We start from the raw sequence: 42,917 nt of genomic DNA, 5'->3' as shown, positions 1-42,917 counted from the left end.
CCTGAGCTACCTGAGCTTCCTGAACTTCCTGAACTTCCGCTGCCTGAGCTACCTGAGCTTCCGCTACCTGAGCTGCCTGAACTTCCGCTGCCTGAGCTACCTGAGCTTCCGCTACCTGAGCTGCCTGAACTTCCGCTGCCTGAACTTCCGCTGCCTGAGCTACCTGAGCTTCCGCTACCTGAGCTGCCTGAGCTACCTGAACTTCCGCTGCTTCCTTTTTTTCCTTTAGGGCCTTTAGGGCGAGGTTTTTTTCCGCTACCTGAGCTACCTGAACTTCCGCTACCTGAACTTCCTGAGCTTCCTGAACTTCCTGAACTTCCTGAACTTCCTGAGCTTCCTGAACTTCCTGAACTTCCTGAACTTCCTGAACTTCCTGAACTTCCTGAGCTTCCGCATGTTCCACTGCCAGTGCTGCCACTTCCGCATGTTCCACTACCAGTACTTCCGCTGCCGCTTGTTCCACTGCCAGTACTTCCACTAGTTCCTGTACTACCTGAACTTGGATTTCCTTTTGGACCTTTTTTACCAACAGGATTATTATCTAGAAAACCTACTACACCGTTTTCTTTAGCTTGTGAAAGTAATTGTTCAATATCAAGCTTTAGTACCATTTTCCCACCACTTTCTTAACAAATTTTACTTTTCTATTTCAATTTATGATGATTTTATCTATTTGACATAGACAATCATATATTTTTAGACTCATAATTTTAGATTTTCTACACACAACCACCCATGAGTATGCATATATCTAAAAAAAATGTTATTTAGGAGAATTCAAGTGTTAAAATATGAAATTTTAATTAATCCGAAGTGGTTAAGAAAATTGGATAGCGACATTTGGAACGATGAATTGGTACCTGCTGTATTAAAAAGAGGTAAAGATCGTTTTAGTATTAAAATAGCCTATCGTGGGAATGTGATCAGGGATAAGAAGAAAAAATCCTATCGCATAGTTTTTCAAAAACCGTATAAGGTCAATGAAGCTCATGAGATTCACCTCAATGCCGAATTTTCAGATGTATCACTAAGTAGGAATAAATTATCGCTCGATTTCTTTGATCGTATTGGCGTCATTTCTCCTCACTCCCAGCATGTTCTGTTGTATGTCAATGGATATAACAAAGGCATCTATTTAGAGATAGAATCTTTTGATCAATATCTGCTTGAAAAAAGAAATTTGCCGGATGGAGCGATTATTTATGCAACCAATAATCGAGCGAATTTCTCCTTATTAACCAAGAAAAAAGAAATTAAAAAACGTTTAGACCAAGGATACACATTAAAATATGGTAAAAAAGAAGATATGGTCGATGTACAAAAGTTAATAGCGATGATTAATGCCTTAAGTAATGAAGACTTTGAAAAAGAAATCCCAAAAATATTGGATATTGAGAAATACTTAAGATGGGTATCTGCGGCAGTATGTGTTCAAAATTATGATGGCTTTATCCATAATTATGCCTTGTACAAAAATGGCCAAACTGGATTATATGAGATCTCTCCTTGGGATTATGATGGGACCTGGGGAAGAAACCTCCACGGCAGAAAGCTTGATTATGACTATGTTCCATTAACCGGATATAACACACTTTCAGCAAGACTTTTCCACTATCCACACTTTAGAAATCTATATAATGAAATCTTATCTAATATTTTGGAAAACGACTTCACTTTGGAGATACAAAAACCGATTATTAATGACCTATTCAATGCGTTAAAGCCGTACATTAGTCTAGATCCGTATATTAGCACTACAGCAGCAACCTTAGAGCAAGAAAAAAAAGTTTTTTTTAATTTTATCAAGAAGAGAAACGCTTTTCTTAAGGAAGAATTAACATCTTTTATAAAGGTAAACAGTATATGAATCTCAATCATATACTTTTTTTTTGCCTATTTTTACCTAAAACAGGAAAAAAAGGCTACTTTTTTAGTACAACATCATCCCGTGATACATATAGATGCAGTGTAAATGTTTATTTAATTTAAAGGAGGATAATTCTTTTATGGAAAAAGAGATGATGAATTTATTTGTGGGTAAAACAATCAGGGTTGACCGCGGAGGTCCCGAATCAAGGAGTGGGAAATTATTAGCTGTTCTTGATGACTTTTTTGTCCTTTTAACTGAAACTGATGGCGTCGTTTACTATAAAACAAATCACATTAAAAGCGTTACAGAAAGTTCTAAGGATGATATAAAGTTCGGCTTAAAGGTCCCAGAAAAATTTGATTTTAAAACAGCTGATAACTTTGTAAGTCTATTAGAAAGCATCAGATTTCAATGGGTAAGAATTAATCGTGGGGGTCCTGAATCATTCGAGGGTGTTTTAAGCGAAGCAAATAAACATTTTGCTTCCCTAATTTTGAAAGAAGAAGTTGTTCGTGTCTCCATGAAGCATATTCGTAACATCAGCTATGGACTAAAGGTTGAAACATCGAACGATGATAAAGACGATAACGAATAAAAAACATGTCGCTTCTCCAATAGAGGAGCGACCCATTATCACTTAAGGAGGATTAAATATGGGTGGAGATAAATTTTCAGCTGCATTGGATTTATTAAAGGGCTTTGAAGTAAATCTATTTGTAGGTGAAGATATTTTTAAAGGAAAACTAATCGGTGTTGAAGCAGACCATGTAGTGTTAGAAACTGAAAATAATTACATTTTTTATTATAACATCGATAAAATTCAAGCCATTACAAAAAATACAAGAAAGTTTCAGCCTGAGAAAACAACGGCAAATTTTCAGAAAACACAAAGCTTAGTAGACCTACTCCAATCTTTTCAACATACGTGGGTAACGATTTTGAGTATTAACAAACAACGATTTACTGGTGTGTTAAGCGAAATCGATGAAGACTTTGCTACTTTAATTAATGGTGAAGAGCGAATTTTAATTAAATTAACACATGTAGCCAACATCCTCAAAGGGTTTATTAAAGACGAGACTGATAAGAAGTCATCATCAAATGAAAAAGAAAAGAACAATAAAAACTCTGATAATGATAAGGATTCAAAGGATAAATCATCTTCTTCTGGTGATAAAGATGATTCCAAAAAAGAAGAGAAATCAAAGTCAGAATCAAAAGATGATACCAAAAACTCAGATAAAAAACAAAAATCCGAGAAAAACGAGAAAAATGATAAAAAGCAAGATGCGATAGTTATGGAAGAATCGAACAATACAATGGTTTGGTCACAGCCAATTAAGATTGAGGCTACAATGGTTCAAACCAAGGATGAAACTTTTTCGACTCCTGTTAAGACTAAAAAATCATCACATGCTGAAGAAAAGGATTCGTCAAAAACTTCTTCTGAAATGAAAAAGTCCAAGGAGCAGAGCACTCGAGATAAAAAGTCTGAAGAAACTAAATCGAGTAAGTCAAAAGAAAGTGATCAATCAATAGAAATAAAACCTGTAAAAGAATCAGTATCATTTCAAAACAATGATAATACGCCAGCACCACCGTTAAAATTACAAAATAGTGAAGTAAAATCAACGAAAACACAAGATGCTTCCAATCCTGTTAAAACTTTTTCTATACAAAATCAGGCAACGAAGAAACCAGAAAATAAAGTAGAGACCAAAACGAATGATACCAACACGAATAGCAGCAGTCAAAATGTATGGAAACAAAAAGAGCAGGAGAAAAAAGTTTTTCGTTTTGCAGGTGAACCAGCAAATGAAGACAACCAAAGAGCTTTCCCATTTGCAGGATGGCCAAACAGAAACAATCGAGCAACAAGATTTTAATTTTATGAATTCTTGATGGAATTAGTGTAAATTCATTTAGGTTTATTCCTTCATTTTACCCCTTTTTTTAACCCCCAAAATACCATACAAATATGAGCTGGGCAGTTCTAACCAAGTATATATGTTTTAAGCAATTCCCCTTTTCAGCCCTCCTCTATTTGTTAATGGGTATACCTAGGAAAGGATGTGAGTAAATGAAGTTGAAAGATAATATCGGAAAATATATTAAACTGGAGATCTCGGGTAAGAAATTCATTAGTGGGTTATTGATTGATGTAGGCACCGATTTATGGGTTGTTTTTAATGGATACGATTACCTATACATCCCCGCAATCCATTGCCAAAATTGGCGCTATTTAAAACAAGACGAAATTAATGAGTTCGATGAAATTACTCTTCAAGACGAACCAGCGCCAATCTATAATAATAACGAAGAAATCTCGTTGAGAAAAACTTTGACTGCAGCGAAAGGAATTTTTACAGAAATATATGTTACTAGTAACCTTGCCCTCCATGGCTACATCATTAGTATTATGAATAATTATTTTGTTTTCTACTCGCCAATTTACAAAACCATGTTTATCTCCCTTAACCATTTAAAATGGTTAATTCCTTACACAAATAATCAACGTCCCTACGGCTTAAGCAACGCAAATCTTCCAGTAAACCCAAGCAATATAACCTTTGCAAGATCTTTCGAGGTACAAATCGAAAAGTTAACAGGTGAATTGATTGTCTTTAATATCGGTGAAAATGAGCATGTCATTGGAAAGATTCAAGGAATAAATAATAATTTTGTTGAATTAATTGGCGCAAAAGAAGATCCAGTCTTTATTAATCTTCAACATATCAAAACAATCCATATGACGTAATCGGATTATTTTTTCTATGGCTTATAAGTAAACAAGCTTTTGAAAAAAAAAAAACAGAGTGTCTAATGACACTCTTTTTATTAGGAATGAAATGGTAAACTATTTTTCTTTAACATAAACAGTTTCTGTTTTTCGGGAAAATGATAGGAATTCAAACGCAATTCCGTAAAGGAAAGTAACCAGGAACATCGAACCAATCATATCAAAAATGACATGCTGCTTAACAAAAAGGGTTGAAATAATGATCAAGGTCCCGACACCATGAATACATAAAATGTTTAATACATGTTTATTTTTAACATGAAGGGAAGCAAGCATGATAACAAATGTTGTCAGGACATGGATGCTTGGAAAACAATTAAACGGACGATCATTATTGTATATCCACAAAACCAGATGATTAAAGACGTTATTATCAGTGATCGTAGGTCTTGGAACAGTCGTTTGGAAAAAGAAATAAATGACAAAACATATTAGTTCGGCTATAACAATTAAAATCAACGTTTTAAGGTACACTTTTGTGTCTTTAAAGCAAAAGTAAACTAAATAACAAAAGATATAGGCATACCAAAGGATATAGGGAATGATAAACACTGACAAAAACGGAATCGCTTGGTCTAACGCATTACTAATATCGATAGCTCTATGTGAATGGGAATTTAATAATTCATAAATTTTGGCTAAAAGTGGAATCACAAGCAAAAATAATAAGTAGGGAGCTTTTTTTATTAAATTTTTCAATAAGGCCCCTCCCTTTAATAAATTAGTAACTTTTAAGATTGCTAAAATAAAATATCGAATACATTTCATATTACCATAAAACTGGGGTAAATAAACGATATTTTTTGATGTCTTTTTTAGAGTCATTTTTGGTGTCAGGCACCGTCCGTGGACATTTTTATAATTTGTGCATATCCATTGGACAGGGCTATCAAAAAACTGAGAAACCTGTGGTGTTTGGTTTCTCAGTTTTTTGGTTAGTTGTCTCCTTATGCTCCTGTTTGTTTTCTTGTAAATCCATGGTATCTTGTGCCTTGGAATTCAACTTCGCCGATATCACCTTCTGCCAATAGTCCGTATTCTCGTCCGCTCACACTGAATTCGATTCTGTCGCCGCTTTCAAATTGAAATGTAACATAGTACCATGTACTGGAGGAATGATCCTCCCCTCCTCCACTCACTTGCAGCCTTTTTGAAACCACAACCGCCACCACTTTTAGGCGTGGTTGTTTATTAATGTGATTCCAGGTTTTAATTCCCTTAATAAACATAAAAAGAATGATTCCTGCTACCAGTGCAATAAAAATGGGGATAATGGTGAACATAATATCAAAAATTTCAAATCCATCATTAAGACCCATACCTCACCTCCGCCTATCTCCCTATATATGAAAATTATAAACTAGACATTAGCTCTCTTTTCAAATATATAGGATGGATTTCCTGTTTTGCAAGAATTTTGAAAAATTATTAAAATTCAAAGCACTTATAAAAGTGACCAGAACGTTTATTATGGTAAACTAAAAACAACAGAAACGTAGTAAAAAAAGGTGGTGTAACCTTGGATCGAATCATTTTATTTGATGGCGTTTGTAATCTGTGCAACACCAGTGTGAAATTTATTATTAAAAGAGACTCTATAGGTCATTTTAAGTTTGCATCTCTCCAAAGCGAGACAGGTCAGACTCTTTTAAGAATGCACGGCTTGAACAAAGATTTAAACAGTTTCGTCCTTCTAGAAGGTGACAAAGTCTTTCTCAAATCAAGTGCAGCTCTCCGTGTTTGCAGGAAACTTGGCAGCGCGTGGCCCATATTATCGCTCTTCCGTTTCCTCCCTCCTTTTATCAGAGATCCCCTTTACGATTTTGTTGCCAAGAACCGATATAAATGGTTTGGAAAAGAAGAAAGCTGTATGATCCCTTCTCCAGAATGGAAACAAAGATTTCTCGACTAACGATGGTGCCTGACACTCTAAATCTAACTAATATTTTATTCCCTCAAGCATAGATATTATTAATACTATTTTTTTACTGCAGGAGGGTCTAAATGAAGATTGTTGTAAGACAAGGTGATTCATTATGGCATTACAGCCAGATGTTTCAGATTAAATTAGAGTTGATTACTGACTCCAACCCAAAAGTCGACCCAAATAATCTTTCTGTTGGCCAACAGATACGGATTCCAGGTTTTGTTGCTAAGGAATATCAGATACTCCCCGGAGACTCTTTATGGCGTATAGCTCAAAACATGAATCTCCCTCTAGAAGCAATGGAATTGGTTAATCCTGAAATAAATGCCTCAAACCTCACCCCTGGGCTAGCGATAAAAATCCCAACCCGGATTCACAGGAGATTAGTGGAAAGTTCTCAAAGATACGATTACAGCAATCTGGTAAAGGATCTTAACCGGTTAAAAGAGCTATATCCGTTTTTACAAGTAACCCCCATCGGAAAGACCGTTCTCGGTAAAGAAATTCCCGAAATAATAATCGGTTCCGGTGAAAAAAGGGTTCACTATAATGGTTCCTTTCATGCCAATGAATGGATTACTTCCCTAGTGATTATGACTTTTTTAAATGATTACCTATTATCGCTGACAAATCATCAGCCTATAAGCGGACAACATGCTTTTCCCTTTTATCAAAATACTATATTATCAATAGTCCCAATGGTGAATCCGGATGGAGTTGACCTCGTTTTAAACGGTCCACCTGAAAACGAATCATGGCAAAAACAAGTAGTAGAAATGAATAAAGGTAGTACAGACTTTACGGGATGGAAAGCGAATATTAGAGGTGTTGATCTTAACGACCAATTCCCGGCAAGATGGGAATTAGAAAAGGCGCGCAATCCTAACGAGCCTGGGCCAAGAGATTACGTAGGAGAAAAACCTTTATCAGAACCGGAAGCAAATGCTATAGCGGAACTGACACGAAAACAAGATTTTGCACGAGTCCTTGCCTTTCATACACAGGGAGAGGTCATTTACTGGGGGTTTGAAAATCTTGAACCGGCTGAGTCGGAAGTCATTGTGAAGGAATTAAGCAGAGTGAGTGGTTACGAGCCTGTTAAAACAATCGAGAGCTACGCCGGTTACAAAGACTGGTTTATACAAGATTGGCAAAGACCAGGTTTTACAATTGAACTCGGCTTCGGAATAAATCCACTTCCGTTGTCTATGTTTGATGATATCTATAAAAAATCACTGGGTATTTTCTTAGCTGGACTTTATATGTAGCAAAGGAGGCTGGAAAAATCCTGCCTCCGTTCTTTTTGGATTCATTAAGATTTCGTATGATTAAGATCCCAAATCACGCCATAAGCATCCTTGACCTTCGCATATTTTGCTCCCCAAAAAGTATCTTGGAGCTCCATGAAAACTGTTCCGTTTTGACTAAGCGCTTCATAAATTTTTTGAATTTCCTCTTCACTTTCGAATTCCAACGTTAATGAAATATTATTGCCTATGACTACTGAATTGCCCGGAAACGAATCCGAAGCCATTAGAAATAAATCACCACTTTTAAATTGTGCATGAATAATTAGATCATGAGCCTCTGGAGGTGTAGGATAGTCTGCTTCACCATAGGTTTGGAGGTTGGATATTTCCCCGCTAAATACATCCTTGTAAAAATTTAACGCCTCTTTTGCCTTTCCATCAAACATTAAGTATGGAGTTGCTTGACCCTTCATTTTAAAACTCTCCCTTCAGTGAAAACCTCATTATTATTTACGACATAGCCAACAAAAAGACCTGCTTCACCTAATGTTTATTTTTTCTTTCCGAATTATGACCCTTGATAGGATGCCTTATGAAACTTTTCAATATATATAAACAGTTTCTCACCTTGTTCAGGTAGATTGGTGTCAGGCACCATTTTTAAATACATCGCTCGATAAGATTCAGGGACCCAGATGTAATCATGAATGTATTCTGTCATTGTAAATCCACACTTTTCCCAAAAGTGATTTCTCGCTAATGTTTCAGGAGTATTTGCTGATTCTACTTCTATTACCAGACTTTTTGCATTTGTATTGTTCATCGACCATTCTCGTATGTATTCCATCATTTTCATTCCAATCCCGCGGTGTTGGTAATTAGAATCCACAGCTAAATAATCGATGATCAAAGCATCGGATCCTTCCAGCTTACCTGTTATTGCAAAGGCTGCAACCTTACTCTCCTCTAACGCTAAATGTAAGTAACAAAGTTGTTTTCTGAACATATTACGGATGATTTTCTCCGGCTTTGCCCCTTTCCCATCGAATGCTTGATGGTAAATCGGGCTTATTTGGTTCCAAACCTCTTGACTCCACTTTTCTAACGTTTGAAATTCCAAGGCTTTTTGCCTCCTATGTCATTCCTTTACTACCAAATTACCCACAAATACTTATTTTTATAAAAAAAGAACCTTTGAACTAATGTCAAAGGTTCAAGTGAGGACTTGGTGGTCTATGCCAAGCCCTTTATTAGGAGGTCTAAACTCAGAAGAATTTAAACATCTTTATATTAACATTTTCTAAATATTCTTTCAATCATTATTACGTTAAAGTGGAAAAGCGGTACAAATGGCACATAAAAAATCAAAGTATTTTCTTTTGGAAAACAGATTGGTTTATTGATATTCGTAATTTCCCCCTTTTTTTAAAGTTTGCTACAATATATAGTAACCAAATCGTGAGGTGAGAATTGTATGTGCGGGCGGTTTACATTAACAGCAACGTTTGAAGAAATTATTGATCATTTCGATATTGCAGCTTTTCTTGAGGAAGAAAATTATGCTCCGAGTTATAATATTGCTCCCTCTCAGGCTGTACTTGCGGTGATTAATGACGGGAAGTCTAATCGGATGGGATTTTTAAAATGGGGCTTGGTTCCGCCTTGGGCAAAGGATCCGGCTATTGGCCATAAGATGATTAATGCCCGAGCAGAGACCTTATCCGAAAAACCCAGCTTTCGAACTGCTTTCAAAAAGAAACGTTGTTTAGTCATAGCAGACAGCTTTTATGAATGGAAACGACATGAGGACAAGAGCAAAACCCCAATGCGGATTAAACTAAAGTCGGCTGATTTGTTCGCGATGGCGGGAATATGGGAAGCTTGGAAGTCCCCTGAAGGAAAAACTCTTTATACCTGTTCAGTCATTACAACTGGTCCAAATGAGCTGATGAAAGATATTCATGATCGGATGCCTGTTATTCTGAAACCAGAGGATGAAAAAACGTGGCTGGACCAGTCCATTTCCAACACCAATGATTTAAATAAACTTCTTATACCTTATGACGAAAACTTAATGGAAACTTATGAGGTTTCGTCCCTAGTTAACTCACCAAGAAATAACACTGTTGAGCTTATCCAAAAAATTTGTTAATTCTTTTTTCAAAAATAGGCTTCTATTTTTAAAATAATTTTTTCAATATGGACAGGTTTACTACATGCGCGTACAAGCTGCCACATAAGATGTATTAACCCATAAAAGTTTTCCTTCTTTAGAAAGTGGTTCAACCACTTTCTTTTTTTGTGAAAAAAAGTGGCAGAACTATTAAGAAACCCCCTATTCCATTTGGGAAAGGGGTTAGCTACTTCCTATTCTTTAGATTTATTATCCCACCATTCTCGGACCTCAAAAATGCCAAGGACTTCATTTTTTGCTTTTTCAAAGACTTCTACGGTTTCATCAGTGGAATAGGATAAAATATAGTGGGTTGGTGTCTCGCTTAGAACTCGAAAGGAACTAATTTCCCCATCTTTCATTTCAACCATATAAACTTTCCCGCTCAGAACATCATTAGCTGCTGCTAAATTTCTCATACCTTTTCATCCCCCCTACATTACTTTACTCTCAGATTAGCAGTTTTCATGCATCAAAAAATGAAAGAAATTCGAAAAAATAACGAAAATTTTGAAAGTCAAAATCTTTCAAGGTTTAAGTATGAATATCCATATCATTAATCTACAAAATTTGGGAAATATAAGTAATATTCACAAAGATTAAGGAAGGGACCTAAGGCTATTGGGAATGAAAATGAAAAAAATGCTCTATAATCTGATTAAGCTGAGGGACAAAATCTTTATACCGTTTGCTATTATTTACATATTATTAGCGGCTTATGGAATATATGTGATTGAGCCGAACACATTTAAAACATATACAACCGCTGTTTATTGGGTTCTTACTACACTGGCAACCGTTGGATTTGGAGACTATGCGCCAGTTACACATTCCGGCAAAGTTTTTACCATTATCCTTTATATTACTGGCATTGGACTTGTTAGTGTGGTCATTGGAAAAGTAATAAATTCAATTTATTTAATTGATAAACTGAAGGTTGGAGGAAAAATGAAATATACCGGTAAAAATCATATCATTTTGATTGGCTGGAGTGCGAAATCGAAATTAGCTATCGAAGAAATATTAAAATCGGATAAAAAAATAGAAATTGTTATTATCGATGCTTTAGAAAAAGCTCCAATAATGGAGGATCGACTACATTATATTCGCGGTGATGCAACGGATGAAGAAACACTACATAATGCGAATTTACCCAGGGCTAAGGGAGTTATTATTTTTGCAGACCAAATAACCCAGGACAATTATGCAACCTCTGACCCCGTCCTTGTTGACGGAAAGACTTTATTAATTGCAACGGCCATCACTTCTATTGAAAAAAAATTTAATCGATCCATCCACGTTACTGCCGAGGTGATTAATCAAAAACACATTCGATTATTCGAGCAAGTGAATGTCGATGAGTTTATACCTACACAAGAAATGATATCCCATGCAGCAGTGAGATCTTTATTTTCACATGGTGTTACCCATATGTTTTCAGAACTCATGAGCATCCAATACAGGGAATCCATGTATGAAATTCCGAAGCGCGAAGAATGGAAAACTTATCGTGATGCCTTTGAAGATCTTCTTAATAGAGGTGCAACACTAATCGCGGATCGCGGCGACCTTCATATAAATCAAAAGCTGGATTCCAATATCCCTGAAGAGGCACAGCTTTTTGTTATTTGTGATAAAGAAACAATTACTCAACTAAATTCATTGCCGGCACACTAGAAGGATGCTATTTCCGGCATCCTTTTATTTTTCAAATCGAGAAATAATAAAAATAATTTGTTTCTTTTTCGAATCCAATTTTTTCATAGAGTCTTTGCGCATTTAGGTTATCCTCACCTGTTTCCAGCAAAACACCTTTTGCGCCTGTTTCCTTTGCAAACTGGATCGCCTTATGTATTAATTTCTCCCCTGCACCTCTTCCGCGAAATTGTTCCTTTACATACAAATCATTTAATACCCATGAACGCATCATGCTTACAGACGAAAACGACGGATACAGCTGTACAAAACCAACGGGATCATTACCATCAAATGCCATAAACACAACGGATTCAGCATTCATTATTCTTGCTTTTAAAAACTCCCGTGTATCTTCCTGATTTGATGCCTGTTCATAAAACACCCTATATAAATCGAAAAGTTCTGTTAAAGAATCCAGATCACTGAATGTAGCTTTTTTTATTATCATTTTAATAACTCCTCCTAAAAAATATCACCTTTTTGGAAAAATAGCCCGGAGGCTCCTCCGGACTATTATCCTTCATTCACTGTTATTTCTAATGTCCAAAGATTATTCCTGTAATCTGAGAGCTTTCTTAATAATAATAAGATTAGTCATTCTTTCAAAAAAAGGATAGATAAAGCAGAGGTCTGACTTTATCTATCCTTTTTTATTTATTCATTTTCTGATTCATCCTCTTTATTAAACCAAAGCGGGTCATTATTATCCTCTTCACCATTGTAGTTGATGAGGATTTCTTCCCCGGCTTTGATATCCTTGTACGCATAAAAGTCGAACGTGTGATTCGGAAAATTAATTTCATATGTAGCATTAGGCTCATACGAATGGTTAAACAACATTCCATATCCTAACAGGAGTGCAGTATGGTTGATTCCATATTCAAAGGCATAATCTGCAAGCAATGTTTTCTCAATATGAACATGCTCCTCATTTGGATAAGGAATAACCGGCGCCTCATGGATCAGCTCACCTTTTGCAATATCACGTGTCGCAAATACCCCTCTATTTAATTCTCCATCACTAAGCTTCGAAGTTTTAATTTCAATCATATTAATCACCTATTTGTTCTTTCCATTAAAGTTTTATCATATTATAGCTTGCCATTATATAAAGCAGAAAGCAAATATTTTTTCTTTCTACACAGCTACTCCCTGCTTGAAATGGTGCCTGACACCAGGAAAAAATATGTCAAATGATTTCTTAACAGCTTTTACTTATTAAGTCATTTTTTTGGAGGTGGAATCATAAAATAGGAATATACGTTCGCAACAGGAGGCGATGACATGGGGAAGATGCTTACAGGTGAAATGTTGGTAAAGTATTACGAGTTAAATAAGCAAAAGAAAGAAATAGAACTAGAAATGAATGAATTAAAGGATGCCTTTCAAAATTACTTTAATAATTCAGTTGGTTCTGATCACAAAGGGGAAATTACCCTAAGCGGCTATAAGCTGCAACGGCAAATACGAAAAACAGAAAAATATGACGAGGCTGAAACCATTAAAAGATTAGAAGAATTACAGTTGAATGAGCTTATTCAAGTGGTAAAAAAACCTGATGATGTAAAAATTAAAGCCGCTCTTAATTTGGGCTTATTGAATCCCAATCAGTTAGAGGGCTGTATTATTTCGACTTGCTCCCCTGCTATTTCTGTGAAGCCAATCACGCCAAGATAAATATGACAGCCCGCGCATCTTCGCAATGATGCGCGGGCTATTTGTTCGTTAAATTTTTATAAAATAAGCGGATACGATGAAAGATAATTCATTTTTTAAGAATATAACAAGTTCCATCTTCGGCAAAATATAAGGTTTCTCCGTGGTTCACATTAAAATTAACATTCTTTTTGTCATAAATTAGTTTCGATACTACTTCAAATTTCTCAACTAATTCGGAAGCTGGGTTAACAATTAAATCTTGTTTTCCATTCGTAGTAACGAATCCTTTCGGGTTATATTTCCTTTCAGGCTTTAATTCTGTCGTCCAATTTCCATTCAGAAGAACGGAGAGTGCAGTAAATTTAGTTTTTCTAGTTTGTACTGACCAAAGCTTCCGACAATTACAACGATGTATTTTGAATTTCATCACCCAATACCTTCTTTCAACTGAAGAATTCAAAATAAGAATATTGTAAATTGTATTCCCGGTGGTTCAAAATTATTTATTGTTGTCTGTTCGCTGCTTGGCCTTTCTTAGAATTTGAAAATTTACCACCAAATGGTACAATTAGCATTGATTAATTATCTTGCAAAGGGGTTATTGAAAATGTCTGTTGATGTTTATCTTAATTTTAATGGAAACTGTCGTGAGGCAGCCGAGTTTTACGCGGAGGTTTTTGGTACAGAAAAACCACATATTATGACTTTTGGGGAAACACCACCGAACCCAGAATATCCACTTCCTGAAGAAGCAAAGAACTTGGTCATGCACACTCGGTTGAATATTGATGGAAGCAACGTAATGTTCTCTGATGTTTTCCCCGGGATGCCTTTTACAGCAGGTAATAACATAAGCCTTGCTCTCGTAAATAAAGACTTGGATAAACTAAAATCTTATTTTAACAAACTGAAAGAAGGCGGCTCGGTGACTATGGAGCTTCAAGAAACATTCTGGAGCAAATGCTATGGTTCCCTAAAAGATAAGTTTGGAATTGAATGGCTATTCAATTACGACAATGGTGAAAGCGTAATGTAAGTGGTTTTACAGAAGAAGACCGGGCAAATTTGCCCGGTCCTTTTTGGTTTCCTACGAACTTTCATTTTCTAGAGCGAAACCCCCACTTGTTACCAGTGATCTGATTTTTCAACCTTGACGGGCATTAGTTGCCCTCACTAGTTACCGTTTAGACGATTTTTCAGCCTCGACGGGCATTAGTCGCGCTCACTAGTTACCGTTTAGACGATTTTCCTCACTCAACGGGCATCATACGCTTCCAATGGTTACCGCTGAATCAGTAATACCCACACGAAGGGCATCAAGGTATGTAACAAATAAAACCATTCTGGGTTTACACCTCGATTTGCCGACTTACTTCTTGTTGCTCTTCGTCTTCTCCCCATCCTTTGCAAACATCAATCCATTCTTTTGCAAAGGAATACTTAAATAACTCATCTTTCGTTAATTCAATCGCAGAATTTGAGCTGCCACAGGCTGGGTATAGTGTTTCGAAGCGCTGCATTGAAACATCCAAGTAGACATCCAGCTCATTATTTAGTCCAAACGGACAAACACCGCCAATGGCATGTCCAGTTTGTTCAAGTACTTCCTCGGGCGAGAGCATCCTTGCTTTAAGACCGAATTGATGCCGAAATTTCTTATTATCAATTTTTGCATCACCAGCAGCAACCACAAGAATCGCCTTATCCTCGCTCCCCCTAAACGATAATGTCTTCGCAATCCGAGCAGGAGCAACGCCAATTGTCTCAGCGGCTTGCTCCACTGTTGCACTCGAGCTACTAAATTCCATTACATCTACATCGCGTTCCCACTGTTTAAAATGGGCCTTTACACTTTCTAATGACATCTTTTCCATCCTTTCCCTATTGGTAATATTAGAATAATACCACAATTTAGAGGGATCATGCGAAAAGACGACTTGAAGTGTTGAAGGTCTACTTACAATTTATTCCCAAATTTTATATCCATCCTCGATATTATCTAAATCAACTTTTCCTTTTTTCATTTTTGGCGGGCAAATGGAGTTATATTTCATGATCTTTTCATTAATACTATCTATCAAACTCATTAATTTAGATTCAGTGGGTCCTAGTTCTTTTATTTTTATGGCTTTAGAAATATCTTGTCTGATTTCCGCTTGTAAAATCACAAAGGATGGCAGCTCCAGCAAATCTACATGACTATCATTCTTATAGACCATAAATTTCTTCTCCCCTCATCTTCTTGTTTTATCTATTATATATTCTATCCTGCCCATACATTTTCCTTCGATTAGGATGTATTTTCTCAAACTAAATCCCTTAATAGTGTTATAATAATTTTTATATTTAAAAGATTAGGATTTTCGTAATATATGGAGGGATTAAATGAATTCGCAAGTAGCAGTTATGTCCTCCCCAAGGACTAAAGGTATAATATTAGTGCTGATTGCGGCGACATTGTGGGGTGTTTCAGGAACCGTTGCCCAATACCTATTTCATCAACAAGGCTTTAGTACGAATTGGCTTGTTGTTAATCGGCTAATTTTTTCAGGGGTGGGATTATTATTTTTTGCCCATACGGTCGTGAAACAAAATATCTGGAGCATTTGGAGAAATAAACAGGATATCTTCCGCCTCGTCATCTTTGGTGTGATTGGTATGTTTGGCTGTCAATATACATATTTCGCTGCCATCGAACATGGAAATGCAGCAACCGCAACGATTTTGCAATACCTGGCGCCAGTGATTATCGCCTGTTATTTAAGTTTTCGTGCAAAGTCCTTACCAGCAAAAAATGAATTATTGGCGATTGGAATCGCTCTTTTTGGAACGTTTCTCCTTGTGACGAAAGGAAATATTCATTCCCTTTCCATTTCAGGCTCTGCGTTTATTTGGGGAATATTATCCGCTTTTGCACTAGCTTTTTACTCACTCTATCCGGGAAGTCTGTTGAATAAATGGGGGTCTCTCCTTACGGTAGGCTGGGGAATGATGATTGGCGGGATTGCTTTTAGCTTTATTCATCCACCATGGAAATTTCAAGGTCAATGGAGTTTAACATCTTTTATAGCCGTTGTTTTTGTGATTATTTTCGGCACGTTAATTGCCTTTTTTTGCTATATGGAAAGTCTGAAATATATCCGAGCTTCTGAAGCAAGTCTGCTCGCCTGTGTTGAGCCATTATCAGCAGCTTTTTTAGCGGTTGCCTGGCTTCAAGTATCATTCGGCCCTGCCGAATGGATTGGTTCCATTTTAATCATTGCCACCATATTTATCTTATCTACTGTCAAACGGAAATCAAATAGTGCCTGACACCAAATCAAAAACGGTATAAATACAAAAGAAGCAGACCTATTAGTAAATCAGGTCTGCTTCTTTTTTTTATTCTCCTAAGTCCACGTTGTGGTACACTTGTTGAACGTCTTCTAAATCCTCTAATACATCAATCATTTTTTCGAATTTAGCTTGTGCATCCTCTGGAAGAGTTATATCATTTTGCGCGAGCATCGTTAATTCTGCCACAGTAAAATCCGTAACCCCTGCATTTTTGAACGCTTCTTGCACGGCATGAAATTGTTCTGGATCTGCATAAACAATCACTGATTCGTCTTCTTCAATAATGTCACGAACGTCGACATCGGCTTCCATTAATAATTCAAGAACATCTTCCTCGGTTTTGCCTTCAACGCCGATAACAGCTGTTGCGTCAAACATATAGGCAACCGAACCACTCACTCCCATGTTCCCGCCGTTTTTACCAAATGCAGCTCGAACATCTGAGGCAGTACGGTTTACGTTATTTGTCAGTGCATCAACGATGACCATTGAACCATTCGGTCCGAATCCTTCATAGCGAAGTTCAGAATAGCTTTCCTCTGAACCGCCTTTTGCTTTTTCAATCGCACGGTCAATAATGTGCCTCGGTACATTATATGTTTTTGCACGCTCTAGCACGAATTTTAAAGCTTGATTGGATTCAGGATTGGGTTCACCTTGTCTTGCTGCTACATAGATTTCTACACCAAATTTGGCATAAATACGGCTTGTATTTGCATCCTTTGAAGCCTTCTTTTCCTTAATATTATTCCACTTACGACCCATTATGAACACTCTCTTTCCGCTTTTGAATCTACACAAAATTATTAACATGAAACGAAATCTACCTCAAGACATCTTCCAAATAATAATTAGGAGCTCATTACTTATTTGATTGTTTTAGTCATTGACAAATAATATTATACCTTAATTACATCATTTGTTAAGAGTCTATTAACTAAATTCAGTTAAGAAGTTGTTTTTACTATAAAAAGAGGCCGAAACCAAAGCGTTTCGACCTCTAAAAACTCTATTATCTACACCAGCATTTGAAACAGAGTACTATCTTTATTGACTTCGCGATATAAAAATCCCTTTGCTTTGATTCGTTCGATTAACGGAGTGTAGTCACCCTTATCCTTCAGTTCAATACCCACTAAGGCAGGTCCCGTTTCTCGATTATTCTTTTTCGTATATTCAAAATGGCTAATATCGTCGTTTGGTCCAAGGACATCATCTAAGAATTCACGTAATGCGCCCGGGCGCTGCGGGAATTGGACAATAAAGTAGTGCTGGAGCCCTTCATAGATTTTTGATCGCTCTTTGATTTCTTGCATCCGACCAATGTCATTGTTGCCTCCACTGACGATACAGACCACCGTTTTGCCTTTAATTTGCTCTGCATACATATCCAATGCTGCTACAGAAAGTGCTCCTGTCGGTTCAACAACGATCGCATTTTCATTATATAAGGATAAAAGAGTAGTGCACACTTTTCCTTCTGGAACAACTAGAATTTCATCAATGATTTCCTTGCAAATGTTAAACGTCATCGAACCCACAGTCTTAACGGCTGCGCCATCCACAAACGGGTCAATTTCCTTTAAGGATGTCACTTCTCCTTTTAATAAGGATTCTTTCATACCAGGTGCACCTTGGGGCTCCACACCAATTAATTGCGTTTCTGGTGAATAGTGCCTTAAATACGTGCCGACCCCTGACATAAGCCCGCCGCCGCCAATGGCAGCAAACAGATAGTCGATTTTTTCAGGACAGTCATTTAATAGCTCAACAGCAACTGTCCCTTGCCCGGCAATGACCTCCAGATCATCAAAAGGATGGATAAAGGTTCGGCTTTCTTCTTGACTGCATTCGTTGGCTTTTTCATATGCATCGTCAAAAGTATCTCCAACCAAAACAATCTCAACATCTTCCTTGCCCCAGAATTTAACTTGATTTACCTTTTGCTTTGGTGTAGTGCTTGGCATAAAGATTTTCCCATGGATATTTAAGAGGTGGCAAGAATACGCAACCCCCTGTGCATGATTTCCTGCACTTGCACAGATAATTCCATTCTTTAACTCATCTTCAGTCAATTTTTTAATTCGATTATATGCTCCGCGGATTTTAAAGGAACGAACGCTTTGTAAATCCTCTCGTTTTAAATAAACATGGCAGCCATATCGTTCAGACAACAAGTGATTGTATTGCAAGGGAGTCGGTGAAATAACATCCTTAATGGTATGGCTGGCGATAATAATATCCTCCACATTAAACACTTTCTTTTCAACTTGTTGATTCATCTTCCTTTTCCCTCCTAATTTTTCGCATCCATACTGGAATTCTCATTGGTATAATTACATTTTTTAAACACAAAAAACTCGTCCCCATAGTATAGGGACGAGTGAACTCGCGATACCACCCTACTTCCGCAACAAACAAACATTGCGGCTCTCGATCAACGTACCATTTCTGGACGTGTTCCATTGTAACGGCGGACTTTCCGGTATAGCCTACTAACTAAGTTTCAGCTACACATCTCCGAGATGATCTTCGAATAGGTCCTGACATCGACTTTCAGCAACTGTCGACTCTCTGTAGAACAAGGGCTTAATCTACTCTTCTCATCATTGACTTGTCTTCAATTTTTAATAAGATTACCACTGAAAAAATAACCTGTCAATATTTTTTGATAATTTTAATTATTTAGTCAATTATAAAGCGCTTTCATTGATTTAGGACTATTTTATCACTGTCATTACCTTATTTATTATATTTAATTTCGCCACCGATGATGGTCATTTCAATGTCTGTTTGCAGTAACTCGTCAGGATTCCCCATTGTAAATAGATTGTTTGAATAAACCGTCATATCTGCTAGCTTACCTCTTGAAATCGTACCTTTAAGATTTTCTTCATTGGTAGCAAGCGCACCCCCAGCCGTAAATAGCTTAACGGCTTCAAACATTGAGAGTTTCTCTTTGGCATTCCAACCTTCATGAAGATCACCGGGAGTTCTACGGGTAACCGCAGCATGAATACCAAGCAGAGGATCGATTAGTTCGATCGGTGCATCGGAACCGCCGGAACATAAAACGCCCGAATCAAGTAACGTTTTCCATGCATATAAATATGGCTCCCTCTTCTCTCCAATTCTTTCTTTCACCCAAGGATAATCACTAACCACAAATCTTGGTTGAATATCAGCAATCCGACTCGAATCTGCCAAGCGCTGAACTAAATCGTTCCGAACCAGAGACGTGTGAATAATGCGATCTCGGTATTCCACTTTTGGGAATTGATCGAGTACATCTAGAACATTTTCTAAAGCCTTGTCGCCAATCGTATGGACAGCTAGTGGCATGGCGTGTGCACGGATTTCTTGAACCATGTGATAAAGAGTTTCTGGATCATACATGGCGTCACCATATTGGCCAGGCTGGTCGTGATAGGGCTTGGACAGCAATGCGGTTCTTCTTCCAAAAGCCCCATCAGCAAAAATTTTAATCGCCCCAATTTGTAATTTCTCATTTCCGAAACCTGCAGACATCCCTCTTTCTATCAATCGAGGGAGAAAGGGATAATCAATGAGCAGATTGCAGCGTAACCCCTGCCCTTCTTGGTTAAGTAATTCATCGTACATTTTATAAGTTGCATCCAGACCGCCTAAATAAGCAGGATCGTTCGTGTGTACACTTGTTAATCCCTTTTTGACTGCAAATTGCATCGCTTGCTGCAAACAATCTTTTAACTCTTGATAGGTTCGCACTGGTATGTAGTTTGTAATCAATTGAGAAGCTGATTCCAGCAGTAATCCAGTTGGTTTCTTAGTCATCTGATCAAGAACAACAGTCCCACCTATAGGGACTGTGTTTGAGGGATGATACTGACTCATATCAAGTGCTTTGCTATTTACCAAAAAGGCATGGTGACAAATTCGCTTTAGGTACACCGGACAGTGTGGTGCGACATGATCTAATTCTTCAATGGTGGGAATGCTCCCTTCTGTAAAGAGGTTCTCATCCCAGCCCATACCGACGAGCCACATACCTGGAGCCACAGTGTTCGCCTTTTCTCGAATTTTATCTAGCATTTCGCCTTTCGATTTCATCCCAGTTAAATTAAGATCTAAAAAGTTGAATGCGACACCTGAAAGATGCAGGTGGCTGTCGATTAATCCAGGTGTAACCATTTTCCCTTGTAAATCAACGAGTTTTGACCCTGTTCGGCCCCATTGCAAAATCATTTCTTGGTGAGTCCCTAAATCAATGATCCTGCCTTTCTCAACGACGACTGCTTCCACGATTGGCTGGCTTGGGTCCAAAGTATAGAAAGACCCATTTGTAAAAATTGTCCTGGTCATTTAAACCTCCATACATACAAAAATAATTTTTCTTCTATTATAACAGCATGCCGGCAGCTCGATAGATTATCTTAATTCAAAATATATATTAAAGACATGAAAAAAACTCTTTCCGAATAGAAACGGAAAGAGTTTTTTATAGCAATTCGAAATCCCTATCAGATCATTTAAGATCCTTTATACCCATCCTCTGAAACGAGAGGCCTCTGCTACTTTCCTAATCCCAACCATGTATGCTGCTAAGCGCATGTCTACCTGATGTGATTTAGAAGTTTGATAGATATTTTCAAAGGAACTTACCATTACTTTCTTAAGCTTTTCATCTACTTCTTCTTCTGTCCAATAATAGCCTTGATTATTTTGCACCCATTCAAAATATGAAACGGTTACTCCGCCTGCGCTTGCAAGAATATCTGGAACAAGGATGATACCGCGTTCAGTGAGAATTCTTGTTGCTTCAAGTGTAGTCGGTCCATTCGCTGCTTCCACAACAATCGGTGCTTTAATTTGGGCTGCGTTTTTTGCAGTGATTTGATTCGAAATAGCTGCCGGCACCAGAATATCACAGTCTAATTCTAGTAGTTCCTGGTTTGTGATTGTATCTTTAAAGAGCTGCGAGAATGTGCCAAAGCTATCCCTGCGATCAAGCAAGTAATTAATATCCAGTCCGTTAGGATCATAAATAGCGCCATATACATCGGATACAGCAACCACCTTAGCTCCTGCATCATGCATAAATTTCGCCAAGTAACTACCGGCATTTCCAAAGCCTTGAATAACAACACGGGCTCCTTGAAGCTGTTTATCAATTTTCTTCAATGCTTCTTCGATACAAATCGTTACACCGCGGGCAGTCGCAGTTTCACGACCTTGAGAACCGCCGAGGACGATTGGTTTCCCGGTAATAAATCCTGGTGAATCAAATTCGCGCAGACGGCTGTACTCATCCATCATCCAGGCCATAATCTGCGAATTCGTATAAACATCTGGTGCTGGAATATCTTTTGAAGGTCCAACGATTTGGCTGATGGCACGAACATAACCGCGGCTTAAACCTTCAAGTTCTCTAAACGACATGTTGCGTGGGTCACAAATAATGCCGCCTTTACCGCCGCCATATGGTAAATTCGTGATGCCGCACTTTAAGCTCATCCAGATGGACAAGGCTTTTACTTCTTCTTCATCCACTTCTGGGTGGAAGCGGACGCCGCCTTTTGTGGGACCGACTGCATCATTATGTTGGGAACGATAGCCAGTAAATATTTTGACAGAACCATCGTCCATTCTTACAGGAATGCGAACGGTTAACAATCGAATCGGTTCCTTTAATAAATCGTACATTTCGTTGTTATGGCCTAATTTTTTTAGGGCTTGTTGAATAATCGTTTGGGTTGATTTGAACAAATTTAATGATTCTGTTTCCGATTGTTGTTCTTTTTCCATTTCAGTTACTATTGTTTTAACAGACATCCCCAGACACCCCGTCGAATAATAGATTATTATTTTTTTATATAAAAATTAGCTTAAAATTGTTTTGATTTTTTCAAAAGCCCAATCGATTTCTTCTGTGGTAATCGTAAGCGGTGGTGCAAACCGAATAACTGTATCATGTGTTTCTTTACATAATAAGCCTTCTTCTTTTAACTGCTCACAATAAGGTCTTGCAGCTTCGGTTAGTTCTACGCCGATAAACAAGCCGCGGCCTCTGATGGTTTTAATTTTTGGATTATCGATCGATTGTAATAAATCAAAGAAATATTGACCTATTTCCAGCGAGCGCTCGGCCAGTTTTTCTTCCTCAATGACAGCCAAGGCTGCAAGTGAGACCGCGCATGCCAGAGGATTTCCTCCAAATGTAGAACCGTGGGAACCTGGATTGAAGACGCCTAGTATATCAGAATTTGCCACCACACAAGAAATTGGGAACACACCGCCACCTAGTGCTTTACCTAGGATCAGCATGTCTGGATTCACATCTTCCCAATCGCAAGCAAACATTTTCCCGGTCCGTGCCAAGCCCACTTGAATTTCATCGGCAATGAATAATACATTGTTTTCCTTACATAAATCCGATGCTGCTTTTAAAAATCCTTCTGGTGGTAAAATAATTCCTGCTTCCCCTTGAATAGGCTCGATTAAAAAGGCAGCTGTGTTCGGAGTGATCGCTTCTTTTAGTGCTTGAAGATCACCGTAAGGAATGAGGTTAATTCCAGGCAGCATTGGACCGAAGCCGCGCTTATATTCTGGATCTGATGATAAGGAAACAGCGCCCATTGTCCGGCCATGGAAGTTCCCAACGCAAGCAATAATTTCTGCTTGATTTTCAGCAATCCCTTTTACATCATAACCCCAGCGGCGGGCAGCTTTTAGGGCCGTTTCAACAGCTTCTGCTCCTGTATTCATTGGAAGTGCCATATTTTTGTTGGTTAACTGACAAATTTTCTCATACCATGGACCCAATTGATCATTATGAAAAGCACGGGAAGTTAGGGTCACTTTATCGGCTTGATCTTTCAATGCTTGGATAATTTTTGGATGGCGATGTCCTTGGTTAACCGCAGAATAGGCGCTAAGCATATCCATGTAACGATTTCCTTCTGGGCTTTCCACCCAAACTCCTTCCGCCTTTGCAATAACGATTGGCAGTGGATGATAGTTATTTGCACCAAATTTATCAGTTTGTTCAATGATTTGCTTTGTTTTAGTATTTTCAGAGACTGTCATAATAGTTCCTCCTTCAATTTGTTTTGACGCTCTAGGCCATACGCCGCTGAATAGGGCGCTTGCGCTTTTCTTATAATGTTTCAGAAGTTGTTTTTGCCTGCATGTGAAGCAGTAAATATTCAGGACCCCCCGCTTTGGAATCTGTTCCTGACATATTGAATCCGCCAAACGGTTGATAACCAACGATGGCACCCGTACATACGCGATTAAAGTAAAGATTTCCGACGTGGAACTCTTCGCGTGCTCTTTCGATATGTTCACGGTTATTCGTGATCAAAGCACCTGTTAATCCGTAGTCGGTGTTATTGGCAATCGTCATCATATGATCAAAGTCACGTGCTTTACTAATACCTAAAACGGGACCAAAAATTTCTTCCTGCATGAGTCGGGCATTTTCATCTAGGTCAGCGAAAATAGTCGGCTGAATGAAGTAACCCTTAGAATCATCGCCCTCGCCGCCAGTCATAAGCCGGCCTTCTTGCTTGCCAACTTCAATATATTCCATGATTTTTTTGAACGATTTGCCATCAATAACTGGTCCCATATAATTAGTTACATCTTCAGGGTTGCCAAGTGTAAGTGTTCTTGTTAAAGCAACCACCTTCTCAATGACCGTATCATAAACATCCTGATGAATAACTGCCCGGGAGCCCGCTGAACATTTTTGGCCTGAAAAGCCGAAAGCAGAATAGACAATGCTTGCTGCAGCTAAATCTAAATCCGCATCGTTATCTACAACGACAGTGTCTTTGCCACCCATTTCAGCAATGACCCGTTTGATCCATTTTTGTCCTTTATGAACCTTAGCAGCACGTTCGTTAATACGGCAGCCTACTTCTCGTGATCCTGTAAAAGATACGAAGCGTGTTTTTGGATGATCAACAAGGTAATCTCCGATTTGCGCGCCGCTTCCCGGTACAAAGTTCAAGACGCCCTTTGGAAGTCCAGCCTCCTCCATCAACTCAACAAATTTAGCTGCAACCACTGGTGTGGAATTTGCAGGCTTTAGAAGTACGGTATTTCCAGAGACAATCGCTGCAATAGTTGTTCCGGCCATTATCGCTAATGGGAAGTTAAAAGGTGAAATGATAATTCCCACCCCAAGTGGGATATAGTTATATTGATTAAATTCTCCGTCACGGCTTTGTACTGGCGAGCCTTCTTTCAATCTCAGCATTTGACGGCCATAATACTCGATGAAGTCGATGGCTTCTGCTGTATCGGCATCTGCTTCTTTCCATGGCTTTCCGGCTTCTTTCACTAGATAAGCAGAAAACTCATGTTTACGGCGGCGCATTATCGCAGCTGCTTTAAATAAAATATTGGCTCGATGTTCAGGCTTCCATGCTTTCCAAGTTTCAAATGTGGTTAATGCGGCATTCATAGCCTGTTCTGCTAATTCTTGGTCGGCCATTGATACTCTACCAATAATTTCTTCTTTATTTGCCGGATTTATAGAGATAATTTTTTCCTCAGTAGTAACGGCTTCTCCACCAATAACAACTGGATAATCTTTTCCTAATTGTGATTGAACGTATGCAAGTGCCTCTTGAAAAGCTTGTTTATTTTTTTCATCATCAAAATTAGTAAATGGTTCATGTGTATACGGTTTCATTTTTTGTTCCCCCTTGTCGTTTGCTACAGTAAATAATTATGCAAGTTACGTGCCAACTTGGTTTTTTGCATTATTAAAGGGTTTATGATTCTTTTAGTGCAAAAATATTTTGCGCAAAATAAATAATTGTTTAGAAAAGGCAAAAATATTTTGCACTCGAAAAATTGAATCCATAAATAGATGCAAACAAATTTTTAAGAGGATGATCTATTTGAAAGTGAAAAATAGAATTCTTAACATCTTACTAGTGAATTAATGATATATTTAGATTAATAGAAAGACAATTCAGTCATTTAAAGGAGAGATTCATATGTTAATCCCTTACAAGGGTATTTCGCCCGAGGTTCATGATTCAGTATTTGTGGCACCCGGAGCATATTTAATTGGGGATGTGAGAATTGGAAAGGATTCATCAGTCTGGTTTAATGCGGTATTACGTGGAGATGACGGACCGATCATCATTGGTGAGCGATGCAGCATCCAGGATAATTCTACGGTTCATTTATTCGAAGGATTTCCGGTCGAAATTGCAGATGATGTGACCATTGGCCATAATGTTATCTTGCATGGCTGTAAGGTTGGCAAACGATGTATTATTGGCATGGGATCCACGCTTTTAGACAATGTGGAAGTTGGTGACGACTGTATTATTGGGGCCAATACGCTGTTATCCGGCGGAATTAAAATTCCACCCCGCTCCCTTGTGTTGGGCTCTCCGGGAAGAGTAGTCCGCGAAATAACGCAAAAGGATCTCGATTTGCTACAGATGTCGAGCGAGCATTATGTTAAACGGGGGAAAGAGTTTAGGGAGATACTTAAATAAATATTAGGAATAAAAATTGGTGCCTGACACCAACATTTGTTGATGTCAGGCACCATAAAGTTTTAAACTATTTACTCTTACTACCGGAAGGTGTTTTAGCAGGGATTAAAAAGCTTAGTAGGATTGTTAGGAAACTCAAACATAGGGCATAAAGGAAGACATTTTTTATTCCAATAACGATGTTTGCGGCTTGATTGATGATCAGTCCCATGATGGTAACTCCGATCGAGGTCCCAATGTTTTTTAGAAACATTTGCAGTGATGTTGACATCCCTTTTATGTGGGATTCTGCAAATTCTTGAGAAGCGATCGTTCCTACCGCAAATAATAGTCCGAATGAAACACCCTGGATCGTTAAGATGAAAAACAAACTTAGGTAGGATAAATCCGCAATAAATAAGTATAAAGCTAAACCGGAAACAGTCGTTATCACGCTTCCGATTATAAATAAGATTTTGTATCCAAAGCGGATAATCCACTTCCCGGCCGGGGTACTTCCAAACATCCAGCCCACCGCAATACTGAGAAGAATTAGACCACTTTTATAAATACTCATATGACTTCCTTCTTGAAGATACAATGGAATAAAGTTGGATGTTCCAAAAAAGGACAGACAGTAAACTAACATAAAAAGATTAGTCATGAGGATCCCTTTGTTCTTAAACAACGAAACAGGTAAGAACGGATGTGCTTCTTTCCTCTCCACCAAAAGAAAAATAATCAAACCAATGATTCCAATGAAAATATACCAAAAAGAGTTTCTAACATTAGTAGATAACAATAAGAGCGAAATCGATATTCCAAATAAGAAGAAGCCTTTGTAGTCAATATGGGTCTTCTTGAATTCGATTTTTTCTTTATATGGAATCAGACATAGAACAGTTGCAATCCCAATTGGAACATTGATAAAGAAAATCCATCTCCAGGTTAGTTCTTCCACAAAGAACGAACCCAACACAGGTCCAACAATAGATGAAATGGCCCATATGCTGCTAAAAACCGCTTGAATTTTTCCTCGGCTTTCAATCGTAAACAAATCACCCACAATGATCATGGAGAGCGGAATCATCCCGCCTGCCCCTATCCCTTGCACACCTCTAAAAATAATCAGCGTCACAATGGAATTGGCCAACCCACACAGAATTGAGCCTACAGTAAATATTGCCACAGCAAGTATTAATAGCTTTTTCCGACCATACATATCCGATAATTTGCCGTAAAGCGGCACGGTAACAGTGCTTGCTAACATATAAACAACAAATATCCACGCGAACAACTCCATTCCTCCGAGTTGTTTCACGATGGTAGGGCTTGCCGTTTGCATTATGTTTGCGTCAAGTGCTGATATGAGGGTAGAAATGACGAGACCCCAAAACACATACCTATTTTTTTTCATAAATTCCTCCGATACATTTAATCAAAATTCCTAATCCCTTTATTAAACATGACTAAGACAGAAATAAGAACGATGACAATACTAAAGGTAACAAAAGTGATGATTTCACCAATTCCTTCTGCGATCCATCCTGTTAGTAAATAACCAACAGGCAGTAAGGCAAAGGAACCAAGCATATCTAAACTGACTACACGTCCAAATTTATCTTCAGGAACTAATTCTTGGAGACTGATTTCCCAAATCAAGCCGAATAACATCATCCCTGCTCCTTCCAGGAACATAAATACCATTAAAAAAGGAACCGATGAAATGAATGGCATAAATAATAAGCCAAGTCCGCTTACAGCCACACCAATATAGGCGAGCAGGCCTCTTTTCTTCCATTCTCTCCGTAATCCAAACACTATGCCACAGACGATTGCCCCGGCTCCTGATGCGGAAAGGACGAGACCAAACACAACAGGCTCAAATTGATAATAGACATTAATGAGCCAAGGAATTAAGATTCGAATGATCCCGCCTGAAAATATGTTAACTAACGAGAATGTAAGAATTGTAATCCACAGCCAGGATTCTTGCTTTAGGACCTCAATGCCTTCTAAGAAATCTTGTTTGATCGAGTTTTTCTTTTCTAAAGTGACGGTCGACTGCTGAAAGGATAAAGATCGAAGGCTTAATAAAAAGAACAACGATATTATGTAGGTGATCGCATCAATTCCAAAACCCCACGCCGCAGAAAACGAGCTGATAATCATTCCTCCAATAATCGGTCCAAAGATCCTTAAGGCCTGGACACTTACTTGGGTAATCGAGTTGGCCGCATTGCGAATATCCTTCGTAAATACCCTTGCTCGAACCGCGGAATAGGCCGGCTGAAAGAAGCTATCCATTGTTCCCATAATAAACATTATGATAAACAGAAATATCATATTCAGTTGACCCATAAAAGCTAAACCAGCTAATAGCATCATGAGAAAGAACCGAACAAGATCAACAACAAACATAATTTTTACTCTGTTCATTTTATCAACCAGGATGCCCGAAACAGGGAGAAGTACGACAAAAGGCAGCATGTAGACAGCCATCACAGTTCCCATCATTGCGGTTGATTTTGATAATTGAAGGACAACAATTGGCAGGATCACATTCGTTATCGAACTTCCTAATAAAGAAAAAATTTGTCCAAAAAGTAACGCAGAGAAGTGCTTAGATTGCTTAAACAGTTGGAAAAACGTAAACTCACTAGACATTTGTTTCGTTTGTAACGAACCCACAAACTCCCTCCTAATCCCTTAATCTATATCTATGATGATATTTTATCATTTTTTCATCTAAATAAAATAAGCCATTCACTAAGAATGGCTTACTTCCATCTTCAATAACGGCTGAGTAATCGTAGGTAAGATGACCTCGATTGTGGTTCCTTCATTAATTTTACTATGTATATGTAGTTCCCCATTATGGCCTTCGATAATTTTGTAGCAAGTCATCAAGCCAAGACCGGTTCCTTTTTCTTTTGTTGTATAAAACGGCTCTCCTAATGTAGAAATCCGTTCTTGCGGGATGCCAACACCTTGATCGATAATCTGAATTGAGATTTTCCCTGCTTCTTTTTCCTTTACGACCACATTAATATTTCCGCCCTTAGGCATAGCTTCCATTGCGTTTTTAAGTAAATTTAGAAAAACCTGCTTTAATTGATTTTCTTCGCAGCTAATCAATGGTAAATCATTTTCGAATTCTATTAAGATTTGGACATTATTTAATAACGACTGGTTGTTAATTAAGGTGACAACATCTTTTAATAATTGCTTAATATCCTGTGTCATAAAGACAGCAGCGGTTGGTTTGGCAAGGACCAGGAATCCCCCGACGATCTCATTAATCCGGTCAAGCTCAGATAATACGATATCAAAATATTCTTCTTTCCTGTTGCCAGTCTTTAAGAGCTGTATAAATCCTTTGATTGATGTGAGTGGATTCCGAATTTCATGAGCTATTCCAGCCGCCATTTGACCTAGCAAAGCCAGTTTTTCAGACTTTTGAAGCAGACGTTCTGTTTCTTCCATTTTTTCCGTAATATCTTTCCCAATCGACAATACCGCTTCTTTCCCTCCAAAAACAATAAACAAGCTAGAGACTTCAAAGTAAAATGGAGTTCCATCCAACCGTTTTGCTTTATATTCAATCGTATTTACAGGCTGCTTTTCTTTTTTTATTTGTTTAAATCGTTCAAGCAAACGGTTTTTATAATCCGGAGCAATGAAATCGAGAATTGAATTTTCGTTTAAATCCTTTAGATCAGTGGCCCCAATCATGCTCTTTGCAGCTTTATTTATATATAATAGCTTATGGTTCCTCGTGACGTAGACGGGTGCCGGCAATGAATCAATCAATTTCTTATAGCTCTCTTCGCTAGCACGTGCCTTTTTTTCATAGTATCGTGCCTTATCATATTGCCAGCCCACTACCCAGGCAATCAGGGTAAACAGAAAAAAGTCGAACGAAAAGAAAGGATGATGATCGTAGATCTTTTGGTAACTGGTAAATAAAATAGAAAGTAATACAAGAAAAATTTGTCCCGATCGGTTCATTATTTAGCCCTCTTAATTAGGTATATTTACTTATGCAATTCGACAGAATTATATATATACCTCTATTAAATTTAAAAAAATACAAAAAAAGATGCCGCTGCCCTAATAGGCAGCGGTTGTTTCATTTCATTAACCTAAGTATCTATGGTAGAGAGCCTTCGCTTCGGAAATATCCTTCGTTCCGTGTACTAATACCCGGCCATCTTTAAATACGACTAATCGGTGCGGTTCCACGTTATAAGATATAAGGAAAGGATTTCGCAGTACAGTTCCCTCCTGTTTCGCAAACACTTTTTCTAATGCTTCCAAATCACGTATGGTTGGTAAGGAAGGTCGGATCTGAACAGAATCCCTTCCACATAGTACAACTGTTTTGGTTTGATTTTCAAATGATAAATAGGGGTAGGTGCGTTCATTCCCGCAAGAAGGACAATCCTCTTTTTTCAATTTATCTACTTGTATAGCACTATATTGATTTTTCCATAAATCAAACGAAACTAATTTGTTTCGCAATGAATCCAAGTCACCAACTAAAATTTTTAATGCTTCACTTATTTGATAGGAAACGACCATATTTACAGCTGGGCTAATAATCCCAGCTGTATCACAGGTTAGTCCTCCTAGCGGGACAGTTTCTACTAAACAAGAAAGGCAAGGCGTCTTTTCAGGAATAATCGTGTAGGATATTCCGTAACTCCCTACACAAGCTCCATATATCCATGGGACACTATACTTTTGTGAAACATCGTTAAGGATCATCCTTGTTTCGAAATTATCCGTTGCATCAATGATAAGGTCTACTTTTTTCACCCAGTCTTCAAGCTCTACGACGGAGGCATCCGCAATGATGGCCTCAATCACCACAGAGGAGTTAATCGCTAGTAAGCGGTTTTTTGCTGCGATTGCTTTGGGAATTCGGTTTTTGGCATCGTCTTCTGAATATAACTGTTGCCGCTGTAAATTAGACCATTCCACATAATCACGATCCACGATGGTTAGTTGACCAATTCCCGCACGGACCAGTGCTTCAGCACATCCTGATCCAAGTGCACCTGCACCGATGATGAGAACATGTTTATTGGAAATTCGCTCTTGCCCGTCTTTGCCAATGGGTAAAAACAGCTCTTGCCGTGAGTAGCGATTATTCACCCGATACTCATTCCTTCCTTTGGACTGCTTGCTGTGGCATATCTTTTTTTCTCTATTCGACCTGCTTCATAGCCTAACCGACCTGCTTCAATTGCTAATTTCATCGCTTTGGCCATTTTTACCGGATCATGTGCCGCGGACACAGCGGTATTTAATAACACACCATCCGCTCCTAATTCCATCGCCAATGCCGCATCGGCCGGTGAACCAATCCCGGCATCCACAATCACAGGGACAACCGCTTGTTCAATAATAAAGCTCAGGTTTAAGGGATTAATGATACCTTGACCAGAACCGATTGGCGAGGCCCCCGGCATGACAGCATGACAGCCGGCTTCCTGAAGTTTCCTAGCTAAAACAACGTCGTCGGATGTATATGGGAGGACAATAAATCCTTCCTTGACTAATTCTTCGGTGGCCTTCAGGGTTTCTATCGGGTCCGGAAGCAAGGTTTTATCACAGCCAATCACTTCCACTTTAATCATATCGCATAGACCGGAAGCTTTCGCTAATTTGGCGATACGGACAGCCTCTGCTGCCGTTTTCGCTCCTGCAGTATTGGGCAGAAGTGTATATTTATTGGTGTCCAGCTGTTCTAAAAAATTCGGCTGGCTTGATTCAAAAATATTCATTCGTCTAACGGCAAACGTGAGAATTTGTGCTTCTGAAACTTCGACAGCTTCCTTTTGGATTTCAAAGCTTGGATACTTCCCTGTTCCAAGCAACAAACGAGATTGAAAGGATAATGAACCTATTTTTAACATAATCAACCGCCTCCTACAAAATGGACTATTTCAATTCGATCTTTATCTGCTAATCTAGTATTTTGGTGTTCTAACTTAGTTAATATTTCCCCGTTTATTTCCACCACTACGTGCCTTTGGTGAATATCATAATGTTTGAGAACATCTGAAACATTTATGATATGTTCAGGTAATTGGATCCATTCACCGTTTAATAATACCTTCATCTTTTTCCTCCTAACCAACCGTTTCTTTGTGTCTTTCAAGGCGAAATGCTGAAAGAAGCTTCTCATTTAGCTGATTGCCGTCTAATAGGTCAGCTACTAGTTTCCCGGTAATCGGGCTTAATAATATCCCATTTCGAAAATGCCCGGCTGCAACGAACAAGCCCTTCCAACTTGGATGCTCACCAAGGTAAGGGAATCCGTCTCCTGTCTGTGGTCTAATACCGGCCCAGACTCGTTCCCACGCGGCATCCTTAATCTGAGGAACCAGTTGAGTCGCTCTTTCTAGTAATGCAGCAATCCCTCCTGGTGTTACTTTAGTATCAAATGTATTTTCAACCATCGTAGCTCCAATATAGATTTCCCCATTTTGTTTTGGTACTAGATAACAGCGTTTATCGGAAAAAATGGTCGTGTTGATGATCGGTCTTTCCGTTTTAATGGAAAAGCATTCTCCTTTAACCGGATACACGTTAATGTCTAACCCGGATTCACGGATTAGTTTTGCAGCCCATGCTCCGGTAGCAACGACAACTTGCTTACTATGGATATCGCCATTGGCAGTTTTAACTCCTTTAACCACACCGTTCTCAAAAATAAAAGAAAGGACCTCTGTATTTTCACGAATTTCCGCCCCAAAATAGACCGCTGCTTTTGCAAAAGCCAGTGTTAACTCGGCCGGCTGCACATGTCCATCATTAGGGAGATACATCCCCCCAGCTACACTTGGTGATAGAGCCGGTTCCATTTCTCGTAACTGCTTTGAATCAAGCCATGTAATCGTTGGATCCCAATTTTTTTGAAAAGTGACCTGTTTCTTTACCTCTGTTGCTATTTCTTCAGTTTCTGCAATTTTAAACATACCTTTATTTACATATTCGATATCGACACCAGAATATTCAAATAACTCGCTTGAGAGAGCTGGAAACATCTCCTGACTTTTTAGAGCCAGCTGAAATAAGGGACCATCTTGTTCAATTTCCGCTTGCGCTGCCAGCATTCCGGCAGCCGCACTGGAAGCTTGGCAAGCCAATCGTTCCTTTTCAATAATAATAACTTTTCTTCCCGTTTTTGATAGCTGATAGGCAATCGAGGACCCGTTTATTCCTCCCCCTATGATGGCAACATCAAATGAATTTCCCACCATATCCACCTCCTTCTTTTAATACATTTCTGTAATCCTTTACTGCTAAGATTGGGTCAGGTGCATCTAAAACACCCGACATGACAGCGATTCCATTTGCTCCTGCATGGAGGACCTGTCTCGTATTCTCCGCTGTTATGCCCCCAATGGCAATGACGGGAATATCTAGTTGTGTCAGTCTAGTTAATTCCTCAAGCCCTTGAGGGGTCTTACCCGGTTTTGATTTAGAAGGAAAGACATGGCCGAAAAGCAAGTAATCAGCACCCTTCTCTTTTGCCTTTTGTCCTTCCTGGTAGGAGTGGATGGAACTCCCAACCCTTAGTTCGGGAAAACTCTCTTTTACAAGGGCTGCATCTAAGCTATGAAAGGCTAATTGAACCCCTCTCGCCCTTGTAACTACAGCAACATCCACCCGGTCATTTATAATAATCTTTGAAAGTGGTATGTTTGCCTTGATCAAAAGGTCGATTGCTTGAAACAATTCCCTTGCTGTTTTCTGTTTATCTCGTAAGTGAATCGCATTTACATATGGGTGAATATCCATGGCGATGTCACGAAACTGCTCCACCGGCATGGTACCATTGGAAATGATATGTAACTCCTTTATGCTACTTAAAATACCTGTCCCCCCTTTATGAAGCTCCTTCTTTTTGAATAATGAATAAGTGAAAAGCAAAAAACCACTTCCTTAGTTAAGAAAGTGGTTGATAATTTGAAATAGAAACATTCGTTCTTCAAACATCTAGTTTCCCACTTCCCTACGCTGGTATAACCCAGATCAGGTTCATAGAGTCCCGAAGTATCACTTCAATCTCAGCCTTTTAAAAAGGCACCTCTAGCGGATTTGCTTCACATATTTATTTGTATGATTACCCTGCACGGATAATATTAACACTTCATTTTTGATTGTCAATTAATTAATTCAATTTTTTGAAAAAAATAATTTTAAGGTTAACGAGAATCACTTGTTTTAAAGAAGTTTCCTACCACACTCAAATACTCTTTTGGCTCTTCCACATACGGCATATGAGCACTATGCTCATACACATGGAACGAGGAACCTGGAGTTAATCTGCTATAGTATTGCGTGGTTTCCGGTGTAGCCTCATCGAACCTCCCGCACGTGTAAAGTGTGGGACAGTTAATTTCCTTTAATCGTGGTGTACAATCAAATTCCTTCAGATTCCCAAGCACTGTAAATTCAGAAGGCCCCCACATGATATTATAAATTTCAGGATTTCTTTTTTGAGAGCCCTGCTTTAACCATTCCGGATAGGGATCCAATCGGCAGACAAAGTTTTTGTTAAATTGTTCTGTTGCCGTTTTATATTCCTCTGACTCAGTGGTCCCATTTTCTTCGCAACTTTTGATTATATCTTGAACTTCTTTAGGGAGCTTTTCGAGATTTCGCTTTTGATCTTGTTCCCATAATGGAGCGCTTAGGCAAGGACTGGAGAAAATAACACTTTTCACTCCGCTTGGCTTTGTCAAACAATAAGCAGCCGCAAGTGTCGTCCCCCAGGAATGGCCAAGAATATGTACTTCTTTCAGGCTGAGCGCTCGTCTCACCTGGGCCAATTCCTCAACAAACCTTTCAATTCTCCATAGCGACGAATCCGTAGGCCGATCTGATTTACCACAACCTAACTGATCGTAAAAGATAACTGGACGGTCCTGTGCTAAATCTTTTAACCCTTGCAGCGAATAGCACGATGAACCAGGCCCGCCGTGCAAGATAATAACCGGAATCCCCTTGGCATTTTTAGTAAAAAGTTGATACCAAACCTTTCCGCCAGTTACATTAATGTATCCCTCTTCTAACATAATTCTCATTCTCCTTTATGTAATCGTTTCTCCAATTAGACTAAATTCTGCAGCAGTACTAAAAATTCCTGTTTTTTGTATTCGGAAACCCATCTGATAGACATTTTGTCTGGTCATTGGTGGAGCTTTGTCCTTCGGTACCTCCATAAATAATAAAAGCCATTTCTTACGTAAATAATAATAATATTGACGTGTTACACGACCGACAAATAAAAGGTGGGCTAAAAATGGGCTATGGGGAGCTTCTAATTAGAATTACTGTATCATTTTTTGTGTTGTTCATTTTAACGAGAATTATGGGTAGAAAAGAAATTAGTCAAATGACCTTTTCTAATTTTGTCTCTGCTATTGCAATTGGTGAAATCGCTGGTACTCTAGCTTTAGTTCCTGATATTAAAATTATTTACGGGGTGATTGGATTAGTTGCTTGGAGTTTCTTTACTATTTTAATGGCTTTGATTGACCTTAAATCAAAAAACGCAAGAATAGTAATTGAAGGAGAACCTTTGATAGTCATTAAAAAAGGACAAATCATTGAAAAGTCACTTCGTAAAACTCGATTAAGTGTTGATGCTCTTAATACAATGCTTCGGAAAAAGGATGTTTTCTCTATAGCAGATGTTGAATTTGCCATTTTTGAAACAGATGGAGAGCTTTCTGTGATGAAAAAAGAATACAAACTGCCTGCAACAAAAAAAGATTTGAACATTGAAACATCAGAAATAAGTATTTCTCCGATAGATGCAGCGATTGTTTCGGACGGAGTAATGGACCAAAAGAATTTGACTAAACTAAACATTAAACCAGAATGGCTCGAACAAAAACTGCAACAAGCCGGGGTTCAAGATATCAGAAACGTTTTATATGCAGAAATTCAACAAGATGGAAACCTGTACATTAATAAAAAAAACGACATCCTTCATTAATAAAAGATTCATATCTGTTCCCTTTGAATTGAATTTTTCTCAATAATTTCACCTAAAAAAGTGCATCTATCCCCTGAAAACTAAAATATATGCCAAATCCGATTTATGATACTCCGGATATGATCGAGATGGAAATTAGACTTTTAATATTTAATAGTTTCGTTTTAAAATTCCTTTTATTCATTTTGTCACCACCAGTCCTAGGATTTTAATAATTTAACCCCCAGATTCGTAAAACATGCCATGAAAATTTAAGCATATATTTATTCCAATTTCTATTCTGTCCTTAGTTTTACCCTGATAAAACTATCGTCCTTTGCCAGATGTTTCTGCTGTGGTTTTAGATTAAAACTTGCCGAGCAGGACAATATATAGTTGTGCTGTGCTAAAGGAAAGGTGGCACTTTGAATGAATAAACTTACTTATACATTGAGGAGGGCTACAATGGGAATTTTAAGTGGAAATCCTAAGGAAGAACCTTTACACTACGGTGAAGTCTTTGATATCTGGTCTTCACAATTAGTCGGAAATAGTATGATTGCGGGTTATCAAACGATGTTAAATCATGCAGGTGACGATGATTTAAAGAAATTATTAGTTGAAGCAATTGAAACAGGCCAGCAACAAAAGAAACAAGTGGAAGAGCTTTTAAAAGATAATGGCATTGGCTTACCACCAGCAGCACCTGAGCCTCCTGAAGCATGCTTAGAAGAAATTCCTGTTGGCGCAAGAATCCCCGATCCAGCTATTGCAGCTACTCTTGGTGCAGATATAGCTGCCGGTTTAGTTGCATGCAGCGCAGTGATTGGTAAATCTATTAGAGAAGATGTTGCCATGATGTATGCTCTATTCCATAATCAAAAGGTTGCACTTGGGGGAAAGGTCCTGCGCTTAAATAAAGAAAAAGGCTGGTTAATCCCTCCTCCATTACATCTTAATAAACATCATGATTGTTAACAATTAAAGCAAACAAAAACACGGTGAGTAATTGCCGTGTTTTTCTATTTATCATCTAATGACTGCTGTAAACCTCATTATCCTGATTTTAATTCTTTGACATTATCTATTTGTCAGTACGATGAGTGACCAATTTGGTATAATAGTTAAAATAGTTAACGACATTTGAGGTGGCAGGATGAAAAAGACGATTGGTATGTTTGCTCATGTCGATGCTGGAAAAACCACATTGGCAGAACAACTGCTCTATCATACGAAAACAATTAGACAAAGAGGACGCGTCGATCATCAGGATACATTTCTTGATACCCATACCATCGAAAAACAACGAGGGATAACAGTATTTGCTGATCAGGCTATGTTTTCCTTTAATGATTCCCATTACTATTTGATTGATACCCCAGGACATGTCGATTTCTCACCCGAAATGGAGCGAGCGATTCAAGTAATGGATTACGCGATTGTGATTATTAGTGCGGTGGAAGGTATTGAGGGGCATACGGAAACCGTCTGGAGACTTTTGCAAAAGCATCAGGTCCCAACCTTTTTCTTTATTAATAAAACTGATCGTGCGGGTTCAGATTCTGCAAGAGTCTTAGCCGAAATTCGCAGCAATTTTACCACGGATGTGATTGAGATTACTGAGACTTTGACTGAGGGGCACATGAATGAGGAACTGGTTGAATTTGTGGCAGAACGTAATGAGTCCCTCTTAGAAACATATATGGATACAGGATATGATCCATCACTATGGATAGAAACCATGAGATCATTGATAAATCAACAGCAACTTTTCCCCAGTGCTTGCGGTTCCGCCCTACAAGACAGTGGCATTCATAGCTTTCTTGAAAAATTAGACCTCTTAACTGCCACCAATTATCTAAGTGATGCACCCTTTGCGGGTCGTGTGTATAAGATTCGCTATGATGAAAAAGGGACAAGAATTACGTTTATTAAAGCACTTCGCGGGGTATTAAAAGTAAGGGACGAATTAAGCTATAAAGATGAAGAAAACTTCATCTGTGAAAAGATTACGCAGATAAGATTTTATAATGGAGGTAAATTTACTACCGTGGAACGAGTGGTCGCTGGTGATATTTTTGCCGTAACAGGTCTTTCGGCCGTTTCTGCTGGGGATGGTCTTGGAACATTAGCGGAAAAAGCCGAATACGAATTGGTTTCCGCGTTAAAATCCAAAGTTATATTCGATCCATCAATGAATGTGAAAGAAGTGTTGAAGTATTTTAAAATGTTAGATGCCGAAGACCCTGCCCTGAATGTCATCTGGGAAGAACGTACCCAGGAAATTCATATTCATGTCATGGGAACTATCCAGCTTGAAGTTCTTAAACACGTAATTAAAGAACGCTTTCTATTCGATGTCTCATTTGCGGAACCAGAGATCTTACATAAAGAAACAATCGCTTCAGAGGTCATCGGTTATGGCCATTTCGAACCGTTAGGACATTATGCGGAGGTCCATCTAAAAATAGAGCCTGCAGCTAGAAATAGAGGGATTACCTTTGAAAGCGTAGGTCATACTGACCATTTACCGGCTGGGACCCAAAACGTCATCAGGAATCACCTTTTTGAGAGGGAGCACCATGGATTACTTACCGGTTCCCCTATTACAGATCTAAAGGTGACATTACTAACAGGAAGATCCCATAATAAGCACACCTCTGGCGGGGACTTTAGGGAGGCAGCTTTCCGCGCATTGCGGCAGGGACTTGAAAAAGCTAACAATATTCTGCTGGAACCTTACTATGATTTTAAGATCAGATTGGATTTAGAACATATGGGGAAAGTCTTAACAGACATTCAAAATGCGCACGGCAGCTTTAACCATCCAATAACGGAAGGAAACAAAACCCTATTAACCGGGAAAGTTCCCGTCGCTACCTTTATGAATTATGGACCTGAGTTCGACTCGATTACGAAAGGAAAAGGAATAATAAATCTTATTGTCGGCGGTTATTACCCTTGCCATAATCCTAACCAGATCATGGAAAGAATCGGTTACAATAAGGATGCTGATCCAGAGTATACTTCGTCTTCCATCTTCTGTGCTAAAGGACAAGGCTATTCCGTTCCGTGGGACGAAGCAGAAAGTAAAATGCATTGTTTGTAGTATGTTTAGAGTTTAAGAAGTAGACTATTGACTACCGTTCCTTGGTATTTTTCATAGATTCGGTCGTCAATATCCACTATTGGCGACCGCTTCATTACTATTTTCATAGTTTGAGTATCCAATAACTCCTATTGACTACTCTACCTTTCATTATTTTATAGAATCAGTCGTCAATAACCCTATATATCAGCCATCCCGTAATCAATCCTCTTTCCAATGATCTGGAATCCTTAATGCACGTGGTAATTTAGTAGTCCGATCGCCCTTTGCTGAATTAATTTGTGCCTGGGTTAGAAACAGACATCCTGCCAAATTTGCCCCATGCAAATCAGCATCTCTTAAGTCTGCACCAATAAGATCTGCCACTCGCATGTCAGCTTTCCTTAGATCCGCGGCAATTAGTAAGGCCCCTCTTAAATTAGCTCCTCTAAGGTTAGCTCCTTTTAATTTTGCCCCTAAAAAGTCTCTCCTTTTGACGTCCTTCTTGGTCGAAACCCTAGCACGTGCATGTTCGCTTGTCCGGAATAGTAAATCATTAACCTTCCCTCTGTGGGCAGGAATATCTAACTCTAAGATTGATTGAGCACTCAGATTTGTGAGTTTCTCCGTATTTGCTAAAGCGGATCTCAATTCTTTAAAAATTGGCCGTGCTTCTTCTATACTAAGAGCTTCATTTAAATAGCAAAGCATTTCATGAAGTTGTTGCATAATCGGAAATACATCAAACATTTCCTTTGCCAAGTCTGGATTATCGCGCCAGTCATTTCCACCAAAGGTTACTTGTGATACCTTTTGACCTGCCCCAAAACATTCGTATCCAACACAGCCTTTGAATCCTTTTTCTCTGAGCTTTTTATGAATCTTACAACTGTAATCTGACTGCAAATTTGGACATGGGGTCCCTGCTTCTTTATCAACTGCAAAATCAGCCGATATTGCATAAGGCAAAGCTACGCAGCATAATCCAAAACAATTTTCACAGTCCGAACTTAAATTTTTTAAATAAATGTTGTTCTCTTTTACTTGATCAAACATTCTTACCCACCCTTTTTGTAATTGTTGTATTCATCTAATTTAACATAAAAAAACCTCTCATCCATAATAGAAAAAGAGGTTTTACTATCAATATATCAAATCACGAAAGAGCTTTTCTCTTTAGCGCTTTACTGCTTAAATTATTCCCATTCCAGAAAGCCATACCGGTTGCAATTAAAAGTAAGATTCCCGTTACGATAAAAACCATTTGGACCGGAAAAATTCCACCCAGAAATCCGCCAATCATTGGACCCGTCATACCGCCGATTTGGTTGGCCGTTTGATTCAAACTAAAGGCCCTGCCTCGGAAATCCTCAGGAGTCGATTTTACAACGAGTCCATTCAACGCTGGGTAAACTGCGCAGAAGAATATTCCAAAAACAAAGCGAATCAACGAAAATCCCCAGATTTGGCTGAATAAAACTTGTGCAAGGGTCCCTAATCCACCGCCCAGCAAACCGATAAATAACACTCGTTGAAAGCCAACTTTATCCGCCCATTTTCCCCAAAATGGAGCAAACAGAGCACTAGCGATTCCAGGAAGGGAAAATACAACACCTGCTAATAACGAAGCGTTTTCGGACGATCCACCCAGTTTTACGATATATAATGGAAGAACTGGTTCAATTGTCATCACGGAACAACTTGTGAGCACAGTGAGTATAAGAACGAGTACGAAAGGACGATTGGTTAACGCCAATTTAAAGTCTGTTTTAATTGATCCTCGAACCTTACTTGGAGTAAAATTTTCCTCAACTACCCAAAAAATAATCAGAAGTGTCGCAAAGAAAACTATCATTCCTGCTGTGGCAAAGGCCCAGCGATTTCCCACTAAGTGAGAAATACCCCCACCTAACAAGGGACCGAGGATGGTGCCTGATGCTGATGCGGTGGATATGAGCGAAAGTGCATAACCCACCTTATTATTAGGTGTATTGGTACCTATTAACGCAATGGCACCGGGAATGAACCCACTTAGTAGGCCCTGTAAGATTCGTAGTACTAATATTTGATAGGGATTTGTGACAAAAGCCATCAACGTATAGATGACAAAAAGGACAAAACCTGCCCGGATGATCATTGGCTTTCTCCCATACTTATCTGCCATCCTACCCCAAAACGGCGAGGCAATCGCTCCTGCAAAAAAAGCCGAACTAAATAACAATCCCGCCCACATTTCTGTATGTTCATGTACACCAATTTGCAAAAGAAAAATAGGCAAAAAGGGAATGACCATGGAAAAGCTTGCTGCTGTAAAAAAGACCCCAATCCAGAGTACCCATAAATTCCGCTTCCAGTTTAGCATGCGATTCCCCTCCCGAGTTTTAATCAAACTATGTAATTTTTTTCCTTTGATTAATTTTCATATCGTTTATAATAACATACTGTTCAATTATTTTCATTTCCGAAATATTCGAATGCTGAATTATCTTCCGAACCCCTAAACGGCAAAAACCACCCAAATTAATGGATGGTTTCGAAAAAATGTTAATACTCCAAAGTTATTACAAGTTATACCAAATAAGCTCCCATCGCAACCATCGCATGCTTTAAAGCTTGCTCATACGCTTTATCTTTACCGATAACTAAACGAAAATCAGCCTTATCGCGAACGGTTGAACGTCCTTCGACTTCATAACCATTTTCAAAGATTAATAGACAAATAGTTGATTTATCGCTCATTCGATGGAACTTTTTTTCAACAATCATTTCCTCTAGTTTTCTTCGTTTATCATCCTTAATCTCAGCCATTCTTGAGTAAGGAAGAACAATGTGTTCATAATAATGGTTGTTTTTGCAAGCTACAGTAAGAATTTTTTCGCCTTGATGTTCTAAGTTATTAATCTCTCCGCATTTAGGACAAATGCTTTCAATTATCATTAGATCATCTCTCCCCTTAATTAAATTCTTTCTTAAGTTTTTTATTAAATCAACTAGATTATCTCACAAAGGAGGAAAATATTTACACACAATCATGAAATATCTATGAAATGCTTTCTTACTTAATAATAAAAGACCAAAAGCTCTGGCCGTTTGGTTCAACTGATATTAAGATATTACAGGGTTCTTTGATTCCCGGAATTTTTCCGGACTGCATGGACTAAAAAAGTTCCTGAGAAGACGGCAATTAAGATAGAAAAGAAAACAAATTCGTCGAATTGGAATCCGAAAGCAGAAACAATCATTTTTATGGCAATAATTGCAATTAAGATAAAGGCTGTGGTTTCTATTTCAGGGACCTTCTCTATTAATGATAGAAAGAGTTGCGCTACCCCACGCATCATTAAAATTCCGATCACCCCGCCAAGAAAAAGTACCCATTGCTGATTTGAAACTCCAAATGCGGCAATTACGCTATCCAAACTAAAGGCAATATCCATTAACTCCACCGTTAGCACCGTTCTCCAGAAACCCAATTTTTGTTTGGGAATTTCATCTTCTCCTTCGTTAGACTTGATAAAGTTTTGAACCACAATCCATAATAAGTAGTGACCGCCGACAATTTTTATCCAACCAATATTGACTAAGGTAACTCCAAGTCCAATCGCTAAAATGCGGAATAGATAAGCGCCAAAAA

At 38.5% G+C, this 42,917-nt stretch carries 45 protein-coding genes, 1 riboswitch and 1 other annotated feature (1 of these 47 only partly in view); of the genes, 15 read left to right on the top strand and 30 right to left on the bottom strand.

The annotated features are described in order from the left end of the window. Positions 1-529, bottom strand: a 529-nt coding sequence (locus BDR01S_RS11140) for a hypothetical protein (RefSeq protein ID WP_176573204.1), incomplete at its 3' end; no start/stop codon positions are given. A 252-nt stretch (positions 530-781) separates the two neighbouring features. On the opposite strand from BDR01S_RS11140, the gene BDR01S_RS11135 reads away from it, so the two are divergent. From BDR01S_RS11135 to BDR01S_RS11120, 4 genes are all read left to right on the top strand, one after another. Further along, positions 782-1,867 carry a CotH kinase family protein gene (locus BDR01S_RS11135; RefSeq protein ID WP_157406152.1) on the top strand — a complete coding sequence of 362 codons (1,086 nt, stop codon included), beginning with the start codon at positions 782-784 and terminating at the stop codon, positions 1,865-1,867. Positions 1,868-2,006: 139 nt separating this feature from the next. After that, a complete protein-coding gene (locus BDR01S_RS11130) occupies positions 2,007-2,465 on the top strand; it encodes a hypothetical protein (protein WP_066254665.1) in 459 nt (152 codons plus the stop codon). A gap of 58 nt (positions 2,466-2,523) precedes the next feature. Continuing rightward, entirely contained in the window at positions 2,524-3,756 is a 1,233-nt protein-coding gene (locus tag BDR01S_RS11125) for a hypothetical protein (protein WP_066254661.1), read from the top strand. A gap of 194 nt (positions 3,757-3,950) precedes the next feature. Beyond that, positions 3,951-4,628, top strand: coding sequence for a YwrJ family protein (locus tag BDR01S_RS11120; RefSeq protein ID WP_066254658.1), 678 nt, complete (start codon positions 3,951-3,953; stop codon positions 4,626-4,628). Between the two features lie 99 nt (positions 4,629-4,727). Here the strand turns inward: BDR01S_RS11120 and BDR01S_RS11115 are convergent, their stop codons facing one another. Next, positions 4,728-5,369 (bottom strand): phosphatase PAP2 family protein, encoded by a 642-nt coding sequence (locus BDR01S_RS11115; RefSeq protein ID WP_066254655.1) that lies wholly within the window; start codon positions 5,367-5,369, stop codon positions 4,728-4,730. 248 nt (positions 5,370-5,617) lie between these two features. Beyond that, positions 5,618-5,989 (bottom strand): DUF2500 domain-containing protein, encoded by a 372-nt coding sequence (locus tag BDR01S_RS11110; RefSeq protein WP_066254653.1) that lies wholly within the window; start codon positions 5,987-5,989, stop codon positions 5,618-5,620. A 200-nt stretch (positions 5,990-6,189) separates the two neighbouring features. On the opposite strand from BDR01S_RS11110, the gene BDR01S_RS11105 reads away from it, so the two are divergent. Next, positions 6,190-6,582, top strand: coding sequence for a thiol-disulfide oxidoreductase DCC family protein (locus BDR01S_RS11105; protein ID WP_066254651.1), 393 nt, complete (start codon positions 6,190-6,192; stop codon positions 6,580-6,582). Positions 6,583-6,674: 92 nt separating this feature from the next. Further along, the gene (locus BDR01S_RS11100; protein ID WP_066254648.1) at positions 6,675-7,865 is read left to right on the top strand and encodes a M14 family metallopeptidase; all 1,191 of its coding nucleotides are present in this window, start codon (positions 6,675-6,677) and stop codon (positions 7,863-7,865) included. 44 nt (positions 7,866-7,909) lie between these two features. Here the strand turns inward: BDR01S_RS11100 and BDR01S_RS11095 are convergent, their stop codons facing one another. Together BDR01S_RS11095 and BDR01S_RS11090 are read right to left on the bottom strand one after the other, a co-directional pair. Next, positions 7,910-8,320, bottom strand: a complete 411-nt coding sequence (locus BDR01S_RS11095; RefSeq protein ID WP_066254645.1) for a VOC family protein — start codon at positions 8,318-8,320, stop codon at positions 7,910-7,912. Positions 8,321-8,415: 95 nt separating this feature from the next. Beyond that, on the bottom strand, positions 8,416-8,967 hold the full coding sequence (locus BDR01S_RS11090) for a GNAT family N-acetyltransferase (RefSeq protein WP_066254642.1): 552 nt from the start codon (positions 8,965-8,967) through the stop codon (positions 8,416-8,418). Positions 8,968-9,321: 354 nt separating this feature from the next. Here BDR01S_RS11090 and BDR01S_RS11085 point away from each other — a divergent pair, with 354 nt between their 5' ends. Further along, the gene (locus BDR01S_RS11085) at positions 9,322-9,999 is read left to right on the top strand and encodes an SOS response-associated peptidase (RefSeq protein ID WP_066254638.1); all 678 of its coding nucleotides are present in this window, start codon (positions 9,322-9,324) and stop codon (positions 9,997-9,999) included. A 215-nt stretch (positions 10,000-10,214) separates the two neighbouring features. Here the strand turns inward: BDR01S_RS11085 and BDR01S_RS11080 are convergent, their stop codons facing one another. Beyond that, the gene (locus tag BDR01S_RS11080) at positions 10,215-10,439 is read right to left on the bottom strand and encodes a hypothetical protein (RefSeq protein WP_066254635.1); all 225 of its coding nucleotides are present in this window, start codon (positions 10,437-10,439) and stop codon (positions 10,215-10,217) included. 208 nt (positions 10,440-10,647) lie between these two features. Here BDR01S_RS11080 and BDR01S_RS11075 point away from each other — a divergent pair, with 208 nt between their 5' ends. Continuing rightward, entirely contained in the window at positions 10,648-11,697 is a 1,050-nt protein-coding gene (locus BDR01S_RS11075; RefSeq protein ID WP_066260017.1) for a potassium channel family protein, read from the top strand. Between the two features lie 31 nt (positions 11,698-11,728). Here BDR01S_RS11075 and BDR01S_RS11070 read toward each other — a convergent pair whose 3' ends face one another. Both BDR01S_RS11070 and BDR01S_RS11065 read right to left on the bottom strand, forming a co-directional pair. Beyond that, positions 11,729-12,166: a GNAT family N-acetyltransferase gene (locus tag BDR01S_RS11070; RefSeq protein ID WP_066254633.1), complete on the bottom strand. Its 438-nt coding sequence runs from the start codon at positions 12,164-12,166 to the stop codon at positions 11,729-11,731. Between the two features lie 206 nt (positions 12,167-12,372). Continuing rightward, positions 12,373-12,768, bottom strand: a complete 396-nt coding sequence (locus tag BDR01S_RS11065; protein WP_066254631.1) for an SET domain-containing protein — start codon at positions 12,766-12,768, stop codon at positions 12,373-12,375. A gap of 234 nt (positions 12,769-13,002) precedes the next feature. On the opposite strand from BDR01S_RS11065, the gene BDR01S_RS11060 reads away from it, so the two are divergent. Continuing rightward, positions 13,003-13,395, top strand: coding sequence for a hypothetical protein (locus BDR01S_RS11060; protein WP_235846545.1), 393 nt, complete (start codon positions 13,003-13,005; stop codon positions 13,393-13,395). A gap of 88 nt (positions 13,396-13,483) precedes the next feature. Here BDR01S_RS11060 and BDR01S_RS11055 read toward each other — a convergent pair whose 3' ends face one another. Continuing rightward, the gene (locus BDR01S_RS11055) at positions 13,484-13,804 is read right to left on the bottom strand and encodes a hypothetical protein (RefSeq protein ID WP_066254628.1); all 321 of its coding nucleotides are present in this window, start codon (positions 13,802-13,804) and stop codon (positions 13,484-13,486) included. 180 nt (positions 13,805-13,984) lie between these two features. On the opposite strand from BDR01S_RS11055, the gene BDR01S_RS11050 reads away from it, so the two are divergent. Next, positions 13,985-14,413 (top strand): VOC family protein, encoded by a 429-nt coding sequence (locus BDR01S_RS11050; RefSeq protein WP_066254626.1) that lies wholly within the window; start codon positions 13,985-13,987, stop codon positions 14,411-14,413. Between the two features lie 313 nt (positions 14,414-14,726). Here BDR01S_RS11050 and BDR01S_RS11045 read toward each other — a convergent pair whose 3' ends face one another. Next, a complete protein-coding gene (locus BDR01S_RS11045) occupies positions 14,727-15,242 on the bottom strand; it encodes a YbaK/EbsC family protein (RefSeq protein ID WP_066254623.1) in 516 nt (171 codons plus the stop codon). 99 nt (positions 15,243-15,341) lie between these two features. After that, positions 15,342-15,596, bottom strand: coding sequence for a hypothetical protein (locus BDR01S_RS11040; protein ID WP_066254619.1), 255 nt, complete (start codon positions 15,594-15,596; stop codon positions 15,342-15,344). A gap of 166 nt (positions 15,597-15,762) precedes the next feature. Here BDR01S_RS11040 and BDR01S_RS11035 point away from each other — a divergent pair, with 166 nt between their 5' ends. Continuing rightward, the gene (locus tag BDR01S_RS11035; RefSeq protein WP_066254617.1) at positions 15,763-16,689 is read left to right on the top strand and encodes an EamA family transporter; all 927 of its coding nucleotides are present in this window, start codon (positions 15,763-15,765) and stop codon (positions 16,687-16,689) included. A gap of 69 nt (positions 16,690-16,758) precedes the next feature. On the opposite strand, the gene BDR01S_RS11030 is transcribed toward BDR01S_RS11035, so the two are convergent. From BDR01S_RS11030 to pruA, 6 genes are all read right to left on the bottom strand, one after another. After that, entirely contained in the window at positions 16,759-17,478 is a 720-nt protein-coding gene (locus tag BDR01S_RS11030) for a YebC/PmpR family DNA-binding transcriptional regulator (protein ID WP_066254614.1), read from the bottom strand. A 251-nt stretch (positions 17,479-17,729) separates the two neighbouring features. Then, complete coding sequence (gene ilvA, locus BDR01S_RS11025; protein ID WP_066254611.1) at positions 17,730-18,995, bottom strand: threonine ammonia-lyase IlvA; 1,266 nt, start codon at positions 18,993-18,995, stop codon at positions 17,730-17,732. 90 nt (positions 18,996-19,085) lie between these two features. After that, positions 19,086-19,332: a binding site (T-box leader), on the bottom strand. 123 nt (positions 19,333-19,455) lie between these two features. Further along, on the bottom strand, positions 19,456-21,054 hold the full coding sequence (locus tag BDR01S_RS11020) for an amidohydrolase (protein ID WP_066254607.1): 1,599 nt from the start codon (positions 21,052-21,054) through the stop codon (positions 19,456-19,458). A 177-nt stretch (positions 21,055-21,231) separates the two neighbouring features. Continuing rightward, positions 21,232-22,497: a Glu/Leu/Phe/Val family dehydrogenase gene (locus BDR01S_RS11015; protein WP_418303041.1), complete on the bottom strand. Its 1,266-nt coding sequence runs from the start codon at positions 22,495-22,497 to the stop codon at positions 21,232-21,234. Positions 22,498-22,572: 75 nt separating this feature from the next. Then, positions 22,573-23,778: an ornithine--oxo-acid transaminase gene (locus BDR01S_RS11010; RefSeq protein ID WP_066254600.1), complete on the bottom strand. Its 1,206-nt coding sequence runs from the start codon at positions 23,776-23,778 to the stop codon at positions 22,573-22,575. A gap of 70 nt (positions 23,779-23,848) precedes the next feature. After that, a complete protein-coding gene (gene pruA, locus BDR01S_RS11005; protein ID WP_066254597.1) occupies positions 23,849-25,393 on the bottom strand; it encodes an L-glutamate gamma-semialdehyde dehydrogenase in 1,545 nt (514 codons plus the stop codon). 310 nt (positions 25,394-25,703) lie between these two features. Between pruA and BDR01S_RS11000 the strand changes: the two genes are divergently transcribed. Continuing rightward, on the top strand, positions 25,704-26,216 hold the full coding sequence (locus tag BDR01S_RS11000; protein WP_066254595.1) for a gamma carbonic anhydrase family protein: 513 nt from the start codon (positions 25,704-25,706) through the stop codon (positions 26,214-26,216). Between the two features lie 67 nt (positions 26,217-26,283). Here the strand turns inward: BDR01S_RS11000 and BDR01S_RS10995 are convergent, their stop codons facing one another. From BDR01S_RS10995 to BDR01S_RS10955, 9 genes are all read right to left on the bottom strand, one after another. Further along, on the bottom strand, positions 26,284-27,612 hold the full coding sequence (locus BDR01S_RS10995) for an MDR family MFS transporter (RefSeq protein WP_066254594.1): 1,329 nt from the start codon (positions 27,610-27,612) through the stop codon (positions 26,284-26,286). A gap of 17 nt (positions 27,613-27,629) precedes the next feature. Further along, the gene (locus BDR01S_RS10990; RefSeq protein ID WP_235846544.1) at positions 27,630-28,886 is read right to left on the bottom strand and encodes an MFS transporter; all 1,257 of its coding nucleotides are present in this window, start codon (positions 28,884-28,886) and stop codon (positions 27,630-27,632) included. Positions 28,887-28,964: 78 nt separating this feature from the next. Then, a complete protein-coding gene (locus BDR01S_RS10985; RefSeq protein WP_066254592.1) occupies positions 28,965-30,206 on the bottom strand; it encodes an ATP-binding protein in 1,242 nt (413 codons plus the stop codon). A gap of 129 nt (positions 30,207-30,335) precedes the next feature. Continuing rightward, a complete protein-coding gene (locus BDR01S_RS10980; RefSeq protein ID WP_066254589.1) occupies positions 30,336-31,355 on the bottom strand; it encodes a thiazole biosynthesis adenylyltransferase ThiF in 1,020 nt (339 codons plus the stop codon). After that, complete coding sequence (locus BDR01S_RS10975) at positions 31,352-32,119, bottom strand: thiazole synthase (protein ID WP_066254586.1); 768 nt, start codon at positions 32,117-32,119, stop codon at positions 31,352-31,354. The genes BDR01S_RS10980 and BDR01S_RS10975 overlap by 4 nt, the downstream gene beginning before the upstream one ends. Before the next feature lie 2 nt (positions 32,120-32,121). Next, positions 32,122-32,325 (bottom strand): sulfur carrier protein ThiS, encoded by a 204-nt coding sequence (thiS, locus tag BDR01S_RS10970; RefSeq protein ID WP_066254584.1) that lies wholly within the window; start codon positions 32,323-32,325, stop codon positions 32,122-32,124. A 10-nt stretch (positions 32,326-32,335) separates the two neighbouring features. After that, positions 32,336-33,466: a glycine oxidase ThiO gene (thiO, locus tag BDR01S_RS10965; RefSeq protein ID WP_082797394.1), complete on the bottom strand. Its 1,131-nt coding sequence runs from the start codon at positions 33,464-33,466 to the stop codon at positions 32,336-32,338. After that, positions 33,450-34,142 (bottom strand): thiazole tautomerase TenI, encoded by a 693-nt coding sequence (gene tenI / locus BDR01S_RS10960; protein WP_335582579.1) that lies wholly within the window; start codon positions 34,140-34,142, stop codon positions 33,450-33,452. Before tenI ends, thiO begins: the two co-directional genes overlap by 17 nt. Before the next feature lie 62 nt (positions 34,143-34,204). Then, positions 34,205-34,313, bottom strand: a riboswitch (TPP riboswitch). Positions 34,314-34,417: 104 nt separating this feature from the next. After that, positions 34,418-35,290 (bottom strand): proline iminopeptidase-family hydrolase, encoded by an 873-nt coding sequence (locus BDR01S_RS10955; RefSeq protein ID WP_066254578.1) that lies wholly within the window; start codon positions 35,288-35,290, stop codon positions 34,418-34,420. Between the two features lie 227 nt (positions 35,291-35,517). Between BDR01S_RS10955 and BDR01S_RS10950 the strand changes: the two genes are divergently transcribed. The 3 genes from BDR01S_RS10950 to BDR01S_RS10940 all read left to right on the top strand — a co-directional run bounded on the left by BDR01S_RS10950 (position 35,518) and on the right by BDR01S_RS10940 (position 39,304). Then, positions 35,518-36,216 (top strand): DUF421 domain-containing protein, encoded by a 699-nt coding sequence (locus tag BDR01S_RS10950; RefSeq protein ID WP_066254576.1) that lies wholly within the window; start codon positions 35,518-35,520, stop codon positions 36,214-36,216. Between the two features lie 444 nt (positions 36,217-36,660). Next, entirely contained in the window at positions 36,661-37,173 is a 513-nt protein-coding gene (locus tag BDR01S_RS10945) for a DUF3231 family protein (RefSeq protein ID WP_066254570.1), read from the top strand. Positions 37,174-37,351: 178 nt separating this feature from the next. Next, positions 37,352-39,304, top strand: a complete 1,953-nt coding sequence (locus BDR01S_RS10940; protein ID WP_066254567.1) for an elongation factor G — start codon at positions 37,352-37,354, stop codon at positions 39,302-39,304. A 201-nt stretch (positions 39,305-39,505) separates the two neighbouring features. Here BDR01S_RS10940 and BDR01S_RS10935 read toward each other — a convergent pair whose 3' ends face one another. The 4 genes from BDR01S_RS10935 to BDR01S_RS10920 form a co-directional block, all read right to left on the bottom strand. Continuing rightward, the gene (locus BDR01S_RS10935; protein ID WP_066254564.1) at positions 39,506-40,339 is read right to left on the bottom strand and encodes a pentapeptide repeat-containing protein; all 834 of its coding nucleotides are present in this window, start codon (positions 40,337-40,339) and stop codon (positions 39,506-39,508) included. Between the two features lie 100 nt (positions 40,340-40,439). After that, complete coding sequence (locus tag BDR01S_RS10930; RefSeq protein WP_066254561.1) at positions 40,440-41,645, bottom strand: MFS transporter; 1,206 nt, start codon at positions 41,643-41,645, stop codon at positions 40,440-40,442. A 206-nt stretch (positions 41,646-41,851) separates the two neighbouring features. Further along, positions 41,852-42,220, bottom strand: coding sequence for a Gp49 family protein (locus tag BDR01S_RS10925; protein ID WP_066254559.1), 369 nt, complete (start codon positions 42,218-42,220; stop codon positions 41,852-41,854). 176 nt (positions 42,221-42,396) lie between these two features. Further along, positions 42,397-42,917, bottom strand: the 3' portion of a protein-coding gene (locus BDR01S_RS10920) for a TerC family protein (protein ID WP_066254558.1). The gene runs 211 nt beyond the window's last position; the window shows 521 of its 732 coding nt (coding positions 212-732); its start codon lies off the right edge, out of view; its stop codon occupies positions 42,397-42,399.

The organism is Neobacillus drentensis NBRC 102427, assembly GCF_001591445.1.
Lineage (GTDB): Bacteria > Bacillota > Bacilli > Bacillales > Cytobacillaceae > Neobacillus > Neobacillus drentensis.
This window is presented reverse-complemented; position numbering and strand designations above follow the sequence as displayed.

Excerpts from the sequence above, each read along its gene's own strand:
- BDR01S_RS11130 (WP_066254665.1), top strand. The coding sequence starts at position 2,007 with ATGGAAAAAGAGATGATGAATTTATTTGTGGGTAAAACAATCAGGGTT.
- BDR01S_RS11125 (WP_066254661.1), top strand. The coding sequence starts at position 2,524 with ATGGGTGGAGATAAATTTTCAGCTGCATTGGATTTATTAAAGGGCTTT.
- BDR01S_RS11120 (WP_066254658.1), top strand. The coding sequence starts at position 3,951 with ATGAAGTTGAAAGATAATATCGGAAAATATATTAAACTGGAGATCTCG.
- BDR01S_RS11110 (WP_066254653.1), bottom strand. The coding sequence starts at position 5,989 with ATGGGTCTTAATGATGGATTTGAAATTTTTGATATTATGTTCACCATT.
- BDR01S_RS11100 (WP_066254648.1), top strand. The coding sequence starts at position 6,675 with ATGAAGATTGTTGTAAGACAAGGTGATTCATTATGGCATTACAGCCAG.
- BDR01S_RS11095 (WP_066254645.1), bottom strand. The coding sequence starts at position 8,320 with ATGAAGGGTCAAGCAACTCCATACTTAATGTTTGATGGAAAGGCAAAA.
- BDR01S_RS11085 (WP_066254638.1), top strand. The coding sequence starts at position 9,322 with ATGTGCGGGCGGTTTACATTAACAGCAACGTTTGAAGAAATTATTGAT.
- BDR01S_RS11080 (WP_066254635.1), bottom strand. The coding sequence starts at position 10,439 with ATGAGAAATTTAGCAGCAGCTAATGATGTTCTGAGCGGGAAAGTTTAT.
- BDR01S_RS11075 (WP_066260017.1), top strand. The coding sequence starts at position 10,648 with ATGAAAATGAAAAAAATGCTCTATAATCTGATTAAGCTGAGGGACAAA.
- BDR01S_RS11070 (WP_066254633.1), bottom strand. The coding sequence starts at position 12,166 with ATGATAATAAAAAAAGCTACATTCAGTGATCTGGATTCTTTAACAGAA.
- BDR01S_RS11065 (WP_066254631.1), bottom strand. The coding sequence starts at position 12,768 with ATGATTGAAATTAAAACTTCGAAGCTTAGTGATGGAGAATTAAATAGA.
- BDR01S_RS11060 (WP_235846545.1), top strand. The coding sequence starts at position 13,003 with ATGGGGAAGATGCTTACAGGTGAAATGTTGGTAAAGTATTACGAGTTA.
- BDR01S_RS11055 (WP_066254628.1), bottom strand. The coding sequence starts at position 13,804 with ATGAAATTCAAAATACATCGTTGTAATTGTCGGAAGCTTTGGTCAGTA.
- BDR01S_RS11050 (WP_066254626.1), top strand. The coding sequence starts at position 13,985 with ATGTCTGTTGATGTTTATCTTAATTTTAATGGAAACTGTCGTGAGGCA.
- BDR01S_RS11045 (WP_066254623.1), bottom strand. The coding sequence starts at position 15,242 with ATGTCATTAGAAAGTGTAAAGGCCCATTTTAAACAGTGGGAACGCGAT.
- BDR01S_RS11040 (WP_066254619.1), bottom strand. The coding sequence starts at position 15,596 with ATGGTCTATAAGAATGATAGTCATGTAGATTTGCTGGAGCTGCCATCC.
- BDR01S_RS11035 (WP_066254617.1), top strand. The coding sequence starts at position 15,763 with ATGAATTCGCAAGTAGCAGTTATGTCCTCCCCAAGGACTAAAGGTATA.
- BDR01S_RS11030 (WP_066254614.1), bottom strand. The coding sequence starts at position 17,478 with ATGGGTCGTAAGTGGAATAATATTAAGGAAAAGAAGGCTTCAAAGGAT.
- ilvA (WP_066254611.1), bottom strand. The coding sequence starts at position 18,995 with ATGAATCAACAAGTTGAAAAGAAAGTGTTTAATGTGGAGGATATTATT.
- BDR01S_RS11020 (WP_066254607.1), bottom strand. The coding sequence starts at position 21,054 with ATGACCAGGACAATTTTTACAAATGGGTCTTTCTATACTTTGGACCCA.
- BDR01S_RS11015 (WP_418303041.1), bottom strand. The coding sequence starts at position 22,497 with ATGGAAAAAGAACAACAATCGGAAACAGAATCATTAAATTTGTTCAAA.
- BDR01S_RS11010 (WP_066254600.1), bottom strand. The coding sequence starts at position 23,778 with ATGACAGTCTCTGAAAATACTAAAACAAAGCAAATCATTGAACAAACT.
- pruA (WP_066254597.1), bottom strand. The coding sequence starts at position 25,393 with ATGAAACCGTATACACATGAACCATTTACTAATTTTGATGATGAAAAA.
- BDR01S_RS11000 (WP_066254595.1), top strand. The coding sequence starts at position 25,704 with ATGTTAATCCCTTACAAGGGTATTTCGCCCGAGGTTCATGATTCAGTA.
- BDR01S_RS10995 (WP_066254594.1), bottom strand. The coding sequence starts at position 27,612 with ATGAAAAAAAATAGGTATGTGTTTTGGGGTCTCGTCATTTCTACCCTC.
- BDR01S_RS10985 (WP_066254592.1), bottom strand. The coding sequence starts at position 30,206 with ATGAACCGATCGGGACAAATTTTTCTTGTATTACTTTCTATTTTATTT.
- BDR01S_RS10975 (WP_066254586.1), bottom strand. The coding sequence starts at position 32,119 with ATGTTAAAAATAGGTTCATTATCCTTTCAATCTCGTTTGTTGCTTGGA.
- thiS (WP_066254584.1), bottom strand. The coding sequence starts at position 32,325 with ATGAAGGTATTATTAAACGGTGAATGGATCCAATTACCTGAACATATC.
- BDR01S_RS10955 (WP_066254578.1), bottom strand. The coding sequence starts at position 35,290 with ATGTTAGAAGAGGGATACATTAATGTAACTGGCGGAAAGGTTTGGTAT.
- BDR01S_RS10950 (WP_066254576.1), top strand. The coding sequence starts at position 35,518 with ATGGGCTATGGGGAGCTTCTAATTAGAATTACTGTATCATTTTTTGTG.
- BDR01S_RS10945 (WP_066254570.1), top strand. The coding sequence starts at position 36,661 with ATGGGAATTTTAAGTGGAAATCCTAAGGAAGAACCTTTACACTACGGT.
- BDR01S_RS10940 (WP_066254567.1), top strand. The coding sequence starts at position 37,352 with ATGAAAAAGACGATTGGTATGTTTGCTCATGTCGATGCTGGAAAAACC.
- BDR01S_RS10935 (WP_066254564.1), bottom strand. The coding sequence starts at position 40,339 with ATGTTTGATCAAGTAAAAGAGAACAACATTTATTTAAAAAATTTAAGT.
- BDR01S_RS10930 (WP_066254561.1), bottom strand. The coding sequence starts at position 41,645 with ATGCTAAACTGGAAGCGGAATTTATGGGTACTCTGGATTGGGGTCTTT.
- BDR01S_RS10925 (WP_066254559.1), bottom strand. The coding sequence starts at position 42,220 with ATGATAATTGAAAGCATTTGTCCTAAATGCGGAGAGATTAATAACTTA.